This is a genomic window from Arthrobacter koreensis, from assembly GCF_009193255.1.
GTDB lineage: Bacteria > Actinomycetota > Actinomycetes > Actinomycetales > Micrococcaceae > Arthrobacter_B > Arthrobacter_B koreensis.
The window spans coordinates 115,344-172,173 of the sequence record NZ_WACG01000007.1; the positions used below are offsets into that span (position 1 = coordinate 115,344).

At 66.7% G+C, this 56,830-nt stretch carries 58 protein-coding genes (2 of these 58 only partly in view); 51 read left to right on the top strand and 7 right to left on the bottom strand.

Going from position 1 to position 56,830, the window contains the following annotated elements:
- The 17 genes from GD628_RS14550 to GD628_RS14635 form a co-directional block, all read left to right on the top strand.
- Positions 1-1,296 carry the 3' portion of an ATP-binding protein gene (locus GD628_RS14550; RefSeq protein ID WP_152275222.1) on the top strand. The gene continues 786 nt to the left of window position 1, outside the view, so only the last 1,296 of its 2,082 coding nucleotides appear in the window; its start codon lies beyond the left edge, outside the window; its stop codon occupies positions 1,294-1,296.
- Positions 1,283-2,446: an acyl-CoA dehydrogenase family protein gene (locus GD628_RS14555; protein ID WP_152275223.1), complete on the top strand. Its 1,164-nt coding sequence runs from the start codon at positions 1,283-1,285 to the stop codon at positions 2,444-2,446. The genes GD628_RS14550 and GD628_RS14555 overlap by 14 nt, the downstream gene beginning before the upstream one ends.
- Positions 2,447-2,491: 45 nt before the next feature.
- The gene (locus GD628_RS14560) at positions 2,492-3,283 is read left to right on the top strand and encodes a CoA transferase subunit A (protein WP_152275224.1); all 792 of its coding nucleotides are present in this window, start codon (positions 2,492-2,494) and stop codon (positions 3,281-3,283) included.
- A complete protein-coding gene (locus tag GD628_RS14565; RefSeq protein WP_152275225.1) occupies positions 3,283-3,924 on the top strand; it encodes a CoA transferase subunit B in 642 nt (213 codons plus the stop codon). Before GD628_RS14560 ends, GD628_RS14565 begins: the two co-directional genes overlap by 1 nt.
- A gap of 91 nt (positions 3,925-4,015) precedes the next feature.
- Positions 4,016-4,462, top strand: coding sequence for a MaoC family dehydratase (locus GD628_RS14570; RefSeq protein ID WP_091606932.1), 447 nt, complete (start codon positions 4,016-4,018; stop codon positions 4,460-4,462).
- Positions 4,463-4,514: 52 nt separating this feature from the next.
- Complete coding sequence (locus tag GD628_RS14575) at positions 4,515-5,333, top strand: HpcH/HpaI aldolase/citrate lyase family protein (protein WP_091606261.1); 819 nt, start codon at positions 4,515-4,517, stop codon at positions 5,331-5,333.
- A gap of 81 nt (positions 5,334-5,414) precedes the next feature.
- The gene (locus GD628_RS14580) at positions 5,415-6,092 is read left to right on the top strand and encodes an SDR family oxidoreductase (protein WP_091606258.1); all 678 of its coding nucleotides are present in this window, start codon (positions 5,415-5,417) and stop codon (positions 6,090-6,092) included.
- A 108-nt stretch (positions 6,093-6,200) separates the two neighbouring features.
- On the top strand, positions 6,201-7,433 hold the full coding sequence (gene dxr / locus GD628_RS14585) for a 1-deoxy-D-xylulose-5-phosphate reductoisomerase (protein WP_091606255.1): 1,233 nt from the start codon (positions 6,201-6,203) through the stop codon (positions 7,431-7,433).
- A 10-nt stretch (positions 7,434-7,443) separates the two neighbouring features.
- The gene (locus tag GD628_RS14590) at positions 7,444-8,784 is read left to right on the top strand and encodes a M50 family metallopeptidase (protein ID WP_152275226.1); all 1,341 of its coding nucleotides are present in this window, start codon (positions 7,444-7,446) and stop codon (positions 8,782-8,784) included.
- 64 nt (positions 8,785-8,848) lie between these two features.
- Entirely contained in the window at positions 8,849-9,481 is a 633-nt protein-coding gene (locus GD628_RS14595; protein ID WP_091606250.1) for a MarR family transcriptional regulator, read from the top strand.
- 66 nt (positions 9,482-9,547) lie between these two features.
- Positions 9,548-10,000, top strand: coding sequence for a hypothetical protein (locus GD628_RS14600; protein ID WP_091606247.1), 453 nt, complete (start codon positions 9,548-9,550; stop codon positions 9,998-10,000).
- 20 nt (positions 10,001-10,020) lie between these two features.
- Positions 10,021-10,314: a YciI family protein gene (locus GD628_RS14605; RefSeq protein WP_091606243.1), complete on the top strand. Its 294-nt coding sequence runs from the start codon at positions 10,021-10,023 to the stop codon at positions 10,312-10,314.
- Positions 10,315-10,438: 124 nt separating this feature from the next.
- Positions 10,439-11,605 (top strand): flavodoxin-dependent (E)-4-hydroxy-3-methylbut-2-enyl-diphosphate synthase, encoded by a 1,167-nt coding sequence (gene ispG / locus GD628_RS14610; RefSeq protein ID WP_055240429.1) that lies wholly within the window; start codon positions 10,439-10,441, stop codon positions 11,603-11,605.
- Positions 11,606-11,615: 10 nt separating this feature from the next.
- A complete protein-coding gene (locus GD628_RS14615) occupies positions 11,616-12,467 on the top strand; it encodes a GNAT family N-acetyltransferase (RefSeq protein WP_226802572.1) in 852 nt (283 codons plus the stop codon).
- Between the two features lie 77 nt (positions 12,468-12,544).
- Positions 12,545-13,435: a hypothetical protein gene (locus tag GD628_RS16550; RefSeq protein ID WP_193313288.1), complete on the top strand. Its 891-nt coding sequence runs from the start codon at positions 12,545-12,547 to the stop codon at positions 13,433-13,435.
- Between the two features lie 120 nt (positions 13,436-13,555).
- Entirely contained in the window at positions 13,556-15,355 is a 1,800-nt protein-coding gene (locus GD628_RS14630) for a proline--tRNA ligase (protein ID WP_091606226.1), read from the top strand.
- A gap of 7 nt (positions 15,356-15,362) precedes the next feature.
- Positions 15,363-16,160, top strand: a complete 798-nt coding sequence (locus GD628_RS14635) for a sulfite exporter TauE/SafE family protein (RefSeq protein ID WP_091606221.1) — start codon at positions 15,363-15,365, stop codon at positions 16,158-16,160.
- 10 nt (positions 16,161-16,170) lie between these two features.
- On the opposite strand, the gene GD628_RS14640 is transcribed toward GD628_RS14635, so the two are convergent.
- Positions 16,171-17,151: an aminoglycoside phosphotransferase family protein gene (locus GD628_RS14640; RefSeq protein WP_091606217.1), complete on the bottom strand. Its 981-nt coding sequence runs from the start codon at positions 17,149-17,151 to the stop codon at positions 16,171-16,173.
- A 116-nt stretch (positions 17,152-17,267) separates the two neighbouring features.
- Positions 17,268-18,314 (bottom strand): DUF4439 domain-containing protein, encoded by a 1,047-nt coding sequence (locus tag GD628_RS14645; RefSeq protein ID WP_091606212.1) that lies wholly within the window; start codon positions 18,312-18,314, stop codon positions 17,268-17,270.
- A 106-nt stretch (positions 18,315-18,420) separates the two neighbouring features.
- On the opposite strand from GD628_RS14645, the gene GD628_RS14650 reads away from it, so the two are divergent.
- The 5 genes from GD628_RS14650 to rbfA all read left to right on the top strand — a co-directional run bounded on the left by GD628_RS14650 (position 18,421) and on the right by rbfA (position 24,105).
- The gene (locus GD628_RS14650) at positions 18,421-19,047 is read left to right on the top strand and encodes a ribosome maturation factor RimP (RefSeq protein WP_091606206.1); all 627 of its coding nucleotides are present in this window, start codon (positions 18,421-18,423) and stop codon (positions 19,045-19,047) included.
- On the top strand, positions 19,048-20,019 hold the full coding sequence (gene nusA, locus GD628_RS14655; RefSeq protein ID WP_152275228.1) for a transcription termination factor NusA: 972 nt from the start codon (positions 19,048-19,050) through the stop codon (positions 20,017-20,019). It abuts the gene before it with no gap.
- Between the two features lie 58 nt (positions 20,020-20,077).
- Positions 20,078-20,467 carry a YlxR family protein gene (locus GD628_RS14660; protein WP_091606930.1) on the top strand — a complete coding sequence of 130 codons (390 nt, stop codon included), beginning with the start codon at positions 20,078-20,080 and terminating at the stop codon, positions 20,465-20,467.
- Positions 20,468-20,599: 132 nt separating this feature from the next.
- A complete protein-coding gene (gene infB / locus GD628_RS14665) occupies positions 20,600-23,458 on the top strand; it encodes a translation initiation factor IF-2 (protein WP_152275229.1) in 2,859 nt (952 codons plus the stop codon).
- 170 nt (positions 23,459-23,628) lie between these two features.
- A complete protein-coding gene (gene rbfA / locus GD628_RS14670) occupies positions 23,629-24,105 on the top strand; it encodes a 30S ribosome-binding factor RbfA (RefSeq protein WP_091606192.1) in 477 nt (158 codons plus the stop codon).
- Positions 24,106-24,177: 72 nt separating this feature from the next.
- Here the strand turns inward: rbfA and GD628_RS14675 are convergent, their stop codons facing one another.
- The gene (locus GD628_RS14675) at positions 24,178-25,329 is read right to left on the bottom strand and encodes a pyridoxal phosphate-dependent aminotransferase (RefSeq protein WP_091606189.1); all 1,152 of its coding nucleotides are present in this window, start codon (positions 25,327-25,329) and stop codon (positions 24,178-24,180) included.
- Positions 25,330-25,439: 110 nt separating this feature from the next.
- Between GD628_RS14675 and truB the strand changes: the two genes are divergently transcribed.
- From truB to GD628_RS14715, 8 genes are all read left to right on the top strand, one after another.
- Positions 25,440-26,354 (top strand): tRNA pseudouridine(55) synthase TruB, encoded by a 915-nt coding sequence (truB, locus tag GD628_RS14680; RefSeq protein ID WP_152275230.1) that lies wholly within the window; start codon positions 25,440-25,442, stop codon positions 26,352-26,354.
- On the top strand, positions 26,355-26,729 hold the full coding sequence (locus GD628_RS14685; RefSeq protein ID WP_091606187.1) for a hypothetical protein: 375 nt from the start codon (positions 26,355-26,357) through the stop codon (positions 26,727-26,729).
- Positions 26,726-27,169, top strand: coding sequence for a hypothetical protein (locus GD628_RS14690; protein WP_091606184.1), 444 nt, complete (start codon positions 26,726-26,728; stop codon positions 27,167-27,169). Before GD628_RS14685 ends, GD628_RS14690 begins: the two co-directional genes overlap by 4 nt.
- A 94-nt stretch (positions 27,170-27,263) precedes the next feature.
- The gene (locus GD628_RS14695; RefSeq protein ID WP_091606180.1) at positions 27,264-27,935 is read left to right on the top strand and encodes a DUF4345 domain-containing protein; all 672 of its coding nucleotides are present in this window, start codon (positions 27,264-27,266) and stop codon (positions 27,933-27,935) included.
- A 97-nt stretch (positions 27,936-28,032) separates the two neighbouring features.
- Positions 28,033-29,022 (top strand): bifunctional riboflavin kinase/FAD synthetase, encoded by a 990-nt coding sequence (locus tag GD628_RS14700; protein ID WP_152275231.1) that lies wholly within the window; start codon positions 28,033-28,035, stop codon positions 29,020-29,022.
- A 133-nt stretch (positions 29,023-29,155) separates the two neighbouring features.
- On the top strand, positions 29,156-29,425 hold the full coding sequence (gene rpsO / locus GD628_RS14705) for a 30S ribosomal protein S15 (RefSeq protein ID WP_055240444.1): 270 nt from the start codon (positions 29,156-29,158) through the stop codon (positions 29,423-29,425).
- A gap of 316 nt (positions 29,426-29,741) precedes the next feature.
- Entirely contained in the window at positions 29,742-31,964 is a 2,223-nt protein-coding gene (locus GD628_RS14710; protein ID WP_091606175.1) for a polyribonucleotide nucleotidyltransferase, read from the top strand.
- The gene (locus GD628_RS14715; protein ID WP_152275232.1) at positions 31,965-33,359 is read left to right on the top strand and encodes a M16 family metallopeptidase; all 1,395 of its coding nucleotides are present in this window, start codon (positions 31,965-31,967) and stop codon (positions 33,357-33,359) included.
- A 91-nt stretch (positions 33,360-33,450) separates the two neighbouring features.
- On the opposite strand, the gene GD628_RS14720 is transcribed toward GD628_RS14715, so the two are convergent.
- On the bottom strand, positions 33,451-33,711 hold the full coding sequence (locus GD628_RS14720; protein WP_091606170.1) for a MoaD/ThiS family protein: 261 nt from the start codon (positions 33,709-33,711) through the stop codon (positions 33,451-33,453).
- Complete coding sequence (moaA, locus tag GD628_RS14725; protein WP_152275233.1) at positions 33,712-34,812, bottom strand: GTP 3',8-cyclase MoaA; 1,101 nt, start codon at positions 34,810-34,812, stop codon at positions 33,712-33,714.
- Between the two features lie 143 nt (positions 34,813-34,955).
- Here moaA and GD628_RS14730 point away from each other — a divergent pair, with 143 nt between their 5' ends.
- The 8 genes from GD628_RS14730 to GD628_RS14765 are packed head-to-tail and all read left to right on the top strand — an operon-like array spanning position 34,956 to position 41,330.
- Positions 34,956-36,476: a molybdopterin-dependent oxidoreductase gene (locus tag GD628_RS14730; protein ID WP_152275234.1), complete on the top strand. Its 1,521-nt coding sequence runs from the start codon at positions 34,956-34,958 to the stop codon at positions 36,474-36,476.
- Between the two features lie 27 nt (positions 36,477-36,503).
- On the top strand, positions 36,504-37,316 hold the full coding sequence (locus GD628_RS14735; RefSeq protein ID WP_152275235.1) for a tyrosine-protein phosphatase: 813 nt from the start codon (positions 36,504-36,506) through the stop codon (positions 37,314-37,316).
- 39 nt (positions 37,317-37,355) lie between these two features.
- Positions 37,356-38,597, top strand: coding sequence for a molybdopterin molybdotransferase MoeA (locus GD628_RS14740; RefSeq protein ID WP_152275236.1), 1,242 nt, complete (start codon positions 37,356-37,358; stop codon positions 38,595-38,597).
- A gap of 42 nt (positions 38,598-38,639) precedes the next feature.
- Complete coding sequence (moaC, locus tag GD628_RS14745; RefSeq protein WP_091606159.1) at positions 38,640-39,134, top strand: cyclic pyranopterin monophosphate synthase MoaC; 495 nt, start codon at positions 38,640-38,642, stop codon at positions 39,132-39,134.
- Positions 39,131-39,631 (top strand): MogA/MoaB family molybdenum cofactor biosynthesis protein, encoded by a 501-nt coding sequence (locus GD628_RS14750; protein ID WP_152275237.1) that lies wholly within the window; start codon positions 39,131-39,133, stop codon positions 39,629-39,631. Before moaC ends, GD628_RS14750 begins: the two co-directional genes overlap by 4 nt.
- Entirely contained in the window at positions 39,621-40,061 is a 441-nt protein-coding gene (locus tag GD628_RS14755; protein WP_152275238.1) for a molybdenum cofactor biosynthesis protein MoaE, read from the top strand. Before GD628_RS14750 ends, GD628_RS14755 begins: the two co-directional genes overlap by 11 nt.
- A gap of 16 nt (positions 40,062-40,077) precedes the next feature.
- On the top strand, positions 40,078-40,836 hold the full coding sequence (dapB, locus tag GD628_RS14760) for a 4-hydroxy-tetrahydrodipicolinate reductase (protein ID WP_152275239.1): 759 nt from the start codon (positions 40,078-40,080) through the stop codon (positions 40,834-40,836).
- 11 nt (positions 40,837-40,847) lie between these two features.
- Positions 40,848-41,330, top strand: coding sequence for a hypothetical protein (locus GD628_RS14765; protein ID WP_091606148.1), 483 nt, complete (start codon positions 40,848-40,850; stop codon positions 41,328-41,330).
- Between the two features lie 67 nt (positions 41,331-41,397).
- Here the strand turns inward: GD628_RS14765 and GD628_RS14770 are convergent, their stop codons facing one another.
- Positions 41,398-42,570: a heparan-alpha-glucosaminide N-acetyltransferase domain-containing protein gene (locus GD628_RS14770; protein ID WP_152275240.1), complete on the bottom strand. Its 1,173-nt coding sequence runs from the start codon at positions 42,568-42,570 to the stop codon at positions 41,398-41,400.
- Positions 42,571-42,659: 89 nt separating this feature from the next.
- Here GD628_RS14770 and dapA point away from each other — a divergent pair, with 89 nt between their 5' ends.
- From dapA to GD628_RS14800, 6 genes are all read left to right on the top strand, one after another.
- Positions 42,660-43,580: a 4-hydroxy-tetrahydrodipicolinate synthase gene (gene dapA / locus GD628_RS14775; RefSeq protein ID WP_152275241.1), complete on the top strand. Its 921-nt coding sequence runs from the start codon at positions 42,660-42,662 to the stop codon at positions 43,578-43,580.
- 6 nt (positions 43,581-43,586) lie between these two features.
- Positions 43,587-45,278: a ribonuclease J gene (locus tag GD628_RS14780; RefSeq protein ID WP_152275242.1), complete on the top strand. Its 1,692-nt coding sequence runs from the start codon at positions 43,587-43,589 to the stop codon at positions 45,276-45,278.
- 111 nt (positions 45,279-45,389) lie between these two features.
- Positions 45,390-48,239 carry an FtsK/SpoIIIE family DNA translocase gene (locus GD628_RS14785; RefSeq protein ID WP_152275243.1) on the top strand — a complete coding sequence of 950 codons (2,850 nt, stop codon included), beginning with the start codon at positions 45,390-45,392 and terminating at the stop codon, positions 48,237-48,239.
- A gap of 19 nt (positions 48,240-48,258) precedes the next feature.
- Positions 48,259-48,864, top strand: a complete 606-nt coding sequence (gene pgsA, locus GD628_RS14790; RefSeq protein WP_091606137.1) for a CDP-diacylglycerol--glycerol-3-phosphate 3-phosphatidyltransferase — start codon at positions 48,259-48,261, stop codon at positions 48,862-48,864.
- Positions 48,861-49,334 (top strand): CinA family protein, encoded by a 474-nt coding sequence (locus GD628_RS14795; RefSeq protein WP_226802573.1) that lies wholly within the window; start codon positions 48,861-48,863, stop codon positions 49,332-49,334. The genes pgsA and GD628_RS14795 overlap by 4 nt, the downstream gene beginning before the upstream one ends.
- A gap of 164 nt (positions 49,335-49,498) precedes the next feature.
- A complete protein-coding gene (locus GD628_RS14800; RefSeq protein ID WP_091606131.1) occupies positions 49,499-49,924 on the top strand; it encodes a helix-turn-helix domain-containing protein in 426 nt (141 codons plus the stop codon).
- Positions 49,925-50,014: 90 nt separating this feature from the next.
- Here the strand turns inward: GD628_RS14800 and GD628_RS14805 are convergent, their stop codons facing one another.
- Positions 50,015-50,491: a MarR family winged helix-turn-helix transcriptional regulator gene (locus tag GD628_RS14805; protein WP_091606128.1), complete on the bottom strand. Its 477-nt coding sequence runs from the start codon at positions 50,489-50,491 to the stop codon at positions 50,015-50,017.
- A gap of 101 nt (positions 50,492-50,592) precedes the next feature.
- Here GD628_RS14805 and GD628_RS14810 point away from each other — a divergent pair, with 101 nt between their 5' ends.
- The 7 genes from GD628_RS14810 to miaA all read left to right on the top strand — a co-directional run.
- Positions 50,593-50,817: a DUF3046 domain-containing protein gene (locus GD628_RS14810; protein WP_091606125.1), complete on the top strand. Its 225-nt coding sequence runs from the start codon at positions 50,593-50,595 to the stop codon at positions 50,815-50,817.
- A 211-nt stretch (positions 50,818-51,028) separates the two neighbouring features.
- Entirely contained in the window at positions 51,029-52,078 is a 1,050-nt protein-coding gene (gene recA / locus GD628_RS14815) for a recombinase RecA (protein WP_091606123.1), read from the top strand.
- Between the two features lie 9 nt (positions 52,079-52,087).
- Positions 52,088-52,660, top strand: a complete 573-nt coding sequence (locus tag GD628_RS14820; RefSeq protein WP_152275244.1) for a regulatory protein RecX — start codon at positions 52,088-52,090, stop codon at positions 52,658-52,660.
- Between the two features lie 63 nt (positions 52,661-52,723).
- Complete coding sequence (locus GD628_RS16555) at positions 52,724-54,010, top strand: aggregation-promoting factor C-terminal-like domain-containing protein (protein ID WP_193313289.1); 1,287 nt, start codon at positions 52,724-52,726, stop codon at positions 54,008-54,010.
- 81 nt (positions 54,011-54,091) lie between these two features.
- Complete coding sequence (locus tag GD628_RS14835) at positions 54,092-54,898, top strand: aggregation-promoting factor C-terminal-like domain-containing protein (protein ID WP_226802575.1); 807 nt, start codon at positions 54,092-54,094, stop codon at positions 54,896-54,898.
- 121 nt (positions 54,899-55,019) lie between these two features.
- Entirely contained in the window at positions 55,020-56,555 is a 1,536-nt protein-coding gene (miaB, locus tag GD628_RS14840) for a tRNA (N6-isopentenyl adenosine(37)-C2)-methylthiotransferase MiaB (RefSeq protein ID WP_152275275.1), read from the top strand.
- Positions 56,552-56,830, top strand: the beginning of a protein-coding gene (miaA, locus tag GD628_RS14845) for a tRNA (adenosine(37)-N6)-dimethylallyltransferase MiaA (protein WP_152275245.1). It continues 630 nt past the right edge of the window; only the first 279 of its 909 coding nucleotides appear in the window; it begins with the start codon at positions 56,552-56,554; its stop codon lies off the right edge, out of view. The genes miaB and miaA overlap by 4 nt, the downstream gene beginning before the upstream one ends.

Genomic DNA, 56,830 nt, shown 5'->3' on the forward strand with positions numbered 1-56,830 from the left:
GCGGCACGGTCCGTGGACTACACCGGAGCCGGAACCGTGGAATTCCTGGTCTCCGGAGAGGCTCCGGACGAGTTCTTCTTCATGGAGATGAACACCCGGCTGCAGGTGGAGCACCCCGTCACCGAGATGGTCACCGGAATAGACCTGGTGGAATGGCAGGTCCGCATTGCGGCCGGAGAGCGGCTGGACATAAGCCAGGGACAGGTCCGGCTTGAAGGGCACGCAATAGAGGCAAGGGTCTACGCAGAGGATCCGGCGGCCGGGTTCCTTCCCACCGCCGGACGGGTCGAAATGCTCCGGGAGGCCGGCGGCGATGGCATCCGCACCGATTCGGGACTGCTTACCGGACAGGACGTCTCTTCCAGCTATGATCCGATGCTCGCTAAGGTCATCGCCTGGGGTGCAGACCGGCAGCAGGCGCTCCGGCGGCTGGACACCGCCCTGGCCCAGACCGTGATCCTGGGAATCGGAACCAACACCGAGTACCTCCGCCTGCTGCTTGCGGACCCGGCCGTGCAGGCCGGGGAGCTGGACACCACGCTGATTGAGCGGCGCCTCCCCGAACTGGCGTTCCAGCATCCCGGAATGCCCGAACTTGCAGCTGCCGCGCTGCTCCGGCTCGCGGTCCTGCAGGGCAGGATCCCCGGGCCCGGCGGCCGCGGGGAGCCTAACCCGCCGTCTGCATGGAGCCGGGCAGACGGATGGCGGATCGGCCGAAGGCACCCGCTGGCGGTGACCGTCCAAGCCGCCGGCACGACCCGCGTCGTCGAGGTACTCGGCGGCCCGGAGAACGCGGAGATCAGCATCGATGGACAGCCGGCAGTCCGGGCCGGAATTGACCTGGACGGAACCGGCCTGCGGCTGGTGCTGGACGGCGTCGTGCATTCGATGCTGTACGCCTTTTCCCGCGGGCCCGGCGGGACGCCGATGCTCTGGACCAGCCGGGACGGCTACACCGCAGCGATGGAGCTGCCCGGCCGCCGCGAAATACTGCGGGCCGAGCTGGCAGCCGCGGGCAGGAGCGAAGGCGCGGCGGACCCCGTGCTGCGCTCGCCGATGCCCGGCACCGTGGTCACCGTGGCCGCCGCGAACGGGGACACGGTTGAAGCCGGCCAGACACTGCTCGCGGTGGAAGCCATGAAGATGGAGCACCAGCTCAGCGCCCCGGTGGCCGGACGCGTATCAATCACCCTCCGGCCGGGGGATCTGGTCAAGGCCGGGCAGGTGCTGGCCACAGTCGTTCCTCCGAAAGATCCCGGAACCACAACCCAAGGAGCAGGCGATGCCGAGCTTTGAACTCAGTGAAGAACACCAGGTCCTCTCGGACACCGTCCGGGAGTTCGCCGAGGAAGTCGTTGCGCCGGTAGCCGCCCAGCACGACGCCGAACACTCCTTCCCGTACAAGGTGGTGGAGCAGATGGCGGAGATGGGACTGTTCGGCCTGCCCTTCCCGGAGGAGTACGGCGGCATGGGCGGGGACTACTTCGCCCTGGCCCTTGCACTGGAGCAGCTGGCCCGCGTTGACCAGTCAGTAGCCATCACCCTGGAGGCCGGTGTCTCCCTCGGCGCCATGCCCATCTACCGGTTCGGTACCGAGGAGCAGAAGCAGCGGTGGCTGCCGCCCCTGGCTTCGGGCACCGCGCTCGCCGGATTCGGCCTGACCGAAAGCGAAGCAGGCTCCGACGCAGGCGGCACCAAGACCACCGCCCGTCTGGAGGACGGCCAGTGGGTGATCAACGGCAGCAAGGAATTCATCACCAATTCCGGCACGGACATCACCTCGCTGGTGACGGTGACGGCCGTAACCGGGACTACCGAAAACCCGGACGGTTCGGTGCGCAAGCACATCTCCACCATCATCGTTCCCTCCGGCACTCCCGGTTTTACCGTGGAGAAGGCCTACAACAAGGTGGGCTGGAACGCGTCGGATACCCATCCGCTCGCGCTCGCGGACGTGCGGGTTCCGCAGGAGAACCTGCTGGGCGCTGAGGGCCGGGGCTTCGCGAACTTCCTGCAGATCCTGGACGAAGGCCGGATCGCCATTGCCGCCCTGGCCACCGGTGCGGCGCAGGGCTGCGTGGACGAGGCCCTGCGCTACGCCAACGAGCGCATGGCCTTCGGGACCACGATTGGGAGCAACCAGTCCATCTCCTTCAAGATTGCCCGCATGCAGACCCGCGCCCATAACGCCCGGCTGGCCTATTACGACGCCGCTGCCCGGATGCTGGCCGGCAAACCGTTCAAGACCCAGGCCGCCATGGCCAAGCTCGTGGCCGGAGAAGCGGCAATGGACAACGCAAGGGATGCAACCCAGGTCTTTGGCGGCTACGGTTTCATCAACGAATTCCCGGTGGCACGGCATTACCGGGACTCGAAGATCCTTGAAATCGGGGAAGGCACCACCGAAGTCCAGCTCATGCTCATTGCCCGGGAACTGGGACTGTAGGGCCGGAACGGGTTAGTCAACGGCGATTAACGAACGGACAACACCATGATCGACAAGACAGTGGCCACGGCCGAAGAAGCCGTGGCAGACATCCCCAGCGGTGCATCGCTGGCCGTAGGCGGGTTTGGGCTCTGCGGAATCCCGGAGGTCCTGATCTCCGCCCTTCATGCGCAGGGGGCGGACGAACTCGAGACGGTCTCCAACAACTGCGGCGTGGATGACTGGGGGCTGGGCCTGCTGCTGGCCGACCACCGGATTCGCCGCACCGTCAGCTCCTACGTGGGGGAGAACAAGGAGTTCGCCCGGCAGTTCCTGGCCGGTGAACTCGAGGTGGTCCTCACCCCGCAGGGAACCCTGGCCGAAAAGCTGCGCGCCGGCGGCGCAGGCATTCCTGCCTTCTATACGGCGGCGGGCGTGGGAACGCAGGTCAGCGAAGGCGGCCTGCCGCAAAAGTACGACGCCGGGGGCCAGGTGGCGCAGGCATCGGCGCCCAAGGAAGTGCGCAGCTTCGGGGGACGGGAGTACGTGCTGGAGGAGGCCTTGACCCCGGATTACGCCCTGGTCCACGCGTGGAAGGGCGACCGCCACGGAAACCTTGTGTTCCATGCCTCCGCCATGAACTTCAATCCGCTCTGCGCCATGGCCGGAGGGATCACCATTGCCGAGGTGGAAGAGCTGGTGGAGCCCGGCGAACTTGACCCGGGGGAAGTCCATGTTCCGGGTATCTTCGTCCAGCGGGTAGTGCTGGCCGGGCCGGGGGAGAAGCGCATCGAGAAGCGGACGGTCGCATCAGCATCAGCCGGCGCCCGGAACAACGGCACCAGGGAGGCAAACTAATGGCACTCACCCGCAATGAGCTGGCCGCCCGCGTGGCGCAGGAGCTCGAAAACGGCCAGTACGTGAACCTCGGCATCGGCATGCCCACCCTGATCCCCAACTTCATCCCCGACGGCGTGGAGGTGGTGCTGCACTCGGAAAACGGAATCCTCGGCGTCGGGCCCTACCCGCAGGAAGCAGCCCTGGACCCGGACCTGATCAACGCCGGCAAGGAAACCGTCACGGTGAACAGGGGAGCGGCTTTCTTCGACTCCGCGCTGTCCTTCGGCATGATCCGCGGCGGCCACGTGGACGTGGCGGTTCTTGGTGCCATGGAAGTTGCCGCCAACGGGGACCTGGCCAACTGGATGATCCCGGGAAAGATGGTCAAGGGCATGGGTGGAGCCATGGACCTGGTGTTTGGCGCCAAACGCGTGATCGTCATGATGGAGCACGTTGACCGCGCCGGCAGGCCCAAGATTGTCTCTGAGTGTTCCCTGCCGCTGACCGGACGCGGCTGCGTGGACCTGGTCGTCACGGACCTCGCAGTCATCGAGGTTGGCCCGGAAGGGCTGATCCTGCGCGAAACTGCCCCCGGCGTCTCGATCGAGGACGTGGTTGCCGCCACCGGAGCGCCGCTGGAGGTGGCCCTTGGCGTCTGAGCGGGCCGGCGGAGCCGCTGGCCCAGACGCGGCCCAGGGGAAGCTGGTAGTGCAGCGCGGACTGTTCTTCGACGAACTTGAGCCCGGCACGATGTATGCGCACCGTCCGGGCCGCACGCTGACCGAGGCGGACAACGTCCTTTTCAGCACCCTGACCATGAACACCCAGCCGCTGCACCTGGACGCCGCCTACAGCGCGGGCCAGCCCTATGGGCAGCGCCTGGTCAACTCGATGCTGACCCTGGCCGTCATGGTGGGGCAGTCAGTCAGCCAGCTCACGCAGGGAACACTCGTGGCGCAGCTGGGCCTGACGGACATCGCCTTTCCGCATCCGCTCTTCCACGCAGACACCCTGTATTCGCAGACCCGCGTAGCGGCGAAGCGGCTCTCCGGATCCCGGCCGGGACAGGGCATCGTGACGCTGGAACACACCGGACACAACCAGGACGGAACCGTGGTGGCGACATTCACCCGAACGGCACTGATGTGGACCTCCGACGGCTTCCCGCAGGCCGGCAGGGAAGCGCGGCAGGGATGATCGCCGGTACGTTGGTATGAATCCGTGAAACGCGAGGCAAGGAGCCAAGCCAATGACTACTTTCCCCATGGGACCTGCACTGCTGTTCTGCCCGGCGGACCGTCCGGAGCGCTTCGAGAAGGCTGCCCAGCGGGCGGACGCCGTCATCCTGGACCTTGAAGACGCCGTCGCCTTCGAAGACAAGGAACAAGCACGCGAGAACCTGGCCGCGTCCGCGCTGGACCCGGACAGGACCATCGTGCGGGTGAACCCGGTGCACAGCACGTCCTTCCGTGCCGACATGGAGGCGCTCGCCGCCACCGGCTACCGTTACGTCATGGCCGCCAAGGCGGAGGATCCGGGAGAAATTGGCCGCGCCCTGCGGCACGTGAGCGTCATCGCTCTCATCGAAACCGCACTCGGTGTGCTGCGTGCCCCGGACATTGCACGGGAGAAGAACGTGGACGCGCTGATGTGGGGAGCCGAGGACCTCCTGGCGTCCCTGGGCGGCGAATCCAGCCGCCGGGCCGACGGCACGTACCGGCCCGTGGCGGTCCAGGCCCGGTCCACCGTCCTCCTTGCGGCAGGCGCCTACGGCAAGGGTGCCATCGACTCCATCTACGGGAACATTGAGGACACCGCCGGGCTGGAGGAAGAAGCCCGCGACGGCGCGGCATCGGGTTTCGCGGCCAAGGCCTGCATCCATCCGGGGCAGGTGGCCGCAGTCCGGGCAGCTTACGCGCCCTCCGAGGAAGACAAAACCTATGCCCGTGAACTGCTTGAGGCTGCCAGGGGCAAGGGCGGAGTCTTCAGCTTCCGGGGCGAAATGATTGACGGTCCGCTGCTGCGCCAGGCCGAGCAGACCCTCCGCCGTGCCGGAATTGCAGGCTGACACGGAGGTAATTGCCCTCCTGCGGCGCGGAGTTTGTGCACCCGGCAGACGGGGCGGGCAGGCACCGCGGATACTGGGGCTATGCGCATTGTCATAGCTGGAGCCCACGGGCAGATTGCACGCGAAACCGGCAGGCTCCTGGTTGCCGCGGACCACGACGTCGCCGGCCTGATCCGCAACCCGGACCAGGCTGCCGACCTTGAAGCAGACCGGGTGGCACCGGTGATCCTGGACCTGGAGAACAGCACACTGGAAGACCTCACCCAGGTGCTCACCGGTGCGGACCTGGCCGTGTTCGCAGCAGGGGCCGGACCAGGCAGCAGTGTTGAGCGGAAGGACAGCGTGGACAGGGCCGGTGCGGTGCTGCTCGCCGAAGCCGCGGAGCAGGCCGGAGTCAGCCGCCTGATCCAGGTGTCCTCAGCAGGTACCGAAGCCGTCATCGGCGGTGCGCGGCCCGAAGGCCTCCAGGACGCCATGTACGCCTACCTGCTGGCCAAGCGCGCCGCGGAGGAAGATCTGATGGCACGGACAGAGCTGGACTGGACCATCATCCGGCCGGGCACGCTGACCGACGGCGCTCCCGTAGGGCTGGTGGAGCTGGCACCGGTAGTGCCGTCCAGCACCATTCCGCGCCAGGACGTTGCAGCGGTGCTGGCGGAGCTGGCCAAAACCGGCCGCGGCAGCGGACAGGTCCTGGGACTGGTGACCGGAACGGATCCGATCCCGGATGCCGTGGATGCCCTGCACTCCGCGTTGTAAGCGGGACAACGCCCCGGCATCCCTGGTACCCGCTCCCGCAGCTGACGCAGTGGGGGCACCCGGTGCGGGATACTGGTAGGCATGCAGCTACCTGAGCCCACCGAACCGATGACAGCAGCCTCTGACCGGCCGGCACCGTCCACCGGCCCGCGGATTCCCCGCCGCGTGGTCCTGCTCGGCTCCACCGGTTCCATCGGAACCCAGGCCATCGACGTCGCGGACGCTGCCCCGGACCGTTTCCGCATTGTGGCGCTGGCAGCCGGCGGTAACAACCTGGACCTGCTGGCGCGGCAGGCCGTCCACACCCGCGCCGCCGCCGTCGGCTGCGCAGCAGTGGACCTGGCGACGCTGAAGGATGCCCTGCGCCGTGCCTGCGACGAGGCCGCCGTGACCGGGTATGACCCCGAACTGTTCGTCGGCGCGGGTGCGGCCACTGCCGTCGCCGCCTGGCCCGAGGCCGAAGTTGTCCTCAACGGCATGACCGGGTCAATCGGCCTGGAACCGACCCTGGCAGCGCTGGCAGCCGGTTCAATGCTGGCCCTGGCCAACAAGGAATCACTGATCGTGGGGGGCGCCCTGGTCAAGCAGGCCGCCCGTCCCGGCCAGCTGGTCCCCGTGGATTCAGAGCACTCGGCCCTGGCCCAGGCGCTGCGCTCCGGCACGTTCGAGGAAGTTGACCGGCTGGTGGTCACGGCTTCCGGCGGACCCTTCCGCGGCCGCCGCCGGGACGAACTCGCAGACGTGACGCCCGAACAGGCACTGGCCCACCCCACCTGGAAAATGGGGCGGATGGTCACCACCAACTCCGCCACCATGGTCAACAAGGCATTGGAAGTCATTGAGGCCCACCTGCTGTTCGACGTGCCCCTGGAGAAGATCGACGTCGTGGTGCATCCGCAGTCGATAGTGCACTCAATGGTGCAGTTCACTGACGGTTCCACCATTGCCCAGGCCTCCCCGCCGGACATGAAGCTGCCCATCGCCCTGGGAATGGGCTGGCCGGAGCGCGTGCCCGGCGCCGCAGCGCCCTGCGACTGGACCAAAGCCACCGAATGGACCTTCGAGCCGCTGGATGAGGAAGCGTTCCCGGCGGTCCGCCTGGCCAAGGAAGCAGCTGCCTCCGGCGGAACCGGCATGGCGGTCTACAACGCGGCCAACGAGGAAGCCGTTGATGCCTTCCACGACGGTCTCATCGGATTCACAGACATAGTTGATACGATCGCCGCCGTTCTGGCCGAGCACACCGAGTCCGGTGAACTGACACTTGACTCCGTGCTGGCGGCGGAAAAGTGGGCCCGGGCCGCAGCCCGGGCACGAATCGGCGGAGGCCGCAAGAACTAAGGAAGTTCCGTTGAGCGTTCTACTTTTTATCCTCGGCGTGCTGTTCGTGGCCGCCGGCATCGCGGTATCGATCGCGCTGCATGAGGTTGGCCACCTGCTGCCGGCCAAGGCGTTCAAGGTCCGCGTGACGCAGTACATGATCGGCTTCGGCCCCACCATGTTCTCCCGCCGCCGCGGCGAAACCGAGTACGGCGTCAAGGCCCTGCCCCTGGGGGGCTACGTGTCGATGATCGGCATGTTCCCGCCCAACAAGGAAACGCACGACGGCGATGTGCGCCGCTCCAGCACCGGCATGTTCCAGCAGCTCGCCGTGGACGCCAGGCAGGCCGAAACGGACCGGCTGGAGCCCGGTGACGAGAACCGGGTCTTCTACAAACTTCCGGTCTGGAAGCGGATCATCATCATGCTGGGCGGGCCCTTCATGAACCTGCTCATCGGCGTCGTGCTCTTCGCCGTGCTGCTGATGGGCTTTGGCAACGCCCAGGCCACCACCACCCTCGCCTCGGTGAACGAATGCGTGATCAGCGGCAGCCAGGCGGCGGCCGGCCAGACCGAATGTGCGGACACGGACCCTGCGGCTCCCGCGCACGAGGCAGGACTGCTCCCCGGAGACACGATCACCCGCTTCGACGGGCAGCCGGTGCAGGAATGGGCGCAGCTCTCAGAGCTGATCCGCGAAGCCGCCGGGCGCTCCGTCACCGTGACCTATGAGCGGAACGGCGTCGAGGCCGAAACCGCCATCACCCCGCTGCTGACCGAACGTCCCGTCACGGAAGAGGACGGCACACCGGTCCTCGATGATGCGGGCAACCCGGTGACCGAAGAAGTCGGCTTCATCGGCGTCGGCTCCCAGACCGCGCTGGTGCGCCAGCCCGCCACCGAAGTGCTGCCCATGGTGGGGGAGAACCTGCAGGGAATTGCCGGCGTCGTCATCAACCTTCCGCAGCGCCTCGCCGACGTTGCGCAGGCTGCCTTCTCCTCCGAGGAACGCGATCCCAACGGTCCCATGTCCGTAGTAGGCGTTGGCCGGATTGCCGGTGAAATTTCCTCCATGGAAGAGTCCCCGGTGCAGAACCGGGTGGCTGTACTGATCGGCCTTGTGGGCAGCGTGAACCTGGCACTGTTCGTGTTCAACCTGATTCCGCTGCTGCCGCTGGACGGCGGACACGTGGCGGGCGCCCTGTGGGAGTCGCTGCGCCGCGGTGTCGCCAGGCTGTTCCGCCGACCCGACCCCGGGCCGTTTGACATGGCTAAGCTGCTGCCGGTGACGTACGTGGTCGCGGTGCTGCTCATGGGAATGGGTGCCCTGCTGATCTACGCGGACATCGTGAAGCCCGTCAGTTTTTTCTAGTTTCAAATGAAACTGAAACCTATTTTGCTTGTAAATCTTTTTGCAATCGAATACGGTTTCAGGCATGTTCGTACTGACGATCGACCAAAAGGACAGCCGCAAGACTGCTGACCGGGTGCCGGAGCTGCTCAACCTGCTGGGTTCCGAAGAACTGGAGCTTCCGTTTGAGCGGACCGTGGGGGACGAGGTGCAGGGCGTGGCCTCGTCTGCGGATGCTGCAGTGAACGCGGCCCTGGCGGCGCTGCGCCAGGGCGGCTGGTCCGTAGGAATAGGCGTAGGCACGGTCGGACGGCCCCTGCCGGCCTCCTCACGGGAAGCCGGGGGAGAGGCGTTCATCGCCGCGCGCGCCGCCGTCGACCGCGCCAAGAAAACCGGTGACCGTCCGCCCCTCGCCGTCGCCGCCGCGCCGGAAGCCGGTGAAGAAGCCGCTGAAGCGGCCGCGCATGCCGAGGCCGTGCTGGTCCTGATCGCCGGGCTGGTCTGCGGCCGCAGCGAAGCGGAGTGGCGGATTCTGGAACACGTCGACCCGCACAAATGGGGAGCCCAAAGCGCCGCAGCACGTATGCTCGGGGTCAGTTCCCAGGCAGTGAGCAACGCCGTCCAGCGGGCCAAATGGCAGGAAGAGTGGGCCGCCCGTCCCGCAGCAGCGGTGCTCCTCGACCGGGCGGACCGCGCAGCCGGTTCTCCGCCGAGATAGCAGAAACTGCCCGTTACAGCGCCGAGACGTGCAGTTTCTGCCATCTCGAGGAAGACAAGGAGTTCCATGGACCTGCTCTGGATCGTGCTGGGCCTGGCGGCGGCTGCCGTCGGCGGATGGCCGGTCACCAGCGGAGTGCTGAAACTGGCGCGTGCGGTGGAAGCCGCCCGCCCCGGACCTGACCCCGCCCGCGACCCGGCCGCGGACCAGGTCCATGACCTGGCCGGGGAGCCCGTGATTCCGCCGCTGCCCAGCCGCCCGCCGCGGCCGGCCGGGCCCGTGGTCCTTCGCGGCGGACTGGTGATTGGGTTCCTGGAACGGCTCGCCGTGGCAGCTGCCGTGCTCGCTGATGAGCCGGTTGCCATAGCGTACGTAGTCGCCATCAAGGGACTTGGCCGGTACGCCGAACTCAAGGAGACACCGGCCGCCGCCGAGCGGTTCATCATCGGAACCCTGGCCTCCATGCTCTGGGCCGTGGGCATTGCCGCCGCCGTTCGGGTGGCGCTGCTGCACGGCTGACATCCCTTAGGGTGGGAATCATGAGTATTTTTGCAGTTGAGTACGTGTACGACGCCGAATCGGCAGCAGTGCGGGACGAGCACCGTCCGGCCCACCGCGAATGGCTTGCCGCGCTGGTTGAAGAGGGCAAGGTCCTGGCCAGCGGTCCGTTCACTGACGGCGCCGGCGCGCTGCTCATCTTCACTGCCGCAGACGAAGACGAGCTGAACAACCTGCTGAAGCAGGATCCGCTCGCCGTTGGCGGCGGCATCTCCGGACTCAAGACCACCGAGTGGAAGCCGGTCACGGGTGCCTTTGCGCACCTGGCGGGCTAAGCCCTGAGTGATATTCCACCCGCCTGCGGCACAGCGTGCGGCAGGCGGGTGGATAATAGGACAGGCGCGCTTATCCCCGCCGCCGGAGACTAATGAACTGCCCGCAGGGCACATGGAGGATGTTTTGACCTCGGTCAACCTAGGAATGCCAGCAGCACCGCCGCCCGTCCTTGCCCCGAGGCGCAAAACCCGCCAGATCAAGGTGGGCTCCGTAGGGGTCGGGTCAGACTTCCCGATCAGTGTGCAGTCGATGACCACCACGCCCACCACGGACATCAACGCCACCCTCCAGCAGATCGCCGAGCTCACGGCGTCGGGCTGCGACATTGTGCGCGTGGCCTGCCCCAGCGCCGATGACGCAGCGGCGCTGCCCATCATCGCCAAGAAGTCGCAGATCCCGGTGATTGCGGACATCCACTTCCAGCCGAAGTACGTGTACGCGGCCATCGAAGCCGGCTGCGCTGCGGTCCGCGTGAACCCGGGCAACATCCGCAAGTTCGATGACCAGGTCAAGCAGATCGCCAAGGAAGCCAAGGACGCCGGCGTGTCCATCCGGATCGGCGTCAACGCCGGGTCGCTGGACCCCCGCCTGCTGGCCAAGTACGGCAAGGCCACTCCCGAAGCGCTGGTCGAGTCCGCCGTCTGGGAAGCCAGCCTCTTCGAGGAACACGACTTCCACGACTTCAAGATCTCCGTAAAGCACAACGACCCGGTGGTGATGGTCCGCGCGTACGAGCTGCTCGCAGAGCGCGGCGACTGGCCCCTGCACCTGGGCGTCACAGAGGCAGGCCCGGCCTTCCAAGGAACCATCAAGTCCGCCACCGCTTTCGGTGCACTGCTCTCCAAGGGCATCGGCGACACCATCCGCGTCTCCCTCTCGGCACCGCCGGTGGAGGAAATCAAGGTTGGCAACCAGATCCTTCAGTCGCTGAACCTGCGGCCGAGGAAGCTCGAAATTGTCTCCTGCCCCTCCTGCGGCCGCGCCCAGGTGGACGTCTATACCCTCGCCGAGCAGGTCACCGCCGGACTCGAAGGCATGGAAGTTCCGCTCCGCGTCGCTGTCATGGGCTGCGTAGTAAACGGACCGGGTGAGGCGCGCGAGGCCGATCTGGGTGTAGCCTCCGGTAACGGAAAGGGCCAGATCTTCGTCAAGGGCGAAGTCATCAAGACCGTTCCGGAAGACCAGATTGTTGAAACCCTGATCGAAGAAGCGATGAGGATCGCCGAGGACATGGGGGAGGCCGATGGCGAGGATGCTGGCACGGGTGGCCCCATGGTTACCGTCGGCTAGGACGGAGAAGATGCGCAGCGGAAACATGACGGGAACGCTGCGCATCCTCGGTGCGGCTGACACCCCGGCACTCACCGAACTTGCCGCCGCAGACCCGGTGGCTAACACGTTCCTGCTTTCGCACCTTGAAACCACCCGTACCGCTGCTCCCACGGCGGCGGGCGGCCAGGTGCTGGGAGTGTTCGACGACGGAAGGCTCACCGCTGCGTGCTGGGCGGGAGTCAACGTTGTGCCCACCGGCGTCACTGCCGAAAACGGCCCGGAGATCGGTGCCTACCTGGCCCGTACCGGCCGCCGCTTTTCCTCGGTGTTCGGCCCGGCGGAGGCCGTGCTGTCCCTGTGGTCCGAGCTGCAGCACAACTCGCCGCGTCCCTTCGATGTGCGCAGCGACCAGCCGCTTCTGGAAATCGCCGGGCCGTCGCCGGTGACGCCGGCTCCCGGCCTGCGCCGGGCCCGCCCGGCTGACCTGGACCGGCTGCTGCCCGCCTGCACGGCCATGTTCGAAGAAGAAGTCGGCTACTCACCCGTTGCCGGCGGCAGCAGGCATTACCGCCAGCGGGTTCTCTCCCTGATCCAGAACGGCCACTCGCTGGTGGAGTTCGACGCCGCCGGACAGGTGATCTTCAAGGCTGAGCTGGGAACCGTCTCCAGCCGTGCTGTCCAGGTCCAGGGGGTCTGGATGAATCCGGCCTACCGCGGACGGGGCCTGAGCGCTGCGTACATGTCCGCCGTCGTCCGGTTCGCGCAGGAACTTGCGCCGGTCACCAGCCTGTACGTGAACTCCTACAACACCCCTGCGCGGGCGACCTACGAATCCGTGGGGTTCCGCCAGGTAGGTACCTTCGCGACCATCCTGTTCTAGCTGCCAGCGCCCAAAACCGCGGGTGCAGCGGCATCAGCCTTACCTTCCGTCCCGGCGCGCCCTAGGCTGGGACGACCATGACCCGGGTCCGGTTCCTCTCCTGCCTGCTGGCCGCAGCCCTGCTGCTCCCAGCTTGCTCGGGCGTGCCCGGGGAAAGCTCCGGAGCGCCCTCGGTCACGGTGCCGGCGGACCCCGGAGCGGGTGCACCGGCGGCACCTGCGCCGTCCCCGGCGCCGTCAACGGGGCAGGAAACCGGGCCGGAAACGGGGCCCGGCAGCAGGCCCGGCACGGACGCTGCCCGGGGCGCGGCGCCGCCCGGGTTCGCATCGCCGGGCGGAAGTTCCGGCAGCCCAGCGGGCGCTGGGAATCCCGAATTCAGTTCGGCACGGCTCGAAGCCGCCGTTGCCGCAGCCAACCGCTCCCTGGCACTGGACGGCCAAGTCCTCAGCGAGGCAGCACTGCGTGCAGTGCTGCCGGATACTGAGGCCGCTGCAGGAACCGAGGTGACCTTCGAACCTGCTGCCTGCGCGGAAATCGCCGCCACCGCCTCGGTGTCCGCGGTGCAGGATGCCTCGCTGGCCGGTCTCGCCTACGGCACGGACGCAGGGGCCGCGAGCGTCCTCAACGTAGCGGCCTACGCCGACGAATCCATCCTCGACACCCTCGACTACATTGACGAGGCAGTCCTTTCCGACTGTGCGGAAGTCCGCATGGCCGGTGACGGCGCTACCGTCACGGTGACGAACACCCGCCTGGAGGTCACTACTGCCGCGGAGCACATCCTGGCGCTGGACACCGCAGCGAGTTCCGCTGCGGGAAACACGCGCCTCGTGGTGGTCAGCGCCAGGACCGGGAACGTGCGCCTCGTCGCGTCGCTGCCGGCGCCCCGGGACGCGCAGCGGTCCGCTGAAGAAGCGGGCCTGCTCATCGACGCGGTCCTGACGGAACTGGGCCTGGCCTCCCGCTAGCCGGTGCCGCTAACGGCACCGGCCCTGCCGTGTCCGGCTCACCCGGCACCAGGGGCTAGATTAGTAGGGAGAAACTTCCCACTTTGGTGCAGCCTGAGGCTGCGGAAACGGATTCGACGCGTGGTCCTTCGACTTTCCACCCTTTTCCTGCGCACCCTGCGCGAAGACCCGGCAGACGCCGACGTCGCCAGCCACCGCCTGCTGGTACGTGCCGGCTACATTCGCCGCGCCGCTCCCGGCATCTATTCGTGGCTGCCCCTGGGCCTGCGCGTCCTGGGCAAGGTGGAGACCATCATCCGCGAGGAAATGGCTGAGATCGGCGCCCAGGAAGTCCACTTCCCGGCGCTGCTGCCGCGCGAACCCTACGAAGCATCCAACCGCTGGACGGAGTACGGGGACAACCTCTTCCGCCTCCAGGACCGCAAGGGCGCGGATTACCTGCTGGCTCCCACCCATGAGGAAATGTTCACCCTCCTGGTGAAGGACCTCTACAGCTCCTACAAGGACCTGCCGGTCTCCCTCTTCCAGATCCAGAACAAGTACCGCGACGAAGCCCGCCCGCGGGCCGGCCTGCTCCGCGGCCGCGAGTTCATCATGAAGGACTCCTACTCCTTCGACATCGACGACGAAGGCCTGGAAGCGAGCTACCAGGCGCACCGCGGCGCCTACCTGCGCATCTTCGAACGCCTGGGGCTCGACGTCGTTGTGGTCTCCGCGGTGTCCGGCGCCATGGGCGGGTCCAAGAGCGAGGAATTCCTGCACCCGACCCCGGTTGGCGAGGACACCTACGTCCGGTCGGCCGGCGGCTACGCGGCCAACGTTGAGGCAGTGACCACCGTTGCCCCCGAGGCCGTCGACTACGCCAACGCGCCCGCCGCGCAGGTGGTGGACACCCCGGACACACCCACCATCGACACCCTGGTGGCCGACGTCAACGCACGCTTCGCCAAGGACTCCGGTGAATGGACCGCCGCAGACACGCTCAAGAACGTTGTCCTGGCCGTGACGCTGCCCACCGGTGAGCGGCAGATCGTCGTCGTCGGTGTTCCCGGGGACCGCGCCGTGGACCTGAAGCGCATCGAAGCGAACATTGGCTCGCACCTTGAAATGTCCGGCGAGCTCGGCGTAGAAGCCGCCACGGATGAGGACCTCAAGAAGCACCCCGGGCTGGTCAAGGGCTACATCGGCCCGGGGCTGAACCGGGACGAAGCTGTCCTGGGGACGGAGTCCTCCACCGGTCTGCTGTACCTGGTGGACCCCCGTGTGGTTGCCGGCACCGCCTGGATCACTGGAGCGAATGAGCCCGGCAAGCACGTCCTTGGCTTGGTTGCGGAGCGCGACTTCGGTTGGGACGGCGTCATCGAAGCCGTTGAGGTCCGCGAGGGTGACGAGGCTCCGGATGGATCCGGCCCGCTCGAAGCAGCCCGCGGAATCGAAATGGGCCACATCTTCCAGCTCGGCCGCAAGTACGCCGAAGCGCTGGGCCTGAAGGTCCTGGACAAGAACGGCAAGCTGGCCACCGTGACCATGGGCTCCTACGGTGTGGGCGTCACCCGCGCCGTCGCAGCCCTGGCCGAGTCCAACCGGGATGAGAAGGGCATTATCTGGCCACGCGCCGTCGCGCCCGCGGACGTCCACGTTGTTGCCACCGGCCGCGGTGACGAGATTTTCGAAGCCGCTGCCAAGCTCTCCGGGGACCTCGAAGCAGCAGGCCTCGAAGTTATTTATGACGACCGCCCCAAGGTTTCCCCCGGCGTGAAGTTCGGCGATGCCGAACTGATCGGCGTTCCCACCATCCTGGTGGTGGGCCGCGGCCTGGCGGACGGCGTCGTCGAAATCAAGGACCGCGCTACCGGCGAAGCCGAGAACGTGCCGGTTGCAGAGGCCGTGGAGTACGTACTCCGCGCCGCCCGCGGCTGAGCCGCAGGTGGTCTCGGGGCTTGAGGACATAACGCTCGCCACCATCGCCCTCGTGGTGGTGGCGGGCCTCGCCGCAGGCTGGATCGACGCCGTGGTGGGCGGAGGCGGCCTGCTCCAGCTGCCGGCGCTGCTCCTCGTGCCCGGAATCTCTCCCGTGCAGGCGCTGGCGACCAACAAGATGGGGTCTGTCTTCGGGACCACCACCAGTGCGCTCACCTACTATCGCCGCGCCCACCCGGACCTGAAAACGGCCCTGCCCATGGCCGGAGTGGCACTTGCGGGCAGCTTTGGCGGAGCGGTGCTGGCGGCTTCACTGCCGTCCTCGGTGTTCAAGCCGATCATCGTGGTGGCGCTGGTCGTCGTCGCCGTCTTCACTGCCACGAAACCCACCGTGGGGGAACTGACCAAGCTCCGGCACTCCGGGAACCGGCACTATGCCACAGCCGGTGCGATCGGTGCCGTCATCGGGTTCTATGACGGCCTGATTGGCCCGGGAACGGGCTCCTTCCTCATCATCGCCATGGTGACCCTGCTGGGCTATAACTTCCTGGCCGCCAGCGCCAAGGCGAAGATCGTGAACATGGCAACCAACATCGGCGCGCTGGCTTTCTTCCTTCCGCACGGCTCGCTGCTGTGGGGCCTGGGGCTGGTCCTCGGCCTGGCCAACATGACCGGCGGCTACATCGGGGCACGCATGGCGGTCACAAAGGGAAGCAGGTTCATTCGCATCGTGTTCCTGGTGGTGGTTGGCGCGCTGATCATCAAACTCGGCACCGACGTCTGGATGGAAAACTTCCAGGGCTAACCGCGCGCCCCTAGGCGGCCGGCAGCTCATGTACCGGCGGAAGCCCGGGATGGGTCTTTCCTGCCACAGCCGCGGCGACCCACACCGAACGCTGCGCATCGGCGGGCATTCCGTCGCGGAGATACTCCAGCGCGTTGGCTACTTCCCGCAGGATGCTCCACTCCGCTGCGGCGTCGGCGTCCAGACCGCCAGCCTCGCAGAGACCGTGCAGCCGCTGCACCAGGGAACGCTCCGGAGCACCCGGAGCGAGGTCTCCGAGCCGGTTCCACAGCATGGGGGCCACCGCGTACTCGGCCTCCCCGCACACAGCCTGCGGATCTATGGCAGCCCAGCCGCCACCGGGCCGGGCCAACACGTTGTCGAAATGCAGGTCCGCGTGCACCAGGACGTCACGGCTGCTCCGCCGGCCCACCACGCCGCGGGTCTGGCAGACAGCCAGTGCCTCCTCCAGCAGCCAGCGCTCAAAGGGCCGGCCCAGCGCTTCCCATTCGGCAGGAAGCTCATCGGAGAGCTGCTCTGCCCTTTCGGCGGCTGAGGGTATGCCGGCCCATTCCGGTTCTCCGGATTCGGGGATGCCCAGCTCACGGACCAGACCTCCCCAAGCCTGGACCGCCTCGGCGACGGGAACCTGCATCAGGCTCCTCTCCGGGTCCAGCCGTTCAAGCAGCAGGGCGGAGCCTGCAGGGTCCCGGTCCAGCAGGCGGACGGCGCCGCGGCCGGACCAGAGCTGCAGCGCCGGCGCTTCGGATTCAGCCTCCGGATGGGGGAACGGCAGTTTCAGCACTGCCGGGGAGCCGCCGGCGGTGCGGACCGGCAGCACCAGTGCTCCGTGGCCGTGCCAGGTTTCCACGACGGATTCATCCGGTCTCAGCCCGAAGGCATCCATTGCCTCGTCCGCGAGGCGCGGAAGGCTGTCGACCCAGCTTCGGCCTTCACGCGAGCGCAGGTAGCGCCTGCGCAGGGCTTCGGGAACTACGACGGCGGATGCCATAGGGGGGTGCCTCCTGCTGGCCTGGGGCCGTGACGGGCTGATGCTGCGGGCGTGGCGGCCTGCTCCTGCCACCCACCAAGCCTAGGGGCCGGATCCCGGCCATGCCAGTGGACTGCCTAGGCAGCAGCCCAGGGAAGGTGCGCCGGTTCGGCATCCAGGCCAGGAGCGGGCGGGACCTCTGCGGTGGAGTACACCAGGCGGGATGCTTCCACCAGGCGGTCGATGGCCCAGGAACGCACGGCGCCGTCGCTGCTTCCGGCCAGGTCCGCGTAGACGCCGGGGATGGTTGCTTCCAGTTCCTGGAGGCTGGTGACGGGATCGGCAAGGAACGCCGGATCCAGTGACCAGGCGGGCAGGGGAGTGACTTCCGGCAGGCACAGGTCCGGCAGCAGCCGGACGCCTTCCTCGCCTGCTTCCAGATGGGCGCTCCGGCGCTGGGCCGGCGGCTGCCCCAGGACCGTGAACCCGCTCCCGGCCTGGGCCTGGGCCACTTCGTAGCCGTACGCGGCTCCGTATTCGGCGTTTATGGCTGCTTGCAGGGATTCCGCGGCGCCGGGCCGGTCCTGCAGGACGGTCCGGTCCCCGCCGGAGCATCTCGGCTGGTCCTCGAGCACGGGAGTCCAGCCGGAATCCGGCAGCTGGCCCAGGGGATCCCCCAGCGCCTGTGCCGTCCGTTCGGCCAGCAGGAGCTGCCCGGTTCCGGCGGCGGCCAGCAGGCGCGCGGTTCCGTAATCAGCCCGGCCGGCCGCGGCCAGGTTCTTCCTGGCGGATTCAAGCAGCGCCCGGGGATAGGGCTGGACCTGTGCTGCGGCCGGCTGCCGGGCGGCAGCTGCGCCGCCGGGGCTGGTCAGCAGCAGCGACTGCTGGTTCAGGGTCTCGGCAGCGGCCCGCAGCTCGGCGGCAGGTTCGGCATCCAGGGAGCCGGCAAGGGACTCGGCCTGGGCAGCCAGCACTCGGGACGTGGCGAACGCCTCATTCAGCGCCTGTTCGGAAAAGGAGCGGGGCCGTTCCGGTTCGGCCCCGGTTCCAGCCGTCAGGCCCAGCGAGGCGACCACGCAGGCCAGAAGCCCCAAAGCGAGAGTGCGGCGGAAGAAGCCGGCGGCCGCGGCGGCCCTGGAAGGGCGTGCGGCGGGCCGCTGCAGGACGTTCGGGGGCTTCTCCACAACACTCGATCATGCCACGAACGGGCCCCCACCTGCGGCGGTGACCCGGAGGCCTGGGAAAAGTCGGTAGTCTAGGAGCTACAACAACATCTAGTGGGAGGCAGTAATGGCGGGTCGCCCCAGCCCTAAAAAAGACACGTCGTCTAACTACCGCAAGGACGCCCAGCGTGCCGAGGTAGCTGCGGAGACGCAGCGGCTCAAGGACTACCTGGCTCCCACAGTTGCCGGTGAGAACCTCTTCCTTGAAGACATCGAGATCAAGATTGCCGGTGCCCACCGGACCGTCCACGTAGTCGTGGATCTTCCGGAGACCGAAAGCGGCGGCGTGAGCCTGGACCGGATCGCGGATGTTTCCCGCGTCCTTTCGGACGCCATGGACGCAGATCCCCAGGATGACGGCCGCCCCTACAGCCTCGAAGTATCCTCCCCGGGCGTCTCCCGGCCGTTGACCGAACGGCGGCACTGGCGGCGCAACACCGGCCGGATGGTATCGGTGAGCCCGGTGCGCGGCGACGCCCTGACCGGCCGGCTCCTGGAGGTGGACGATTCGGGCATCACGCTGATCCCCGAGATCGCGGTCAAGAAGGGGATGAAGCCCAAGCAGGGCGAGAAGATGCACCTTGCTTTCGACCAGATAGCCAAGGGACGGGTCGAGGTTGAATTCGCCCACCTTGAGGACGAACCGGCTGGCGAGGACGCCGACGGAATTAACAGCACAGCCGAGGAGGCCTAAATGGATATTGATATGAGTGCGCTGAGGCTGCTGGAAGCGGAACGCGAGATTCCGCTGGACAAGCTGATCCCCACGATTGAGCAGGCGCTGCTTGTCGCCTACCACAAGACCACGGGCTCGCAGGAAAAGGCCCGCGCAGAGCTGGACCGCAAGAGCGGACACGTGACCATCTGGGCGACGGAGCTCGACGACGACGGCGAGGCTGTTGGCGAGTTCGACGACACCCCGGCAGGATTTGGCCGCATCGCAGCCAGCACTGCCCGGCAGATTATCCTGCAGCGCCTGCGCGACGTAGAGGATGACAACATCCTGGGCGAGTTCAAGGGCCGTGAAGGCGAACTCGTGTCCGGGCAGATCCAGCAGGGCAACAACCCGAACATGATCCAGGTGAACCTGGGCTCGATCGAGGCGCTGCTGCCTCCCACCGAGCAGGTGCCGGGGGAGAAGTACCTGCACGGCACGCGGGTCCGGGCCTTCGTCGTCGACGTCCGCCGCGGCTTCAAGGGCCCGTCCATCACCCTGTCCCGCTCCCACCCCGGACTGGTTCGCAAGCTCTTCGAACTGGAAGTACCGGAGATCGCAGACGGCTCCGTGGAGATTGTTGCCCTGGCGCGTGAGGCCGGCCACCGGACCAAGATTGCCGTAAAGGCGAACGTCCCGGGCATCAACGCCAAGGGCGCCTGCATTGGCGAAATGGGATCACGGGTGCGTGCGGTGATGACTGAACTGCATGACGAGAAGATCGACATTGTGGACTTCAGCGAAGACCCGGAGACCTTCATCGCCAACGCGCTCTCTCCGTCTCGGGTAAACTCGGTCACCATCACCGACGCGGATACGCGTTCGGCACGCGTGGTGGTGCCGGATTACCAGCTCTCACTGGCTATCGGCAAGGAAGGGCAGAACGCCCGCCTCGCAGCGAAGCTCACGGGCTGGCGGATCGACATCGTTTCCGACGCGAAGTCCGCCTAGCATCCCCGCCCGGCGGGCAGGGATGAAGGCAAGAGAAGAGAAACGCGGTAGAATGTATATGGCCGGGTCACCGTCCGCCTTCCAGCAACCGCAGGAGCCCGTAGAATCGGTGCGGCCTGCGGCAGGATCGGCGCATGTTCCACAGCGGACATGCATTGGCTGCAGGAAGAAGGATGACCAGGCCGTGCTGATGCGGCTGGCGCTGGAATCAGATAACGGCAGCAATGCCGTCCTGGTAGATGAGAGCCGCCGCATGTCTGGCCGGGGCGCCTGGTTGCACCCCGACACAGCATGCCTCGCAACAGCTGTGAAACGCCGTGCTTTCGGCCGTGCCTTCCGGGCACAGGCCGATCCCGCGGCAGTTCAGCAGTGGTTCGAAGCTCAAGAGGCGGGTCCCACCCGGAACCCCCTCGAAACCGTCCAACCTGAAAGCGGGTCAGAAATCTGATGGAAACCCGATGAGTACCCAGCGATGAGTACTTTGTTGTGCTCTGTGATGGGCCCTGCTGCACCCGCAGCGGAAGCCCGCAGCAAATAGACGGTTCGTGCCTGGCTCGGTGCGGACCGAGACAGGAGAAATGTGGCCAAGGTCCGCGTACACGAGCTCGCCAAAGAGCTCGGCATTACCTCGAAGGACGCAGTCGCAAAACTGCAGGAACTGGGCGAATTCGTCCGGTCGGCGTCTTCAACCATTGAAGCGCCCGTAGTCAAGAAGCTCCGCGGGGCATTCCCTGACGCAGCGTCCAAGCCGGCGGCAAAGCCGGAAACTTCCGCTCCCCGCCCGGCTGCCCCGGCACCGGCAGCTCCCGCTGCGAAGCCTGCAGCAGAAGCTCCGGCCCCGGCTGCAGAGAAGCCCGCTGCTCCCGCACCGGCTGCCCCGTCCGCCCCCGCGGCGCCTGCTCCGGCGCCGAAGGCTGAGAGCAAGCCCGCGGCCCCGGCACCCGCCCCGGCTCCCAAAACCGAGGAAAAGCCCGCGGCCCCGGCCGCACCGGCTGAGTCCTCGTCAGCACCGCGTCCGGGTGCTCCCCGGCCCGGAGCTTCCGGACCGCGCCCCGGCAACAACCCGTTTGCAACGTCCCAGGGCATGCCGCGTCCCCGCGGCCGCGGCGAAGGCAGCGGCCAGGGCGGTCCCCGTCCGGGCAACAACCCGTTTGCAACGTCCCAGGGCATGCCCCGTCCGGGCCAGCGCCGTGACGAGTCCGAGCGCACCGGAACTCCCGGCGCAGCAGGTCCCCGTCCGGCAGCCGGCGCAGGCGGCCCCCGCCCCGGCGCACCCCGCCCGGGTGCACCGCGTCCCGGCGCTCCCCGTCCGGGTGCACCGCGTCCCGGCGGCGCCGGCGGAAACCGTCCCACCCCGGGCATGATGCCCAACCGCACTGAGCGGCCCGCAGCCCCGGCACGTCCGGGCGCAGGCGGACCCCGCCGCGGTCCCGGCGGTGCGCCGGGAACCGGTGGCGGTCCCGTTGGCGGCGGCTTCGGCAAGGGCGGCCGCGGACGCGGCGGCACTGCCGGTGCTTTCGGCAAGGGCGGCGCAGGACGCGGCAAGCAGCGCAAGTCGAAGCGGGCAAAGCGGCAGGAACTGGAGCAGATGTCAGCTCCGTCGCTCGGCGGTGTTTCGGTACCCCGCGGCGACGGCAACACTGTTGTCCGGCTCCGCCGCGGCGCGTCCATCACGGACTTCGCTGACAAGATTGAGGCAAACCCGGCAGCTCTGGTTACCGTGCTGTTCCACCTCGGTGAAATGGCAACGGCCACCCAGTCACTGGACGAAGAGACGTTCGGCGTACTTGGTGAAGAACTGGGCTACAAGATCCAGGTTGTCTCGCCCGAAGACGAAGAGCGCGAGCTGCTTTCCAGCTTCGACATCGACTTTGAGGCCGAGCTGGAAGCCGAAGGCGACGACGAACTCGAGGCACGTCCTCCGGTAGTCACCGTCATGGGCCACGTGGACCACGGTAAGACCCGCCTGCTGGACGCCATCCGCAACACGAAGGTTGTTGAAGGCGAAGCCGGCGGCATTACCCAGCACATCGGTGCCTACCAGATTGCCTTCGAACACGAAGGCACCGAGCGGGCCATCACCTTCATCGATACCCCGGGCCACGAGGCGTTCACCGCCATGCGTGCCCGTGGTGCGAAGGTCACCGACATTGCTGTCCTGGTTGTCGCAGCGGACGACGGCGTTATGCCGCAGACCGTTGAAGCGCTCAACCACGCACAGGCAGCAAACGTGCCGATCGTGGTTGCCGTGAACAAGATCGACAAGGAAGGTGCCAACCCGGACAAGGTCCGCGGGCAGCTGACTGAGTACGGTCTGGTTCCGGAAGAATACGGTGGCGACACCATGTTCGTTGAGGTTTCGGCACGCCAGAACCTGAACATCGACGCGCTGCTCGAGGCCGTGCTGCTGACCGCAGACGCAGCCCTGGACATGCGTGCCAACCCGGACAAGGACGCTCGAGGCATCGCCATCGAAGCGAACCTGGATAAGGGCCGCGGCGCCGTCGCAACCGTCCTGGTCCAGTCCGGTACGCTGCGCGTCGGCGACACGATCGTTGCGGGCACTGCCCACGGCCGCGTTCGTGCCATGTTCGACGAGAACGGCGACGCCGTAACCGAAGCCGGACCGTCGCGTCCGGTCCAGGTCCTCGGCCTGTCCAACGTCCCGCGCGCCGGTGACACCTTCTTCGTGACCGATGACGAGCGCACCGCCCGCCAGATCGCCGAGAAGCGTGAAGCCGCAGACCGCAACGCCGCACTGGCGAAGCGCCGCAAGCGCATCAGCCTCGAGGACTTCGACCAGGCTGTCGCTGACGGCAAGGTCGATACCCTTAACCTCATCCTCAAGGGTGACGTTTCCGGTGCCGTGGAAGCCCTGGAAGACTCGCTGCTCAAGATCGACGTCGGAGACGGCGTGCAGCTGCGCGTTATCCACCGCGGCGTTGGTGCCATCACGCAGAACGACGTCAACCTGGCGACCGTGGACAACGCGATCATCATCGGCTTCAACGTCAAGCCTGCCGAGCGCGTGGCTGACCTGGCCGAGCGCGAAGGCGTGGACATGCGCTTCTACTCCGTCATCTACGCAGCAATCGATGACATTGAGCTGGCCCTCAAGGGCATGCTCAAGCCGGAGTACGAGGAAGTGCAGCTCGGTACCGCCGAGGTCCGCGAAGTCTTCCGCTCCTCCAAGTTCGGCAACATTGCCGGCTCGATCGTCCGCTCCGGAGTCATCCGGCGCAACGCCAAGGCGCGGGTCACCCGCGACGGCAAGATCATTGGCGAGAACCTCACCGTCGATTCGCTCAAGCGTTTCAAGGACGACGCCACCGAAGTCCGCACGGACTTCGAGTGTGGTATCGGTCTGGGGTCGTTCAACGACGTCAAGGAAGGCGACATCATCGAGACCTTCGAGATGCGCGAGAAGCCGCGGGTCTAGCACCCCGGCCAGGGGCCGCCGTCCGCGGTGGCCCCTGCCTGCGGGCCTGCCCGGCCCGCTCCGCCCCGGCCAGCGCGGCAGCCTGCGCTGGCCTGAGGCATTTCAGCGCTTGGCGGCGGCCCCTGGCGGCCGCCGACCGAGCGACCCAGATCTTTAGCTAAGGAGAGGTAATGGCAGATCCAGCACGCGCTGCGAAACTCGCTGACCGCATCAAGGTGGTAGTTGCCCAGGCGCTCGAGCGGCGGATCAAGGATCCCCGGCTGGGATTCGTGACCATCACCGATGCCCGCGTCACCAACGACCTGCAGCATGCCACTGTCTACTACACCGTTTTCGGTGACGAGGCACAGCAGGCAGACACGAAGGCCGCCCTGGATTCCGCCCGCGGGATCCTGCGTTCAGAAGTGGGCAAGAACATCACCGTCCGGCTGACTCCAACCCTGGAATTCGTTGCCGACGAGATTCCGGTGAATGCCAGCCACCTGGAAGAACTGATCCGGGAAGCCAAGAAGCGTGACGAGGAACTCGCTGCGCTGAAGCAGGGTGCCGCCTACGCCGGCGACGCCGATCCCTACCGCAGGGATGACGACGACGACGAAGAGGACCTGCAGGACACACCGGCGGAGGACTCGGACGCCCGCAGCTAAGGTTCCCCAGGCGCTCAACCACAAAAGGTGCGGCACCCCGTCTTGGGGTGCCGCTCTTTTTGCTTGCCGGTTTTAGCCCACGCCCGGCGCGGGGAGCCGCGACACCCCGGACACCAGCTCGGCGCGTCCGCCGCAGAGTGCTATCCGGATCCAGCCCTCACCGATGGACCCGAACGCGGTACCCGGCGCAACCGCCACGCCTTCCTCCGACAGGAAGCGACCGGCCCAGTTCCTGATATTGCCGCCGGAAGCGTGTGAAAGGTCCGCCCAGAGGTAGAACGCGCCCTGCGCAGCCAGATAGGGAATTCCCTTGGAATCCAGGATGGCCGACGCCGCATCCCGGTTCCCGCGGTAATGCGCTGCGGCCTCCTGTACGTAGTCCTGCGGGCCGGTCAGCGCAGCCAGCGCAGCGTACTGGGAGGGGGAAGCGACGCAGGAGACGATCGACTCCATGACCGTGCTCAGCTGTGCCTCCAGACCCGCGGGCGTTACGAGGGCGCCCACCCGCAGTCCGGTCAGCCCGTATGTCTTTGACAGGGTGTACGAGGCGATGACCCGTTCCCCGCCGCCGTCGAAAGCCAGCGGGGAAACGTGCGGAACGTCGTAGGTGAACGCTTCGTAGCACTCGTCGGAGAGGATCCAGAGGTTCCGGCGCCGGGCCAGGGCCACCAGGTCCCGGGTCAGCTCCGGGCTGAAGACGGCCCCGAGCGGATTGGACGGTGAATTCACCAGCAGCACCCGGGTACGGGGCGTGATCCTCGCCTCAATGTCTTCGATCCGCGGCTGGAACCCGTTCTCCGGATGCAGGGGATACTCGACCGGCTCCGCGTGCAGCAGCCGCGCCGTCATGGCGAAGGTAGGGTAACCGGGATTGGGGATGAGGATTTCGTCCCCGGCATCCAGCAGCATGCTCATGGCCAGGTGCAGTCCCTGCTGGGCGCCGGATGTCACGAACACACGGGACGGGTCAACCGGGGTGCCCATCTGGGCCGCGACCCGCTCCGCGAACGCGGTGCGAAGCGGCGAGATGCCCGCGTTCGGGGTGTATCCGGTCTCGTCACGGGCCAGCGTGTCCTGTGCAGCCTGCAGCACATGCTCCGGCGTCGGGAACCCCGGTTCACCGATGCTGAGCACTACCGCATTGGGGGTGGCCCAGGCTGCCTGTGTTATTTCACGGATCTGGTTCGGGTCTACGGAACGCACATGGGCGGCGAGCTGCGACATAACCGCATGCTACAGCCGGGTTCACGCGCCGTCCCGGAGGCCGGGCCGGAGCAGGGAACGGAACCGGGCAGCGGAGTTTGGGCCCCGGCACCGCGCATATACTGAAAGGCGTGAATTCCGGGCAGGTCCGTTCAGGACTGATTATTGTGGACAAACCGCAGGGATGGACCAGCCACGATGTGGTGGGCCGCCTGCGCAGGCTCGCCGGGACCAGGAAGGTCGGCCATGCCGGAACCCTTGATCCCATGGCAACGGGTGTGCTGGTGGTGGGCATCAATAAGGCCACCCGCCTGCTGACCTACATTGTGGGCACATCCAAGACGTACCAAGCCACTATCCGGCTGGGCCAGTCCACGGTTACCGACGACGCCGAAGGCGAGATTACGGCCGAAACCATAGCCGCGGCGGTAACGGACGAAGACATCCGCAGCGCCGTGAAGGCCCTCACCGGGGACATCCAGCAGGTTCCCAGCAGCGTCAGCGCCATCAAGGTGGGCGGAGAACGCTCCTACGCCCGGGTGCGCGCCGGCGGAGAGGTGAACCTTCCGGCCCGGCCCGTGACGGTCTCCCGCTTCGAGGTCCACGACATCCGCCGCGAGCACGGAGGCAAGCTGCGCGACGTCGACGTGACGGTGGAGTGCTCCTCCGGAACGTACATCCGTGCGCTGGCACGGGATCTTGGCGCCGCCCTCGGAGTTGGGGGCCACCTCACCGCCCTGCGCCGAACCTCCGTGGGGCCGTACTTCGAAGGCCAGGCTTCAACCCTGGACCAGCTCGCCGAAGACCTCCGGCTCCTGGACCTCAACGATGCGGCCCGCGCCCTCTTCCCGGTGCGTGAGCTGACCGAAGGCGAAGCCGCCGACCTCTCCCACGGCCGCCGCATCCCGGCCTCCGGGACGCCGGCAGGGGAGGATGCACCAGTTGCAGCCTTCGCCCCGGACGGAGAACTGATCGGCCTGCTCGCGGACAAGGGAGACACTGCAAAGGCACTTCTCGTCTTTGCTCCCGGAAACGAAAGGTCCTAAGTGGTCATCGACCCCCTGTTCATTGTCGGCACGATCGTCTGCCTGGTCTCCACCGTGCTGTGCATCGGTGCGGCAGTGCTGCGCCACGGTCCGAACGATCTCACGATCCTCTCCGTCGCCGCCGTCGAGCTGTTCCTGATTATTTACGCCGTCGCCGCCGTCATCCGGCAGACCGGAGGTGAAACCCTCAACGGTCCGGCCTGGGAGTTCTGGGGTTACCTCTTTACCGCCGCGGTGATTCCGATCGGCGCCGTCTGGTGGTCGCTCATGGACCGGTCCAGGTGGAGCAACCTGGTCCTGGGCGCCGTTGGCATCACCGTGTTCGTTATGTTGTTCCGAATGGAACAGATTTGGGATGGAGTGCCGCTGGCATGAAAAAACTGATCAAGCCGCGTCCTGAGGCGGCATCCGCCGGACCGACCTCCCGCAACGCGGGCCCGGGACGGCTCATCGTGGCCGTCTACGGTGTCTTCGCGCTGGCCGCCACGGCCCGCGCCGCCTTCCAGATTGCCACCAAGTTCGATGAAGCGCCGGTGGCGTACCTGCTCTCCGCGTTCGCCGCCGTCGTCTACATCGTGGCCACCGTTTCGCTGGCCCGGGCCGGAGAGACCTCCTACAAGATCTCCGTGGTGGCCGTGAGCGTCGAAATGCTCGGCGTCCTTTTCGTCGGATTCTTTGGCCTGCTGGACCCGGCCGCGCTGCCTGATGACACCGTGTGGTCCGGCTTCGGCATGGGCTACGGGTTCGTGCCGCTGATCCTTCCGATCATCGGCCTCTGGTGGCTGTACCGGCACCGGGGCAGCAAACGCGCCTAGCCGCAGCGGGGTTTTTGTGCGCTGCCGGGCGTGAGACGATGTGGAAAACCGTGCCGTAACGGGCGCGGTGCCAAACCCAGCAGAGGGCAGGACCATGAGCATTCCAACATCCGGGCCGGAAGAGAACACCCGAGGCGCCGCAGGAACCCCGCGTCCGCCGGCCAGGCAGTCTTTCCCAGTCCAGGCCGCCGGTGCGGGCCCCGAAGCGGAGAACCGTCCGGAGGACGGTTCCACCGGCCGGAAGGGCAGGCTCCGCGTCCGCGAGGGGAACGCCGAACCCAAGAAGGAGAAGCCCGGCGCTTCCTGGAAGAGCACCGATGACTGGGGCGTTTTCCGGGCCGTGGTAATCGCTGTTGGCGTGGTCATCGCGGCGATTGGCGGCTACTACCTGATCACCGGCACAGCGGGCGTGGCCGAGACCGGCGGGGGACAGGTCAATGCCTCGCTGGAGAGCCAGTTCCGTTTCTTCTCCGCCATGATGGTGGGCGTCGGAGCAGCGTTCGTCGCTATCGCCATCAAGTTCCAATGGGCCAACATGCTGTGGCTGGTCTGCCTCATGGTGTTCCTGGGCGGGATCGGCCGGGTGCTGTCCTGGGCGTTCTCCGGCACTCCGCACTTCACCCTGATTATCCTGATGGTCGTTGAACTCGCGTTCCCGCCGGCGCTTCTGGTCTGGCACCGGTTCATCCTCAAGACCAGTGAGCTGCGGCGCGAAATCCACCATGGAGCCGGCGCCGCCAGCGCCGACAGCGGAGCGGGTGCGTAACCGGCACCGCTTATCCGCCATAATGGATGAAGCCTTCCGCCGGCAAAGCTGCGGCCGGAAGGATTCATGGATGACTGTCCGCTGGTAAGGAGCACGGGTGTATTACTGGAATGACCTTGCGGAGGTGCCGTCCGACCTTGGTCCGACAGTAGTGACAATCGGGAACTTCGACGGCGTTCACCTTGGCCACCAGCACGTGCTGTCTAAGCTGGTCAAAACTTCGCGTGACCGCGGCGCATCCGCCGTCGCGCTCTCCTTCGATCCGCACCCCGCAGCCGTGCACCGGCCGGAAAGCGCGCCGGTCCTGATCATGGGCCCGGCAGACCGCACCGAGGCGCTGGCTGAAACCGGACTCGACGGCCTGCTGATGGTGCACTACGACCTGGACCTCGCTTCCCTCAGTGCCGAGGAGTTCGTCCGTACGTTCCTCGCCGAGGGACTGCACGCCGTGGCAGTTGTGCTGGGCCATGATGCCCGGTTCGGACGGGGAAACACCGGCGACCTGGACACCATGCGCGAGCTCGGAGCCGAAATGGGATTCGATGTCATCGCGGTGGATGACCTCGATGCCCTTCCCGACGGCCCGGGTGACACGCCCGGACGCCGCTGCTCCTCCACCTGGATCCGTGAAGCCCTGGCATCCGGTGACGTCCGCACGGCAGCCCGCCTGCTGGGCCGCACCCACCGCATGCGCGGCACCGTAGTGCATGGAGCTGCCCGCGGACGGGAACTCGGTTTCCCCACCGCCAACCTCGCTCCCGAGTCCACCGGACTCATCCCGGCGGACGGCATCTACGCCGGCTGGCTGGTCGACTCGGCCGGTACCCGCTGGCCCGCCGCCATTTCCGTCGGATCGAACCCCACCTTCGACGGCGTCAGCCGCCAGGTGGAAGCACACGTCATCGACCGCCCGAAGGAGGCCGTGGAGGACTTCGACCTCTACGGGCAGGTCGTCGGCGTCGAATTCGTGGACCGGCTTCGGGGGATGGTTGCCTACACCGGACCGGAAGCGCTTATCGAGCAGATGCGCCTCGACGTCGCGCGGACCCGGGAAGTCCTTTCGACAGAAGGCACTGCGGACAGGTAAACTGGACCAAAATTCGGCTGCGGTCCGTGGCGGCTGAATTTCTTTGTGTCCGCGGCGTTTGCGCCGGACGGGCACAGGGTTCCCGGCAGCGAAGTGCTGATTCGGGCCTCACGGCACAACTGTAGGAGTTACATTGGCACTCGATCCCGCCGTCAAGCAGGCGATCATCAAGGAATTCGCACTCACCGAAGGTGACACCGGATCCCCTGAGGTTCAGGTTGCTGTCCTGTCCCGTCGTATTTCCGACCTGACGGAGCACCTGAAGACCCACAAGCACGACCACCACACCCGCCGCGGCCTGATGGCCCTGGTTGGTCGCCGTCGCCGCATGCTGGGTTACCTGCGCGAGACCGACATCACGCGTTACCGTGCGCTCATCGAGCGTCTCGGCCTGCGCCGCTAGTTCTGCTTGAAGGGCGGTTCCTGCGCACCTGCGCAGGGCCGCCCTTTAGCGCAGGGTACACAGACGGCAGACATGGACACCGGCAAGCTCCGGAAGCGCACCTGTCCGATGAGGTACCGCAGCAGTAAAGAAAAACACATACAGGAGTCAGCCAGCATCGCAGCATTCGCGGTCCTCGGTAGTGGTCTCCGGGAGAAAAGCCCGTGGACCTCGATCGAAGACCGGGTGTTGGGCACCTTTCCCGCCAGCCCGGCGGGAAGGACCCATGGGACGATGCTGGGTTGCCTCCGAATCAACAGAACGGAGGTGACTCTCTATGGAGGGTCCCGAAATCCAGTACTCAGAAGCAGTAATTGACAACGGCCGCTTCGGCAAGCGCGTTATCCGCTTCGAAACCGGACGCCTGGCCGCCCAGGCCGCAGGGTCCGCGATGGTCTACATCGACGAAGACACCGCCCTGCTCTCGGCCACGTCCGCCGGCAAGTCCCCGCGTGAAGGCTTCGACTTCTTCCCGCTGACCGTGGACGTCGAGGAGCGCATGTACGCTGCCGGCCGCATCCCGGGCTCGTTCTTCCGCCGTGAAGGCCGTCCGTCCACCGAAGCCATCCTGGCCTGCCGCCTGATGGACCGCCCGCTGCGCCCCGCATTCGTAAAGGGCCTGCGCAACGAGGTCCAGGTTGTGGTCACCGTTATGGCGATCAACCCGGACGTGCTCTACGACGTGGTTGCCATCAACGCATCCTCCATGTCCACTCAGCTTTCCGGCCTGCCGTTCTCCGGCCCGATTGGCGGCGTCCGTGTTGCCCTGGTCGAAGGCCAGTGGGTTGCCTTCCCGAAGCACTCCGAGCTGGAGCGCGCTGTGTTCTCCATGGTGGTTGCCGGACGCATCGCCGGTGACGACGTCGCCATCATGATGGTCGAGGCCGAAGCCACGGACAACGCCTGGAACCTCATCAAGGAAGAGGGCGCCACCGCCCCGACCGAAGAGGTTGTCGCTGAAGGCCTCGAGGCTGCCAAGCCGTTCATCAAGGCACTCTGCGACGCGCAGTCGGACCTGGCTGCACGCGCCGCCAAGCCGACCGTCGAATTCCCGCTCTTCCTGGACTACCAGGACGACGTCTACGAAGCCGTTGAGGCCGCTGCAGCCGCCAAGCTGGCAGAGGTCTTCGCGATCGCTGACAAGCAGGAGCGCGACGCCGCTTCCGACGCCCTCAAGGACGAAGTCAAGGCCGAACTGGCCGAGCGCTTCGAAGGCCGCGAAAACGAGGTTTCCGCAGCTTTCCGTTCCGTCACCAAGCAGGTTGTGCGCCAGCGCATCCTCAAGGAGCAGGTCCGCATCGACGGCCGCGGACTGACGGACATCCGCCAGCTGACCGCCGAGGTAGAGGTTCTGCCCCGCGTGCACGGTTCGGCGATCTTCGAGCGCGGCGAAACCCAGATCCTGGGCGTCACCACGCTGAACATGCTGAAGATGGAACAGCAGATCGACTCGCTGTCCCCGGTAACGCGCAAGCGCTACATGCACAACTACAACTTCCCGCCGTACTCCACCGGCGAGACCGGCCGTGTGGGTTCGCCCAAGCGGCGCGAAATCGGCCACGGTGCCCTGGCAGAGCGTGCGCTTATGCCGGTTCTGCCGTCGCGTGAAGAGTTCCCGTACGCCATCCGCCAGGTCTCCGAGGCACTGTCCTCCAACGGCTCCACCTCCATGGGCTCGGTCTGCGCTTCCACGCTGTCCATGCTCAACGCCGGTGTGCCGCTGAAGGCTCCGGTTGCCGGCATCGCCATGGGCCTGGTCTCCGACCAGGTTGACGGCGAGACCCGCTACGCCGCCCTGACCGACATCCTCGGCGCCGAAGATGCCTTCGGCGACATGGACTTCAAGGTGGCCGGTACTTCCGAGTTCGTCACTGCCATCCAGCTGGATACCAAGCTCGACGGCATTCCCGCCTCGGTCCTGGCCGCAGCCCTGAAGCAGGCCCGCGAAGCACGCCTGCACATCCTCGGTGTCATGGACGCCGCGATCGACACCCCGGACGAGCTCTCCGAGTTCGCGCCGCGGATCATCTCGGTGAAGATCCCCGTGGACAAGATCGGCGAGGTCATTGGCCCGAAGGGCAAGATGATCAACCAGATCCAGGAAGACACCGGCGCTGACATCTCCATCGAAGATGACGGCACGGTCCTGATCGGCGCCACGGACGGCACGTCCGCCGAGGCTGCCCGGGCCGCGATCAACGCGATCGCCAACCCGATGGTTCCCGAACTGGGCGAGCGTTACCTGGGCACGGTCGTGAAGACCACCACCTTTGGTGCCTTCATCTCCCTGACCCCGGGCAAGGACGGCCTGCTGCACATCTCCGAGCTGCGCAAGCTCTCGGGCGGCAAGCGCGTGGACAACGTTGATGACGTCGTTTCCGTGGGCCAGAAGATCCAGGTTGAAATCACCAAGATTGACGACCGCGGCAAGCTGTCGCTCTCGCCGGTTGTTGCTGATGACGACGCCGAGGGCGAAGCGGCTGCCGAGACAGCAGAGTAGATGCCTGAAAACACTGCAGACAGCCGTTCCGGCGCGGGATTCTCCCGCACCGGGACGGTTGTCCCATTTCCCCTGACATCCCGTGCGGGCGATCCGGTGCTCGAAATCGGTGACCCGGCCGGCGCCGTCGTCCGCCGTTCCGTTCTGCCCGGCGGCGTGCGCGTCCTGACCGAGTCGATGCCCGGCCAGCGAAGCGCCACGATAGGTTTCTGGGTGGGCGTTGGCAGCCGTGACGAGGCTGAGGGCCGCCACGGTTCCACGCATTTCCTGGAGCACCTGCTGTTCAAAGGCACGTCCCGGCGCAGCGCCATGGACATCGCCTCCGCATTCGACGAAGTGGGAGGAGAATCCAACGCCGCGACGGCGAAGGAGACCACCTGCTACTACGCACGTGTCCTGGACACTGACCTGCCAATGGCCATTGACGTCATCGCGGATATGGTGACGTCCGCCGTGCTGGACGCGGAGGAGCTGGAGCAGGAACGCGACGTCATCCTCGAGGAAATCGCGATGGATGCCGACGATCCGGCTGACCTGTGCCACGAGAAGTTCGCCGAGGCAGTCCTGGGCGACCACCCGCTGGGCCGTCCCATTGGCGGCACTCCGGAGGCGATCAAGGCCGTTCCGCGTGCAGCCGTGCTGGAGCATTACCACCGGCACTACCGCCCTGAGACCCTCGTGGTCACCGCAGCCGGCGGACTGGAACACGAGATTGTTGTTTCGCTGGTGCTTGATGCGCTCAAGCGTGCCGGCTGGGAACTGGACGAGGCCGCCGAACCGGCGCCGCGCAGGGACACCACGCCGGCGCAGATCACCGGCAGCGGCGGGGTGCACGTCATCAACCGTCCGGTGGAACAGGCCAACATCGTGGTGGGCTGCCCCTCACTGACCGCGAAGGACAGCCGCCGGTTCGCCATGAGCGTGCTGAACACCATCCTGGGCGGAGGCATGTCCTCCCGGCTGTTCCAGGAGATCCGGGAAAAGCGGGGACTGGTCTACTCGACCTACTCCTTCTCAGCGTCCTACACCGACGCCGGGTACTTCGGCATGTACGCGGGCTGCTCCCCGACGAAGACCCGGCAGGTCATCGACCTGCTGCAGTCCGAGCTTGGGCGCCTCGCCGCGGACGGCGTCGCGCCGGAGGAACTGGCCAGGGCCCTGGGGCAGATCTCCGGGGGACTGGTGCTGGGCATGGAGGATACCGGTTCCCGGATGTCCCGCCTGGGCAGCGCCGAGCTGGTCCGCGGCGAATACGTGGACATCGAAGAGTCGCTGGCCCGGATTCGTGCAGTTACTGCCGAACAGGTCCAGGAGCTGGCCGCGGAACTGGCAGCAGCCCCGCGCACCATCACCGTGGTGGGTCCCTTCAGCTCTCCGGCGGACCTCGGTTTCTAGCCTGCGTTTCTTTTATCGAGAGGCCAGTTACGGCTCGTTTCAGCCCTGAAACAAGCCGTAACTGGCCTCTCGTTTGTTATTGGGGGAGGGGCTAGCCGCCGGCGAAGGGTGGAAGGATGTCTACGGTGTCTTCGGGGGCCAGCAGCCGGGAATGGTCCCGCGCAGCGACCTCGTTGACCAGGAACGTGCTCCGTCCAATCACGGTCTGCAGGACCGGGGTTCCCTCCGGGGCGTCCGGATGCAGCGCGGCCAGCTTTTCCAGCAGTTCCCCGAGCTGGAGGGGACCGGCGTCGAGGGTTTCTTCTTCAATGCCTGCCGCTGCCTTCGCAGCGCCAAAATAGCGGATCAGCACTTAGCCACCTATCGCACTCATGGTTCTGTCGGGCTGCACATAGTCGGGTGCGCCGAGTCCGGCATGGTCCATGCCGTGGGCTTTGGGTTTGCCCCACATCGCCTCCTGCCAGCGGCGGGCGACGGCGGCGTCGTCTCCGGTGCTGCGCAGCAGGTCCAGGAGGTCGGTCTCTTCGTGGGAGAACAGGCAGCTGCGGACCTTGCCCTCCGCGGTGATGCGGGTGCGGCGGCAGTCGGCGCAGAACGGCTCGGTGACGGAGGCAATAATGCCTACGACGCCGGCAACCTCCTCCGGCGCGGACCGGCGCCGCACCTGCCAGCGTTCGGCCGGAGCGCCGTCGCGGTTCCGGGGATCAGGGGTCAGGATGAAATCTTCTTCCAGCCGGGCGCGGATCTCGGCGGCGGTGATCATGCCGTCCCGGGTCCACCCATGGTCAGCGTCCAGGGGCATCTGCTCGATGAAACGCAGTTCGAATCCGTGCTCAACGGCCCAGGCCAGCAGCCCGGGTGCTTCGGCGTCGTTGATGCCGCGCATCAGCACTGCATTGATTTTGATCAGGCCGAGCCCTACCCGGGCTGCCTCTTCCACTCCGGCGAGAACCCGGTCAAGAAAGGGCCGGCGGGTGAGCTGCGCAAAGGTGCCCGGATGCAGCGAATCCAGGGAGACATTGATCCGGCTCAATCCCGCTGCCTTCAGCGCCGCGGCCTTCTTGTCCAGGCCCAGGCCGTTTGTGGTCAGCGACACCGGGAGGTCTGGATGGTTCGCGCGGATGCCGGCCACGATGTCCACCAGGTCAGCGCGGACCAGTGGCTCGCCGCCGGTCAGGCGCAGTTCGCGCACGCCCAGCGAGTCGACGCCGATTCCCACCAGCCGGATGATCTCCCCGGCGCTGAGGACCTTGTCCTTGGGCAGCCAGTCCAGGCCTGAGGCCGGCATGCAGTAGGTGCAGCGCAGGTTGCATTTGTCGGTGAGGGAAAGGCGCATGTCCGTGGCACGGCGGTCGAAGCGGTCCACCAGGCCGTCCAACCGCGCCGGGGCACCGGATGCCCCCACGGCAGACGGTTGCCGTGCGATCGAGGGCATGCCCAGCTCAATTCCCATCCCCCGAGTGTAGGCCGTTTCACACGCCGTCTCTAGGAAGGCCTGGCAGGGCAGGGCAGCAACCCCCGCCCGGTCCTGCCATAATCGAGGAAACGCCGGTGCCCGCCGGCGCGGCGAGCCGCCTGCGGCAAAGGAGCTTGGATATGCCAGGAACCCGCTGGTTCTCCGCTGCGGCGGGAGCAGTGGCGGCCGGAATCGCGGCCGCGGCAGGCGAACTTGCCGCAGCCGCGCTCAGCCCCTCCCTCTCACCGGTCACTGCCGTGGGATCGGTAGTGGTGGATGCCGTTCCAGCCCCGGTCAAGGACTGGGCCATCGCCGTCTTCGGCACCTCGGACAAGACCGCGCTGCTGGCTGGCATGCTGCTCCTCATCCTGGGTCTGGGAGCACTCTGCGGCCTGCTGGAGTCCCGGCGGCCGCCGTGGGGATCCGTGCTCCTGGCCAGCTTCGGGATCCTTGGTGCCGCCGCAGTTCTCACACGCGCCCAGTTCAGCCCGCTCGCGCTGCTTCCTCCGCTTGTCGCCGGCCTTGCCGGCGTCCTGGTACTCCGCGGACTCACGGCGCGGATCCGCCGCTACGGGCAGTCCACCGAGACGGGAGCCCGACGACGGGACGTCCTGATCGCGGTTGGCGGGGGAGCCGCCGTGGCTGCGGTGGGCGGCGGCCTGGCCGCGGCAGCGCGCAGCTCGCAGGTGGCTGTGGATGACCTGCGCGCGAACCTGCAGCTTCCGGCACCCGTGCAGCCTGCGGCGGCCGTTCCTGCGGGTGCGGAATTGGGTGTTCCGGGCGCCGAACCACTGATCACTCCCAACCCGGACTTCTACCGCATCGATACCGCGTTGAGGGTGCCCCTGATTAACCCGGACAGCTGGCGGCTGCGCGTTACCGGGATGGTGGACCGGGAAGTCGAGATCTCCTACGCGGACCTGCTGGCCAAACCGCTGCAGGAGAGCTGGGTGACCCTTGCCTGCGTCTCCAACGAGGTGGGCGGATCGCTGATCGGCAACGCCAGATGGCTTGGCTGGCCGGTGCGGATCCTCCTCGCGGAAGCGGGCGTGCAGCCTGGGGCGGACATGGTGCTGTCGCGAAGCGAGGACGGCTGGACAGCCACCACGCCGCTCGAAGCGCTTACGGATCCGCGTGACTCACTGCTCGCTGTGGCCATGAACGGGGAGCCGCTGCCTCCCGAACACGGTTTTCCAGTGCGCCTCGTGGTTCCCGGACTGTACGGCTACGTATCGGCAACCAAGTGGGTGACGGAATTGACGGTTTCCCGCTTCGCGGACGAAACCTCGTACTGGACGGACCGAGGCTGGTCCGAACGCGGGCCCGTCAAGCTCTCCTCACGCATTGATACGCCCGCCAGGGGAGCGAAGGTCGCCGCCGGGAAAACCACGGTGGCGGGGGTGGCCTGGGCACAGCACACGGGCATCAGCGGCGTGGAGATCCGGGTGGACGACGGCGCCTGGCAGGACACGCGGCTGGCTGCCGGGATCTCGGCGGACACCTGGCGTCAGTTCGCGGCCGACGTCGACCTCCCGGAGGGCGAGCACACCCTCACGGTGCGGGCGATCGATGCCAAGGGCAACGTGCAGGACGAAGCGCAGCGTCCGGTGGTCCCGGACGGCGCAACCGGGCTGCACTCCATCCGCGTCACCGCGGGCTGAGCCGTGCCGGTCCGCTAGGGTCGGAGCATGGCGATCCACAAGCTCGGGGGCACGTACAACTTCAGGGACACCGGTGGCCTGCCACTGGCCGACGGCGGCACCACAGCCTGCGGGGTCCTTTACCGGTCCGACGCCATCAGCTCGCTGACGCCGACGGGCCTGGCAGACCTGGCCGGCTCCGGAATCCGGGTCATTATCGACTACCGCACACCAGCGGAGCAGAAGATGGCCCCGGACCGCCTCCCGGCAGCCAGGGAGGTGGAAAAGGTGGACCTCCCGCTGCTCGAAGGAGCATTCACCGGGATGGCCGGGGAGGCCATGCAGCGTGCGGCGGCGTCGGGTGATCCGGCAGCCGCACGGAAGGCAATGGAGGCAGCGCTTGAACGGCTGCCCACCCTCGGCCAGCTCTACATCGGGATGCTGGAGCACGGCGCCGCCAACTTCGCACGCACCGCTGGAGAGGTTGCGGCGGGGGAGGGCGCAGTGCTGATCCACTGCACCGCAGGCAAGGACCGCACCGGAGTCGCCGCGGCCCTGCTCCTGGACGCCGCCGGCGCCGACAGGGACGCCGTCGTGGCTGATTACGAACGCAGCGGGCAGGACCTGGCGGGAGAGTGGTCGGACCGGATGCTGGGAATGGTTGGGAGCATGGGCGTCCCGCTGACGGAACAGATAGTCACCCTGATTACGCGCGCGCCTGCGGAAGCCATCCAGTCCGCACTGGGCTGGGTCGAGGAGACCTATGGCTCCGCCGCCGCGTACCTCAGGGCCGGCGGGCTGACAGATACTGAGCTCACCCGGCTGCGTGCCCGCCTGCGGCAGCCGCGCGCCCAGGCATAGACTCATGCGCAAAAGAAAGACTGGATACGGGTGGGAAACGTGAGTGCAGGCAGCCGGGTGCATCCCGTGGCAGAACACCAGGACACCGTCCGTGCGCTGCTGGCAGACAGCCTGCAGCAGCGCGTCCAGCAGCGCAGCCTCGTCGAAGCAGCCGGACGCATCCTGGCCGGTGACGTCACCGCGCCGCGCAGCCTGCCGCCGTTCGCCAACTCGCAGATGGACGGTTACGCGGTAAGGTCCGCCGAGCTGGCCGGACCGGACGGGAGCACCGTCGAGCTGCAGGCAGCAGCGCCCATCCCCGCAGGTGCTGCGGCCCCCGCGCTGCGCCCGGGAACCGCGGCCCCCATCATGACCGGCGCCATGCTTCCGGCCGGAGCGGACGCCGTCGTCCCGATTGAACGTGCGCAGCCGGATTCCTTCTTCGATCCCGCAGACCTCGCCGGGGCCCGTGTGCTCCTGCCGCGCGGAGTCCCGGCAGGACAGTTTGTCCGGACAGCCGGCAGCGATATTCCCTCCGGAACCCGGGCACTTGCCGGGGGCACGCTGCTGGGACCGGCCCAGCTGGGCCTGCTGGCAGCCCTGGGTATTGCAGCCGTGCCGGTGCTGGCACCGGTGCGCGTGATGTTGCTGAGTACCGGGGACGAAGTAGTTGAACCGGGCCAGGACCTCGCTCCGGGACAGATCCACGACGCCAACACCACCCTCCTGGCGGCCAGCCTCCGCGACGCCGGAGCGGAAGTGGTCCGCTCCCGGATTCTCGCGGATTCCCCGGCGGACTTCAGGAGCGCCCTGCGCGATGAACTCTCATCCGGCAGGGCAGACCTTGTGGTGACCACCGGCGGCATCAGCAAGGGTGCCTATGAAGTAGTGCGGCTTGCGCTGGAAGCGGAGGGCGTCGAGTTCTTCCCGGTGGCGATGCAGCCGGGCGGCCCGCAGGGTGCCGGCCGGGTTGACGGCGTCCCGTTCCTCGCGTTTCCCGGCAACCCGGTCAGCGCGCTGGTCTCCTTCGAGGTCTTCCTGCGCCCCGCGCTGACGGCGCTCACCGGACTTCCCCGGCCCCGTCCCGCCCTCAGCGCGGTCCTGGACGAGACGGCGGACAGCCCCGAGGGAAAATTGCAGGTGCGGCGGGGACTCTTCCGCAACGGACGAGTGGGGATGGTCGGCGGGCCCGGCTCCCACCTGGTCCATGCCCTGGCCGAGTCCAACGCGCTCGTCCTCGTCCCGGAAGGCACCGGACGGGTAGAAGCCGGCTCGGAAGTGACAGTATGGCTCTTGGAGTAAGCCAACGCACAGGCTTAGAAGCACCATCGAAAGGACCCGAACATGTCCGGGGAAGAACGCTCCGGGGACGCACCGGCCCTCACCCACGTCCGCGCGGACGGCACCGCCCACATGGTTGACGTCTCCGCCAAGGCCGAAACCTCCCGCGAAGCCACCGCCCAGGCAGTCCTGAAGACCACCGAAGACGTGGTCCGGCTGCTCAGCGACGGAAACCTGCCCAAAGGCGATGCCTTTGCCGTATCCCGCGTCGCCGGGATCATGGCCGCCAAGCAGACCTCGAACCTGATCCCGCTGTGCCACCCGCTGCCCATCACCAAGGTGACCGTGGACTTCGAGCCGCAGGAGAGCACCATCCTCATGAAGGCCACCGTGAAGACCAAGGCCCTCACCGGCGTCGAAATGGAGGCCCTGACCGCGGTTTCGGTCACAGCGCTGACGCTCTATGACATGGTCAAGGCCGTGGACAAGCATGCCGTGGTCTCAGACATCATGGTGCTGGCAAAGTCCGGCGGCAAGAGCGGAGACTGGAGCCTGTGAGCCGCCGCACCGACCCTGCGCCGCGCCGGACGGCCGCCATCCTGGTTGCCTCCACACGGGCAGCTGCCGGGATCTACCAGGATGAGGCCGGACCGCTGCTGCAGGACTGGCTGTACAGCCGCGGCTATGACGTTGTGCTCGCCGAAGTGGTTCCCGACGGCGAGCAGGTTGGCGCTGCGCTGCACCGCATGCTCGCCCTGGAGCCTTCGGTGTTGATCACCAGCGGCGGGACCGGCATCAGTTCCACGGACGCCACGCCGGAACAGACCCTGCCTCTGCTGGACCGCCAGGTTCCCGGGATCATGGAGGCGCTGCGTGCGCATGGGCTGACCAAAACCCCCATGGCTGCGCTGACGCGCGGATACGCCGGGACAGCCGGGAGGACGTTCGTGCTGAACCTGCCCGGCTCGCCGTCCGGCGTCACGGATTCACTGGAGGTCCTGGAGCCGGTTCTTGGACATATCTGCGGCCAGCTGGAGGGCATCAATGAGCACTAGCGAAGTAGTTGCGGCAACTGTCAGTGACTCTGCCCTGGACACCGAAACCGCCTACACCGGGGTTTGGACGCCGGAGGCAGGCGCGGTTGTCACCTTCAGCGGAATCGTGCGGAACCACGACGGCGGCAAGGACGTGCGTTCGCTCGGTTACAGTGCGCATCCAACCGCCACGGCGGTGATCTCCGACGTTGCGGTCCGGATCGCCGCGAAGTATGACGGAGTGCGAATCTGGGCAGCCCACCGAACCGGTCCGCTGGAAATCGGCGATGCCGCACTGGTGGCAGCCGTGGCCTCTGCCCACCGGGGAACCGCCTTCGCGGCGTGCTCGGAACTGGTTGACACCGTGAAGGCGGAGGTGCCCATCTGGAAGGAACAGGTCTTCGCTGACGGCACCGTGGAGTGGGTAGGCGTCAGTAACGCCCCGGCATGACCGGTAATCTGGATCCATGAGCAATAAACTGCCCGTCGCGGTGCTGGGAGCCACCGGTCGCATGGGATCCGAAGCAGTTCAAGCCGTGGAAGCGGCACCGGACATGGAACTGGTAGCTGCGCTTGGCCGGAAGGATCCGCTGCAGACCCTGGTATCCGCCGGCGCGCGGTACGTGGTGGACCTGACCGTTCCGGACAGCACCGAGGCCAATGTCCGCTTCGCCGTCGAACACGGCATGCACGCGGTGGTGGGGACCACCGGCTGGGACGCCGGGCGCCTCGAGCGGCTGGACGCCCTGCTTGCCGGGCACCCCGAGACCGGCGTGCTGATCGCCCCGAACTTCGCCCTCGGCTCCGTGCTCGCCTCCGCGTTCGCGGCCAAGGCGGCACGGTACTTCGAATCGGTGGAAATCGTTGAGCTGCACCACCCCAACAAGGTGGATGCGCCGTCGGGCACCGCCGTCCGCACCGCGGAGCTTATGGCTGCCGCCCGGGCGGAGGCCGGTATCCCGGCGTCTCCGGACGCAACCACCAAGGAGGTCCCGGGTGCCCGCGGTGCCGACGTCGACGGCATCCGGGTGCACTCGGTGCGCCTTCGCGGGCTGGTTGCGCACCAGGAAGTCCTGCTGGGCGGCGAGGGCGAGCAGCTCACCATCCGCCACGATTCGTACGACCGGGCCTCCTTCATGCCCGGTGTCCTCCTGGGCCTGCGCGAAGTAGCTGCGCACCCGGGCCTCACCGTCGGACTCGACGGCTACCTCAACCTGAACGCCTAAGGAAACCTGCGTTGTCCACTTTCTTCTCCGGACTGTTCCAAAACAAGGCCAAGATCGGCGTCCTGCTGGTCACGGTGCTCCTGGTGTTCTACATCCTGGTGGTCGCCCAGCGCGGCTGGCTGCTGCTGACTTCCGACGGGCTCGTGACGAAAGCGATGGGTGCGGCGTACTTCGTCCTGCCCGCGGTCGGTGTCTGGGCGCTGGTCCGTGAGCTGCTCTTCGGCGTGAAGACCGAGAAGATGGCCCGGATCCTCGCGGACGAGGGCGGCCTGCCGGTTGACAACCTGCCGCGCACCCCGGGCGGCCGGATTGTCCGCGAAGCCGCAGACGCCGAGTTCCCCAAATACCAGGCCGAGGTGGAGGCGGACCCGGAACAGTGGCGTGCCTGGTTCCGCCTCTCCTGCGCCTACGACGCCGCCGGGGACCGCAAGCGTGCCCGTTCGTCGATGCGCGAGGCCGGCAAGCTGTTCAGCGCCTCAGTTCCGGCCAGCTGACCAGTTCCGGCCAGCTGACTCTTTCAGCCGGCTGGCTGGTTCCGCCGTCTTACCGCCGTGTGGGTGCCTAACGCCGCTCCCCGGTGAGTTTCCCATCCCGAGCCAGCCGTGAGGCACCCGAAGCCACGGTCTCCAGCGGTCCGCGGGAACCGAGCTTGAAGAAGGCGATTCCGAGCAGCACTGCGGCAGCTGCCTGCGGCCAGAACACCCAGGACGGGTCCAGCGGAGGATCCTGCGCGTCAACTATCGCCATTACCCAGATGTGCATGCTGTAGAGCGTGAGGGTCATGGCGCCTGCGGCGGAGAGCGGCAGCAGCAGGTTCGGGCGTGCCCGGGTCAGCAGCAGGCAGGCGCCAACGACGGCGGCCGATGTGCCGCAGGTGTGCAGCAGGTCCAGCGTGGTTCCCGAGTGCGGTGCACTCACCGCAAGCCACCACCAGGAGCCGGATTGCTCGACGCCGGTGAGGTTGACCTCCAGCATCCGGCCGATCGGCCAGCGCCGGCCGGATTCCGTTGCCAGCAGTTCCGCGAAGCCGCCGGCATCGATGAGCAGGTAGGCACTGATGTACTTAGCGGCAACGGCAGAGAAGATTCCGCCGATCACCAGTCCCGCCTGCACCGGCAGGGACCGGAGGTCCAGGCGCCCGATGACCATTCCCACCAGCAGGTAGCTCAGCCACTGCACGGTGGGATAGAAGCCGGTGAAGAACACGTCGGCAGCAAGGGTGGCCGGCTCGGCAAAGTGTTCCCAGGTGATGTTCCCGCCCACGTCCGGCGGGTTGAGGTTCTCCTGCAGCCAGGGCCGCACCAGGTACGCCAGGACGGGGGAGAGGCAAATCCACCCGCCTGCCCACGCTGCAAGCCTGCCTAGGGACATGGAGGTGAAGGGCAGCACCATCAGGAACAGCACGGCGTAATGGAACAGGATGATGGCAATTGACGTGTCCAGCCCGCCCAGCAGCAGGCCCACCAGGGCGATCACCGCGGCACGGGCCGCAATGCCGCGCCGGCTGGCACCGGGCGAGCGGCCGGTTCCCGGGTTCGTCCCGCCGGTGAGCAGGGCAAGGCCAATGCCGGCTACGACGGCGAACAGGGCAGAGGCCCGGCCGGAGAAAGCCAGTGCCACGAACGTGGGTTCACCCGTCGCAGGATCATACAACGGGAAAATGTGGGTGGACATCATGCCCAGCAGCGCCACCCCGCGGGCCGCATCGATGCCCGTCAGACGCGTTCTGCTCATTCCAGAATCGTCTCACAGGGCCCGGACTGCCAGGGCTGCGAGGGTGTCCGTTTGTCCCAATCGCAGCTCCAACAGGTAACGTTTTACCCATGGCAGACTCTGATATTCGTTCCCGTCCGTTTGGAACCCTGGTGACCGCCATGGTCACCCCTTTCACAGCAGACGGAGAAGTTGACTTCGACGCCACTGCGTTCCTGGCCAACAAGCTGGTTGAGGATGGCTGCGACGGCCTGGTTGTTTCGGGAACCACCGGCGAAACCTCCACGCTTGAGGACAGCGAAAAGGAAGACCTTTTCCGTGTCGTGGCGCAGACCGTCGGCGGCCGGGCGAAAGTCATTGCCGGTACCGGAACCAACCACACCTCCCACTCCGTCGAGATGGCCCGCCGCGCCGAGCGCGCCGGCGCCGACGGCCAGCTGGTAGTGACCCCGTACTACAACAAGCCGACGCAGGCGGGCGTCATCGCCCACTTTGACGCGGTATCGGCGGCAAGCGACCTGCCCATCATGATCTATGACATTCCGGGCCGCGCCGGAATTCCCATCGCCACGGAGACGATGTTCCGCCTCGCGGAGAGCCCCAAGGTCCTGGCGCTCAAGGACGCCAAGGCCGATTTCGCGGCCGTAACCCGCGTCCTGGCAAACACCACGCTCGACGTCTACGCCGGTGACGACGGACTGACGCTGCCGTGGATGGTGGCCGGAGCGGCCGGCGTCGTCAGCGTCAGTGCCCACGTTGCCACCGGTGCCTTCCGTGCCCTCGTTGACGCGGCCGCCGCAGGAGATTTTGACAAGGCCCGCAGGATCCACTTCGAACTGGATCCGGTAGTGCGAGCCGTAATGACACACATACCAGGTGCCATTTCCGCCAAGCAGATCCTGAAGATGCAGGGAGTGATCCCCAACGCGGCCGTACGGCTGCCGCTGGTTGCTCCCGATGCCATCGAAATGGAAGCTGTCCTGGCGGACCTGGCCGAAGCAGGATGGGACTTTTCCCAGGACAAGGCGTAATAAAACATGATTGAAGCTGCGGGCAACGCTCTGCAAACCCCTCCCCGCCTCAAAGACGGAACGCTGCGAATCGTTCCGCTGGGAGGACTCGGAGAAATCGGCCGCAACATGGCCGTCTTCGAGATCGACGGCAAACTCCTCATCGTCGACTGCGGCGTGCTCTTCCCCGAAGAGACCCAGCCCGGCGTCGACCTGATCCTGCCGGACTTCTCCTACATTGAGGACCGGCTGGACGACGTCGTGGGCGTTGTGCTCACCCACGGCCACGAGGACCACATCGGTGCGGTTCCCTACCTGCTGCGCCTGAAGAAGGACATCCCGCTGATCGGTTCGCAGCTGACGCTGGCACTGATCGAAGCGAAGCTGCAGGAGCACCGCATCAAGCCCTTCACCCTGACCGTGACGGAAGGCCAGGTCGAGCAGTTCGGTCCGTTCGAATGCGAATTCGTGGCCGTCAACCACTCCATTCCCGATGCCCTCGCAGTCTTTATCCGCACCCGGGCAGGCAACGTGCTGCACACCGGTGACTTCAAGATGGACCAGCTGCCCCTGGATGGACGCATCACGGACCTCCGCGCCTTCGCCCGCCTCGGCGAAGAAGGCGTGGACCTGTACATGGCGGACTCCACCAACGCGGACGTGCCGGGCTTCACCTCCCCGGAAGGAGCAATCGGCCCGGTACTCGAGGAGCTCTTCGGCAAGGTCAAGAAGCGCATCATCGTTGCGTCCTTCTCCTCGCACATCCACCGCGTGCAGCAGGTGCTCGACGCCGCTGCAGCCCACGGGCGCAAGGTCTGCTTCGTGGGCCGCTCCATGGTCCGCAACATGGCCATTGCGGAGAAGCTCGGCTACCTGCACGTCCCCGACGGCATCCTGGTGGACCTGAAGAACGTGGACAACATGCCGGACCACAAACTGGTCCTGATGTCCACGGGTTCGCAGGGCGAGCCGATGGCAGCACTGTCCCGCATGGCCAACGGCGACCACCGGATCAGCATCGGCAAGGGTGACACCGTCATCCTCGCCTCATCCCTGATCCCGGGCAACGAGAACGCGGTGTTCCGTGTGATTAACGGCCTCATGAAGCTCGGCGCCGACGTGGTGCACAAGGGCACCGCCAAGATCCACGTTTCAGGCCACGCCTCCGCCGGGGAACTGCTGTACACGTACAACATCCTCAAGCCCAGGAATGCCATGCCCGTGCACGGCGAGACCCGGCACCTGATCGCCAACGGCAAGCTCGCGATCCAGACCGGCGTCCCGGAAGAGAACATCATCCTGGCGGACGACGGAACCGTAGTGGACCTGGTGAACGGCAAGGCGAAGGTCGTTGGCGCCATCGACTGCGGCTTCGTCTACGTGGACGGCTCCAGCGTTGGCGAGATAACCGACACCGACCTCAAGGACCGCAGGATCCTCGGCGAGGAAGGCTTCATCTCAGTCATCACCGTGGTGAACCGCAGCACTGGCACCATCGTGTCCGGTCCGGAGATCCATGCCCGCGGCTTCGCTGAAGACGACGCAGTGTTCAACGAGATCAAGCCGAAGATCAGCAAGGCACTCGAAGAGGCTGTGACCTCCAACCGGGACCATACTGCCTACCAGCTGCAGCAGGTGGTCCGCCGAGTGGTGGGAACCTGGGTCAACCGCAGGCTCCGCCGCCGCCCGATGATCGTTCCGGTGGTCCTCGAGGCCTAGGCTCACAAGCCGGTTTCCTTCCCCGGACGGGTTCCTGTCCGGGGAAGGAAGAGCGCCCGGTTGGCGCGTATATTCGCCGGTTTTTCCCCGCTGTCCGGTAGCGTGGCACCTATGGCGACTCGTACTTCCCCTGCCGCGCGCGGCAGTTCCTCCAGCCGGACTCCAGCCCGCGGCGGCGGGAAGTCCGCGCAGCGCGGGAAGTCTTCCAGCCGCACCCCGGCCAAGACCCAGCCCGAAGAGACGCTTCCGCTCCCGCTGCGGGCCGTGCAGGGCGCCTGGATGGGCGTTGCCCGCATCGTCGGCGCCGGAATCCGCAAACTGGGCACCGACGTCGTGCCGGACCGGGAGATCCGCCGGGACGGAACCGGTTTCTTCCTGATCCTCTCCGCACTGCTCATTGCCACCGTTGAGTGGTGGGCACTCCGCGGCCCCGTGGCCGATGTAATCCACGCCGGTGCCGCAGGCACTTTCGGCTGGATGGCCGTGGTGCTGCCGTTTATGCTCCTCACCGCCTCCGTACGCCTCTTCCGGTATCCGGAACGGCACCGGGCCAACGGCCGCATCAGCATCGGCCTGACCATCATGGCCTGCGCCGGGGCGGGCCTGACACACCTGATTGGCGGAGCGCCGGCCCTATCCGACGGGTTCGACCGCCTCTGGGTCTCCGGCGGAATTGTTGGATTCCTCGTCGCCGGGCCCCTCTCCGCCGCAATCACCCAGTGGCCTGTCATCATCCTGCTGTCGCTGCTGGTGTTCATCTCCGTCCTGATCGTCACCGCGACACCGTTCCGGCACATTCCGCTGCGGCTGCGTGCCCTGTATGAGCACCTCATGGGCCAGGACCTGGCCGACGACGATCCCGAAGCCCACGACCAGAGCTACCTCTACTCCACGGACCGCCCTGCCAAGCCGAAGAAGGAACGCCGCTTTGGCCGCGCCAGGAAGGAAGCCGAGCAGGAGCACAGCGACGGTTTCGCCGGGGACGAGGCGTTCGAGGCAGCCCTGCTGCGCGACGAGGAAGAGCGGGCCGAAGCCGCCGCCGCAGCCGAGCCGCAGGTACCGCCGGGCGTCCGCCGGCCCACCAAGTCCGAGCTCGCCACCCAGAAGCTGCGCCGCGACCAGGGCCTGGAAGACGCCGAGCCGCCCACGGAAGCCATTTCCCTGGTTCCGGAGGCAGCAGCCTCGCTGGTGGCCGCTCCGCCTGTTCCGCCGGTGCCTTCACGTCCCGTGGCCCATGTGCCGCCGTCGGCTCCTATCCCGCAGCGCACCGAACAGCTGCAGCTGTCCGGGGACGTCACCTACACGCTTCCGCCGTCGGAGTTCCTGCCCTCCGGCCCGCCGGCCAAGGAGCGCTCGGAAGCCAACGACGCCGTCGTTGCCGCCCTGACCCGCACGCTCGAGCAGTTCAACGTTGATGCCAAGGTCACCGGGTTCTCCCGCGGTCCGACCGTTACCCGGTATGAGATCGAACTGGGCGAAGGCACCAAGGTGGAGCGCGTGACGGCGCTGTCCAAGAACATTTCCTACGCCGTGGCCAGCTCCGACGTGCGGATCCTGTCGCCGATCCCCGGCAAGTCCGCGATCGGCATCGAGATTCCCAATGCGGACAAGGAAGTCGTCGCCCTGGGCGACGTGCTGCGCTCGAACGCGGCCCGCAAGACCGAGCACCCCATGGTCATGGGCGTGGGCAAGGACGTTGAGGGCGGGTTCGTCGTCGCGAACCTGGCCAAGATGCCTCACCTGCTCGTAGCCGGTGCAACCGGTGCCGGTAAGTCATCCTTCGTGAACTCAATGATCACCTCGATCCTCATGCGTTCAACCCCGGACGAGGTGCGCATGGTCATGGTGGACCCCAAGCGCGTGGAACTGACCGCGTACGAAGGCGTTCCGCACCTGATCACTCCCATCATCACCAACCCGAAAAAGGCCGCCGAGGCGCTGCAGTGGGTGGTCCGGGAGATGGACACCCGCTATGACGACCTCGCGAACTTCGGCTACAAGCACATCGACGACTTCAACAAGGCAGTCCGCAACGGCAACGTGGTCCCGCCGGCCGGGTCCAAGCGCGTCCTGAAGCCCTACCCGTACCTGCTGGTGATCGTGGACGAACTCGCGGACCTGATGATGGTCGCTCCGAGAGACGTGGAAGACTCGATCGTCCGCATCACGCAGCTCGCCCGCGCGGCCGGCATCCACCTGGTCCTGGCCACGCAGCGCCCGTCCGTCGACGTCGTCACCGGCCTGATCAAGGCCAACGTTCCGTCCCGGATGGCGTTCGCGACGTCCTCGGTCACGGACTCCCGCGTGGTCCTGGACCAGCCCGGTGCCGAAAAGCTGCTGGGCCAGGGCGACGCGCTGTTCCTGCCGATGGGCTCGAACAAGCCGATCCGTGTCCAGGGCGCCTGGGTCACCGAATCAGAAATCCACCGCGTGGTGGAGCACGTCAAGAACCAGCTGCAGGCTACCTACCGTGAGGACGTCACCGTCACGGCGCCGAAGAAGCAGATCGACGACGACATCGGAGACGACCTCGACGTGCTGCTGCAGGCCACCGAACTGGTGGTGACCACGCAGTTCGGCTCCACCTCCATGCTCCAGCGCAAGCTGCGCGTCGGCTTCGCCAAGGCGGGGCGCCTTATGGACCTGCTCGAGTCCCGCGGCGTGGTTGGTCCCTCAGAGGGGTCCAAGGCCCGCGACGTGCTGGTGAAACCGGACGACCTGGCGGCAACGCTGGCAGCGATCCAGGGCGGGGAAGCGCTGGCCGGTCCGGAGGCCGCAGAGGTTGCGGCCCTGGCGGACAACGCCAACGTCAACCAGGGCTTCGAGTCCGGCGGTCCCGTGGACCTGGTGGCACAGGACCTGGACTCACGGCCGCAGGCACAGGATTATTACGACGGCGCTGAAGGCTCCGGCGATGACGGCGAAGGATCCGAGGATGCCTGGAACCTCACCGGGCGCTGAATCCGGTTAGGCTGGTTTTGTGAGCAATTCTGGAACCGAGCGGGTCCCCACCCTCAATATCGCCAACGTCCTGACGGTCATCCGCATCGTCATGGTGCCCCTGTTTATCTGGTTCCTCGTGGCCGACGACGGCAGGGACGGGCTCTTCCGCTGGCTGGCCGTGGCCACGTTCGCCGTCGCCATCTACACCGATAAGCTCGACGGCGACCTGGCGCGCAGCCGCGGCCTGATCACTGACTTTGGCAAGATTGCCGATCCAATCGCTGACAAGCTGCTGATCGGCTCGGCGCTGGTCATGCTTTCCATCTTGGGCGAGCTCTGGTGGTGGGTGACGATCGTGATCCTGGTGAGGGAAATCGGCATCACCGTGATGCGGTTCGTAGTAATCCGCTACGGGGTAATGGCGGCGTCCCGCGGAGGGAAGCTCAAGACCGTCATCCAGACGTTCGCTATCTTCCTGTTCCTGCTTCCCCTCACGTCCTGGCTCGGGGACTGGGCCTGGTGGATCAGCGCCGCAGTGATGGCCGCCGCCGTCGTCGTCACCGTGGTGACCGGACTTGATTACGTGGTGCAGGCGGTCCGGCTGCGTTCCGGCGCCCGCAGGAACCCGGGGACGGCATCGTGAGCACCCCGGCGGAGCTGGTGGTAGCGGCCGCGGCCGCCACACGAACACGGATCGCAGCAGCGGAGTCACTGACCGCAGGCATGGTCGCGGCCGAACTGGGCACCGTGCCCGGCGCATCCGCGGTTCTCCAGGGGGGAGTGGTCGCCTACCAGAACTCCGTGAAGGAGAGCGTGCTTGGCGTGGACGGGTCCCTTCTACAGGCAGCCGGTTCAGTGGATGCCCGCGTGGCCGAACAGATGGCTGCGGGGGTGCGGCGGCTCCTCGACGCGGAGATTGGAATTTCCACCACGGGCGTGGCCGGACCCGAGCCCCACGACGGAAAACCCGTTGGTACCGTCTTCATCGGGGTCGCGGCAGCATCCGGCAGTAGTGCACGGGAGTTCCATTTCACGGGGGACCGGGCCTCGATCCGCAGCCAGGCCTGCGCTGCCGCCCTGGACCTGCTCGCCGTCGAGCTGGGTGCCGCTTAGCAGCTGCCGGAGACGGTGTCTGGAGGATCCGGAACGGGTACGGGAACAAATCCGCCGGGGCATGAGTTACTAGTATCAGGAACCACCAAGGTTTCCGGTTTAGGATCGTAGACATTCCGCGGTTCGAACCGCGGTCGGATCGATATAGGGAGCAGGACATACACATGGTGAAGCAACCCGTGTCCGTGAACGGCGTCATTCGCTGGCGGGATGTAGGGTTGGCGGAAGATGCACACCGGGAGCCTAAGGAGCGCAAAATGGTAGTTCTACGCCACGAGATTGGTGATGTACTCCGTGATGTACGCCAGCGCCAGGGCCGTACCCTGCGTGAGGTGTCGCACAGTGCCCGGGTTTCGCTCGGTTACCTGAGCGAAGTTGAGCGGGGCCAGAAGGAAGCTTCTTCTGAACTCCTGTCCTCTATCTGCAGTGCCCTCGATGTACCTCTGTCCCTGATGCTTCGTGAGGTCAGTGACCGTGTGGCCAGCGCCGAAGGCGTTTCCATTCCCGATACTGTTCCAACGGAGTTCTCGCGCGAGTTCGCCCGCGAGTTCCCGGAGGACCTGGCTCGGGACCTGGCCCGCACGCCGTAACAACCTCGGACAGCAGTGTGAGCTGTCCGCCCCAAAGACATACTCGAAAGACCCCGCCTCCGGGCGGGGTCTTTCGTCGTTTGGGGCAGGCTACTTGGAGCCCTCCGGCACCTGCGAAGCGTTGAGTTTGTGGAGCAGGAGGCTGAGGGTATGCACCTCGTCCTCGTCCCAGGAAGCCAGCAGGGCGCGGAAGTGCTTCTCGCGGGCACGCTGGGTGCGCGCGAGCTGCTCACTTCCGGATTCGGTCAGGCTGATGGTCTGTGCCCGGCCGTCCTCCGGATCCGCCTGCTTCTCCACTAGTCCCAGGGACTCGAGCATGACGATCTGGCGGCTCACGGAAGGTTTGCCCACTCCGATGGCCGCAGCAACGTCCGTCAGGCGCAGCGGACCCCGCCGCTGCAGGAGGACGAGCAGGCCATAGGCTGCCGGCTCGAGGTCCGGGTGCACGGCCCGTGCCACACGCTGGGAGGCAGCGCGCGCCCGGCGCCACAGGACGCTGAGTTCCTGTTCGAGGTTCTCGATGGCCTGGTTCGAACTGGAAGCGGCTGCCGGGGGCTTGTCGGTCATACAGCCATTCTAGGCGGCGGAGGGCGGGCGGCCGGGCCGGAGCGGGAAGCACGGACCGGGTTGGGGAGCGGGGCGCCACCCGGGCGTGAGACGATTAATTGATGCGTATCAGTGATTTCTGGCGGCTCATGGATGATGAATTCGGGTCTGCGTACTCCCGCGTGCTGGCGGCGGACCTCGTCCTGACCGGTCTGGGCGGCCGGACCGCGCAGCAGGCACTGGATAGCGGAACGGACCCCAAAAGGGTCTGGCTGGAGGTCTGCGAGATGCAGGAGGTCCCGCCGGAGCGCAGGCTGGGGCGGGACATCAAACCCAAGCAGTCGTAGACACGCGGGAGCGATCTATTCGAATATCTGTTCGGATCCCGATATGCTCCTACACAGGGGCAGCAACTGGTCCGCCCCGCTCCGGCTGTCCACACCGGCACCTGGCCGCCGCGGCAGTGTCAGTGCCGTCGCATACGGTTCACAGTGAGCAACCGACAGTCGGCCCACGGGCCGGGAATATCAGCAACAGCCACAACAACAGAGGTGAAGAATGGCCGCTCCAGACCGCGCCAAAGCACTCGAAGCAGCACTGGCCCAGATCGACAAGCAGTTCGGCAAGGGCTCGATCATGCGGCTTGGCGACGAGACGCGCGCCCCGATCGAAACAATCTCCACCAGCTCCATTGCGCTGGACATTGCGCTGGGCATTGGCGGCCTTCCCCGCGGCCGCGTCGTGGAGATCTACGGACCCGAATCTTCCGGTAAGACCACGGTGGCGCTCCACGCCGTTGCGAACGCGCAGAAAAACGGCGGTATCGCCGCGTTCATTGACGCTGAGCACGCCCTGGACCCGGAGTACGCCAAGAAGCTCGGCGTTGACACCGACGCCCTGCTGGTTTCCCAGCCGGACACCGGCGAGCAGGCGCTCGAGATCATGGACATGCTGGTCGGCTCGGGCTCACTGGACATTGTGGTCATCGACTCCGTGGCCGCCCTTGTGCCCCGCGCTGAAATCGAAGGCGAAATGGGCGACAGCCATGTTGGCCTGCAGGCACGGCTCATGAGCCAGGCGCTGCGTAAGATCACCGGCCGCCTGAGCCAGACCAAGACCACCGCCATTTTCATCAACCAGCTGCGTGAAAAGATCGGTGTGTTCTTCGGCAGCCCGGAAACCACCACCGGTGGCAAGGCACTGAAGTTCTACGCGTCCGTCCGTATTGACGTACGCCGCATCGAGACGCTGAAGGAAGGTACCAACCCGGTTGGTAACCGTACCCGCGCCAAGATCGTCAAGAACAAGATGGCCCCGCCGTTCAAGCAGGCCGAGTTCGACATCATTTACGGTCAGGGCATTTCCCGCGAAGGCGGCCTAATCGACATGGGCGTTGAGCACGGGATCGTCAAGAAGTCCGGTGCCTGGTTCACCTACGACGGTGACCAGCTGGGCCAGGGTAAGGAAAACTCCCGCCGCTTCCTCCGGGACAACCCGGAACTGGCGGACGAGATTGAGCGGCGCCTGCGGGTCAAGCTCGGCGTGGACGTGCAGCCCGAAGAACAGGCAGCTGACGGCAAGGCCAGCGCGGCAGCAGCCGGCGCCTAGCCGAAACCCGTGCAGAATCGCCGCCGCAGGCCGGGGGGAGGGGGCCAAGACGGTCCCACCCCCGGCTCAGCAGCAGACGCAACGCCGGAAGCCGATCCACACTCCGTAGCGCGTGCGATTATCCTGCGCCAGCTGACGAGCTCCGCCAAGAGCAGGCAGCAGCTGGCGGACAAACTGGCCGAGAGGGATGTCCCCGAAGACGTGGCCAACGCGGTCCTGGACCGGTTCGAAGAAGTCCAGCTGATTGATGACGCCGAGTTCGCGCGCATGTGGGTCAGGAGCCGATCCCAGACACGGTCGCTGGCACGCTCCGCCATCCGGCGGGAACTGGCAGGCAAGGGGATTGATCCGGAACTGGCCGAAGAAGCACTGGAGCAGATCAGCGCTGATGACGAGGTCGAGGCAGCCAAGGACCTGGTTGGGCGCAGACTTCGCCGTGCCGCCGTGCCTGCCGACCCGCAGGAACGAGACAAACTGGTTCGTCGGCTGGTGTCCATGCTCGCCAGGAAGGGCTACTCACCTTCGCTGGGCTTTTCGGTCGTCAACGACGCCCTAAGCGCACGCCAGGACGGTGGGCTGTAACAGCCTTCCAGGCGTCTTGATGTCGTGCCGTATGCTGTCATCACTATGTTTACTGTGAGGCTGTTGGGGCGGAAGTTGCACAACCCTGCCCTGGCAGCTGTTGCAGCGGGCGTTTTGGGGGCCACCCTGCTGACCGGAATACCTTCGGCCGCCGCTGCGGAGTACCCGTCCTGGGACGACATTTCTGCGGCCAAGTCAGACACAGCTTCCACCGAGGAGCAGGTCCGGAAACTCGAAGACCTCCTGGACCGTCTCTATGACGAAGCGGGAAACCTGGGCAATGCCGCCGTGTCTGCGTCGAGCCGCTACGACGAGCTTCGGGCCGAAGTCGAGGCCAGTGACGCACGCCTGGCGGATCTGGCAGCACAACGCAGTGCCGCCTCAGCCCGCGCCGGTGAACTCCGGAACCAGATTGGGGCCTTGGCCGCCCAGACCTACAAGACGGGAGGGATGGACAGCACTGTCCTGTTCCTTCTCGATGCGGAGGAGGGCGCCGAACATCTGGACCGTCTCACCACGCTCTCACTTGTCACCGAACGTACCTCCCGCCTCTATGGCGAAGCTGAAGCGGCCCGGAAAACGGCAGAGTCCCTCGAAGAAGCCGAGCAGCTGGAACGTCAGGCGCGGGGCAAGCTGGCGGCGCTGGCCGGAGAGCAGTACGAGGACGCCCAGTCCGCCACGCAGGCCGCAGAGAAGGCCGTACGTGAGCAGGAAGAGCGCAGCGCGGTTCTTGCCGCCCAGCTGGCAGAGCTGCGCAGTTCGACCGCCGAAGCGGAGCTCGGCCGGATCCAGGCCGCGCGGCTGGAGGAATCCGTCCGGCAGCAGGCAGAAGAAGCCCGCAAGGCCGCCGAGAATTCACCCGGCAGGGAGGCCGACGCGGTGATTAATCCCACAACTCCCAGACCTCCGGCAACGCCGGAAAACACCCCGGCGCCAGCCCCCGTCCCGGAACCAGTGCCCGCTCCGGCACCGGCGCCGGCACCGAATCCGCCGGTTCCCGCACCCCAGCCACCGCCCCCTCCGCCACCCGCCGCGCCAGTGAATGACCCGGCCGGAGCCCAGGCCTTCGCGGCTTCCATGATGGGCGGCTACGGATGGAGCAACGGCGAATTCAGGTGCCTCGTCGATTTGTGGAACCGGGAATCAAACTGGCTGACCAGCGCCATGAATCCCTACAGCGGTGCCTATGGGATTCCGCAGTCGCTGCCGGGAGACAAGATGGCTGCGGCCGGAAGCGACTGGCGCACCAACTACCAGACCCAAATCCGGTGGGGCCTCAGCTATATAGCGCAGAGATACGAGACGCCCTGCGGGGCCTGGGCCCACTCGGAACAAAAGGGCTGGTATTAAACCGGCTTCGTTACCGGAACGCAACCCGGGCGTTACCTAAACGCGACCTTGTTCAGGATCGATGTGTACGGTCCCGGTCCTATGAGCAACTTTCAGGGACGCCGTGAACAGAGGCAGCAGCGCGCTGCGCAGCGCCGCCGCAACCGGATGAAGGTGGGCGCGGTCGCCGCTCTCGGTGGAATCATGGTGCTGGGAACCGCCGGTGCTGCCGCGGGAGAAGAAGACTTCCGCGCCACGGCAGGTATCCAGCTGGCGAGTCTCGCGTTGCCGCTGTTCACCGACGCCCCGGTGCCGGAAAGCGGCAATGCTTCCGGGCAGGAGTCCGCTTCGGAACCCGAGCCGAACTCCTCCGCTGACGCTGTTCCGCAGGCCGGCGGAACCCCCACGGGCCAGCCTGAGGCGGGGCAGCAGACGGACGGACAGCAGACGGCAGACCAGCACAGTGGTGAACAGGCCGAGGCAGAAGCCCAGGCAGCCGCAGCCCGTGAAGCTGAGGCTGCTGCGGCAGCACAAAAGGCTGCAGCAGACCAGGCGGCAGCCGAAGAAGCAGCCCGCATTGCAGCGGCCTCCGTGCCGCTGGATGATCCCGCCGGAGCCAAGGCCTATGCCGCTTCCGTCCTTGGCGGCCATGGCTGGGACGCTTCACAGATGACGTGCCTCGACACCCTGTGGAACAAGGAATCCGAGTGGCTGACCAGCGCAACGAACGCCAGCTCCGGCGCCTACGGCATCCCGCAGGCACTGCCCGGGACCAAGCTGGCCGCCGCCGGCAGCGATTGGCAGACCAACTACCGTACCCAGGTCAACTGGGGCCTGACCTATATCGAGTCGCGCTACGGCAGTCCCTGCTCCGCGCTGAACTTCCACTACGCCAACAACTGGTACTAAGCCCCGGCGAACCGCCGAGAGGCCAGTTACGGCTCTTCCCGGCGCTGAAAAGAGCCGTAACTGGCCTCTCGCGGGAAATTGGGGAGCGGCGCCCGGCGGGACGTACCCTTGAAGGGTGAGCCTGTCTGTATCCCGCCCCGCACCCGAACCGCCTGCCGGCCCTGAGGCCCAAGAGCACCAGCGCACGTACCAGGTACGGACCTTCGGCTGCCAGATGAACGTCCACGATTCCGAACGGATCTCCGGCCTGCTTGAAGGCGCCGGCTACGTTCCCGCGGAAGAGGGGGACGCCGACGTCGTTGTCTTCAACACCTGCGCCGTGCGGGAGAATGCGGACAACAAGCTGTACGGCAACCTGGGGCAGCTGGCACGTGTCAAGGAATCCCGGCCCGGGATGCAAATCGCAGTCGGCGGCTGCCTGGCCCAGAAGGACCGCGACACCATCGTAGCCAAGGCCCCCTTTGTGGACGCGGTCTTTGGCACGCACAACATCGGTGCCCTGCCCGCCTTGCTGGAGCGGGCCCGGCACAACGACGCTGCGCAGCTGGAAATTCTTGAATCCCTCGAAGTCTTCCCGTCCACGCTTCCGACCAAGCGCGATTCCGTCTACTCCGGCTGGGTTTCAATCTCGGTTGGCTGCAACAACACCTGCACGTTCTGCATTGTCCCGTCGCTGCGCGGCAAGGAACGCGACCGCCGGCCGGGGGAGATCCTCGCGGAGGTCCAGGCGCTGGTGGACGACGGCGCCATCGAAGTCACCCTGCTGGGCCAGAACGTAAATTCCTACGGGGTCGGGTTCGGGGACCGGGGCGCGTTCGCCAAGCTCCTTCGCGCCTGCGGATCCATTGAGGGACTCGAACGTGTTCGCTTCACCAGCCCGCATCCGGCCGCCTTCACCGATGACGTTATCGATGCGATGGCTGAGACGCATAACGTGATGCCCCAGCTGCACATGCCGCTGCAGTCCGGATCGGACAAGGTCCTCAAGGACATGCGGCGGTCCTACCGCTCCGGGAAGTTCCTCGGCATTCTGGAGAAGGTCCGCCGGCAGATGCCGCATGCCGCCATCTCCACGGACATCATTGTCGGATTCCCGGGGGAGACCGAAGAGGACTTCCAGGCAACGCTCGACGTCGTCGAGCAGGCCCGGTTCGCCACTGCCTTCACCTTCCAGTACTCAAAGCGGCCCGGCACCCCGGCGGCCGAACTTCCGGACCAGCTGCCCAAAGCCGTGGTGCAGGAGCGTTACGAGCGGCTCACCGCACTGCAGGACCGCATCGCCGCGGAGGAAAACGCCAAGCAGGTGGGCACAACGGTGGAGGTCATGGTCACGGCCGCGGCCGGCCGCAAATCCGAGGAGACCGGACGCCTTTCAGGCCGGTCACGCGACCAGCGGCTGGTGCACTTCTCCGTTCCCGACGGCGCCCCGGTTCCGCGCCCGGGAGACCTGGTGACCGTTCCGGTTACGTCCGCAGCAGCCTTCCACCTCGTTGCGGACCCGGCGACGCCCGCCGACTACTCGCTGCGCCGCTCCAGGGCCGGGGATGCCTGGGACCGTTCGCAGGCTGACTCCTGCGGCGTGCCGGCCCCAGCGGCCGACGGCGCCGCCCGCGCAGGCGTCTCCCTCGGCATGCCTGCCCTGCCGCCGCGCCGGTGACGGCCGCGCAGCTGCCCGTTCTCGCCGTCGTCGGTCCCACCGGAACCGGCAAGTCCGACCTCGGTGTCGCCCTTGCCCGGCACCTGGGCGGGGAGATTATCAACGCGGACTCTATGCAGTTCTACCGCGGCATGGACATCGGCACTGCCAAACTGCCCGAAGCCGAACGCGGGGGAATTCCGCACCATCTGCTGGACATCCTGGATGTCACCGAAGACGCCAGTGTGTCCGCCTTCCAGGCCCAGGCCCGCGCGGCCATCGACCAGATCCGTGCC

What these genes read in the sequence shown, in the direction of transcription:
- GD628_RS14675 (WP_091606189.1), bottom strand. Translation starts at nt 25,329, where the DNA reads ATGTCGCAGCTCGCCGCCCATGTGCGTTCCGTAGACCCGAACCAGATC.
- GD628_RS14755 (WP_152275238.1), top strand. Translation starts at nt 39,621, where the DNA reads ATGAGCACTAGCGAAGTAGTTGCGGCAACTGTCAGTGACTCTGCCCTG.
- GD628_RS14730 (WP_152275234.1), top strand. Translation starts at nt 34,956, where the DNA reads ATGCCAGGAACCCGCTGGTTCTCCGCTGCGGCGGGAGCAGTGGCGGCC.
- GD628_RS14695 (WP_091606180.1), top strand. Translation starts at nt 27,264, where the DNA reads ATGAGCATTCCAACATCCGGGCCGGAAGAGAACACCCGAGGCGCCGCA.
- GD628_RS14560 (WP_152275224.1), top strand. Translation starts at nt 2,492, where the DNA reads ATGATCGACAAGACAGTGGCCACGGCCGAAGAAGCCGTGGCAGACATC.
- GD628_RS14735 (WP_152275235.1), top strand. Translation starts at nt 36,504, where the DNA reads ATGGCGATCCACAAGCTCGGGGGCACGTACAACTTCAGGGACACCGGT.
- moaA (WP_152275233.1), bottom strand. Translation starts at nt 34,812, where the DNA reads ATGGGAATTGAGCTGGGCATGCCCTCGATCGCACGGCAACCGTCTGCC.
- GD628_RS14690 (WP_091606184.1), top strand. Translation starts at nt 26,726, where the DNA reads ATGAAAAAACTGATCAAGCCGCGTCCTGAGGCGGCATCCGCCGGACCG.
- GD628_RS14570 (WP_091606932.1), top strand. Translation starts at nt 4,016, where the DNA reads ATGTATGCGCACCGTCCGGGCCGCACGCTGACCGAGGCGGACAACGTC.
- GD628_RS14575 (WP_091606261.1), top strand. Translation starts at nt 4,515, where the DNA reads ATGACTACTTTCCCCATGGGACCTGCACTGCTGTTCTGCCCGGCGGAC.
- GD628_RS14595 (WP_091606250.1), top strand. Translation starts at nt 8,849, where the DNA reads ATGTTCGTACTGACGATCGACCAAAAGGACAGCCGCAAGACTGCTGAC.
- GD628_RS14580 (WP_091606258.1), top strand. Translation starts at nt 5,415, where the DNA reads ATGCGCATTGTCATAGCTGGAGCCCACGGGCAGATTGCACGCGAAACC.
- GD628_RS14805 (WP_091606128.1), bottom strand. Translation starts at nt 50,491, where the DNA reads ATGACCGACAAGCCCCCGGCAGCCGCTTCCAGTTCGAACCAGGCCATC.
- GD628_RS16550 (WP_193313288.1), top strand. Translation starts at nt 12,545, where the DNA reads ATGACCCGGGTCCGGTTCCTCTCCTGCCTGCTGGCCGCAGCCCTGCTG.
- GD628_RS14555 (WP_152275223.1), top strand. Translation starts at nt 1,283, where the DNA reads ATGCCGAGCTTTGAACTCAGTGAAGAACACCAGGTCCTCTCGGACACC.
- nusA (WP_152275228.1), top strand. Translation starts at nt 19,048, where the DNA reads ATGGATATTGATATGAGTGCGCTGAGGCTGCTGGAAGCGGAACGCGAG.
- GD628_RS14800 (WP_091606131.1), top strand. Translation starts at nt 49,499, where the DNA reads ATGGTGAAGCAACCCGTGTCCGTGAACGGCGTCATTCGCTGGCGGGAT.
- GD628_RS14605 (WP_091606243.1), top strand. Translation starts at nt 10,021, where the DNA reads ATGAGTATTTTTGCAGTTGAGTACGTGTACGACGCCGAATCGGCAGCA.
- GD628_RS14615 (WP_226802572.1), top strand. Translation starts at nt 11,616, where the DNA reads ATGCGCAGCGGAAACATGACGGGAACGCTGCGCATCCTCGGTGCGGCT.
- moaC (WP_091606159.1), top strand. Translation starts at nt 38,640, where the DNA reads ATGTCCGGGGAAGAACGCTCCGGGGACGCACCGGCCCTCACCCACGTC.
- GD628_RS14660 (WP_091606930.1), top strand. Translation starts at nt 20,078, where the DNA reads ATGGCCGGGTCACCGTCCGCCTTCCAGCAACCGCAGGAGCCCGTAGAA.
- GD628_RS14650 (WP_091606206.1), top strand. Translation starts at nt 18,421, where the DNA reads ATGGCGGGTCGCCCCAGCCCTAAAAAAGACACGTCGTCTAACTACCGC.
- GD628_RS14770 (WP_152275240.1), bottom strand. Translation starts at nt 42,570, where the DNA reads ATGAGCAGAACGCGTCTGACGGGCATCGATGCGGCCCGCGGGGTGGCG.
- dxr (WP_091606255.1), top strand. Translation starts at nt 6,201, where the DNA reads ATGACAGCAGCCTCTGACCGGCCGGCACCGTCCACCGGCCCGCGGATT.
- GD628_RS14640 (WP_091606217.1), bottom strand. Translation starts at nt 17,151, where the DNA reads ATGGCATCCGCCGTCGTAGTTCCCGAAGCCCTGCGCAGGCGCTACCTG.
- dapA (WP_152275241.1), top strand. Translation starts at nt 42,660, where the DNA reads ATGGCAGACTCTGATATTCGTTCCCGTCCGTTTGGAACCCTGGTGACC.
- GD628_RS14810 (WP_091606125.1), top strand. Translation starts at nt 50,593, where the DNA reads ATGCGTATCAGTGATTTCTGGCGGCTCATGGATGATGAATTCGGGTCT.
- GD628_RS14565 (WP_152275225.1), top strand. Translation starts at nt 3,283, where the DNA reads ATGGCACTCACCCGCAATGAGCTGGCCGCCCGCGTGGCGCAGGAGCTC.
- dapB (WP_152275239.1), top strand. Translation starts at nt 40,078, where the DNA reads ATGAGCAATAAACTGCCCGTCGCGGTGCTGGGAGCCACCGGTCGCATG.
- GD628_RS14600 (WP_091606247.1), top strand. Translation starts at nt 9,548, where the DNA reads ATGGACCTGCTCTGGATCGTGCTGGGCCTGGCGGCGGCTGCCGTCGGC.
- GD628_RS14785 (WP_152275243.1), top strand. Translation starts at nt 45,390, where the DNA reads ATGGCGACTCGTACTTCCCCTGCCGCGCGCGGCAGTTCCTCCAGCCGG.
- GD628_RS14715 (WP_152275232.1), top strand. Translation starts at nt 31,965, where the DNA reads ATGCCTGAAAACACTGCAGACAGCCGTTCCGGCGCGGGATTCTCCCGC.
- GD628_RS14710 (WP_091606175.1), top strand. Translation starts at nt 29,742, where the DNA reads ATGGAGGGTCCCGAAATCCAGTACTCAGAAGCAGTAATTGACAACGGC.
- GD628_RS14835 (WP_226802575.1), top strand. Translation starts at nt 54,092, where the DNA reads ATGAGCAACTTTCAGGGACGCCGTGAACAGAGGCAGCAGCGCGCTGCG.
- recA (WP_091606123.1), top strand. Translation starts at nt 51,029, where the DNA reads ATGGCCGCTCCAGACCGCGCCAAAGCACTCGAAGCAGCACTGGCCCAG.
- GD628_RS14780 (WP_152275242.1), top strand. Translation starts at nt 43,587, where the DNA reads ATGATTGAAGCTGCGGGCAACGCTCTGCAAACCCCTCCCCGCCTCAAA.
- rbfA (WP_091606192.1), top strand. Translation starts at nt 23,629, where the DNA reads ATGGCAGATCCAGCACGCGCTGCGAAACTCGCTGACCGCATCAAGGTG.